This window comes from Shinella sp. JR1-6, from assembly GCF_004284735.1.
Taxonomy (GTDB): domain Bacteria; phylum Pseudomonadota; class Alphaproteobacteria; order Rhizobiales; family Rhizobiaceae; genus Shinella.
This window is the reverse complement of sequence record NZ_SHMI01000001.1, coordinates 225703-282141: the sequence shown is the minus strand read 5'-3', so window position 1 is coordinate 282141 and position 56439 is coordinate 225703. Positions and strand designations below refer to the sequence as shown.

The window sequence follows — 56439 nt, the reverse complement described above, 5'->3', positions numbered from 1 at the left end:
GCACGAGATCGTGCACACTCGTACTTGTTGATAAGCGCAAGCTGCTCGCGCGTTTCCACGCCCTCGACGACGATACGCAGGCCGAGCTCGCGGGAAAGGTTGACCGTGCCGCGCAGGAGCTTGAAGCGGCGCGGGTCCTCGCCGATGTTGCGCACGAAGGACCGGTCGATCTTGATGACATCGAGCGGCAGCTGGTCGAGATAGCTGAGGCTGGAATAGCCGGTGCCGAAATCGTCGATGGCGATGGTGATGCCGCGGGCACGCAGCTCCTGCAGGATGGCCTGCACCTTGACCGGCTCTTCCATGAGGCAGCTTTCGGTGACCTCCAGGTGCAGCCGGTGCGGCGCGAGCCCCGCCACTTCCAGCGCTTCGGCAACGAGGTCGATGATGCCGGTGCCGCGCAGGTCCTGCACCGAGAGGTTCACCGAGACACCCATATGCGCCGGCCAGCCCGCGCAATCGGCGCAGGCACGCATGATCATGAAGCGCGTGATCTCGGAGACGATGCCCATCTCTTCGGCAAGCTGGATGAAGACGTTCGGCGGCACCGGACCACGCTCCGCATGCGTCCAGCGCGACAGCGCCTCGCAGCATTCGATGCGCGTGCCGTCGGGCACGAACATCGGCTGATAGGCGACGGACAGCGTGTTGCTGGCAAGTGCCTCGCGCAGATCGTCCTTGAGCTTCTGGCGATCCATGTAGCGTGCGTCCATCTCCTGCTCGAAGACGGTGACGCTGCCCTTGGCGCGCGACTTCGTCTCGAAGAGCGCGAGGTCGGCGCGGATCTGCATTTCCTCCAGCCGGAAATCGTCGCTCGAAACCATAACGGCACCGGCGCTGAAGGAGACGAGGAAGGTCATGCCGTCAAATTCGTAGGTACCGCGCAGCTGCTCGTGGAACCGGCGCATGCGCGCTTCAAGATCGCGGCGGTTGGTCTCGTTGGGGAAGAAGAGGATGAATTCGTCACCCATCAAATGACCGGCGAGCACCTTGTCGCCAGCAAGCTTGCGCAGCCGCTCGGCAATGGCGCACAGCAGCCGGTCGCCGGTAACGTGCCCCTTCATGTCGTTGACATGTTTGAAGTCGTCGACATCAAGCACCATGAACCCGACCGTACCGGCCTTCTTGCGCTCGCCCAGCGCCTCCTGCACGAGATCGGTGAAGTAGGCGCGGTTCGGCAGGCCCGTGAGACTGTCGTAGCGCACCATGTGTAGAATCTTCTTTTCCGCCCGCACGCGTGCCGTCACATCCTCGAAAATAAGCACGGCGCCACCGTTTTCACGCGGCGAGGCGGTGAACTCCAGATAGAGCCCGTCCGTGACCTGCACCAGCGCGCGGGAACGCTCTCCCTTCAACAGCTCGTCGAGCTGGCGCAGGATCACCCTGCTCTGCTCGGTGTTGAGGAAGGTGTTGCGCACGCCGAACCTGAGGACGACGTCGAGATGGCAGTCTTTCAGCCGCTCCTGGTTGCCAAGATGCAGAAGCTCGCAGGCCCGGCGGTTTGCGACGAGGATACGGTGGTCAGCGTCCAGCATGAACAGGCCGTGCGGCATGTTGTTCAGCGCCGTGTCAAACCGGTCGGCGATGATGGAGACCTCGCGCGTCGCCAGCACGTTCTTGTAGAGGAACTCGCGCACGCCGTTCGCCATCATGCGCGTCGTCATCACGAAAGGCAGGATGAGCACCGCAAGCACGGCATGGTAGAAATCCTGAAGCCCCAGGAAGCCTACGACCATCGGAAAACATGCGGAAAAAGTCATGTAGTCAACGGCGCGTTTCGAACCGCAGTTGCGCCCGACGACGGAGACCATGGTGGCAAGCGTCACCGCGATCGTGGCAAGCTCGGCAAAGCTGTCGCGGCTGAAGAGCAGGCTGTACCCGCAGGACGTACCGAGCGCCAGCGTCGTACCGACGGCACCGAGATTGTACCAGTTCTCCCAGTAGCGGATGCCGTCCATGTCGAGCGCTGCGTGATCCACCCGGTCGAAATGGCGCATGCCGACGGCACGCAGCGACCAGATGGCGATAACCAGCCCGCTCCAGATCAGGAAAAAGGGGTCGGCGGTCTTGGCGTAAACGAAGGAGAACGTGATGACATGCGAAATCATGCCCACGAAAAGGGTCTGGCGGTTCCCGTACAGCGAGCTGACGAACGACAGGTAGACATCAGCCGGCAGTGTGTTTTGACCCTTATCCTTCATGGACTCGGCACTCCCTTGACACGAGAGGGTTACCGACCAAAATTTAATGAATGATTTCGGGAAATTACCCAATAACGAGGGTATTGCCCTGCATCATTGCACGCGCACTCAACCCAGAGAAGACGCGCTCAACCTCATATTGCAATATTGAGGCCGTTCGCGCAGCCAACTCAACCTAACATGGGCCGCCCGCGCAATATCCTGTCTCCGGAGCGATACAGTATTACGCGCACGCAAAGCGAAAAAAGTCGTATATGCAATCGCTGTTTGCAAGCATGTAGTTAACAAGGCGTCGCCGAACCACACCGGGATTCCCCGAACCTAGATCAGTATATCCTTCCGTCTACCGCCTGGAAACCGGGCTTCGGCCGTCATTTCGCCAGAATGGGGGAATTGACTGATCGGAGATTTGATAGCAAATCGTCAATTGGTATTTCTTTTTCCGGAGCCCATCATGTCGAAACCCGTCGTCGCCATTCCCGCCGATATCAGGGAGATCGAAGGCAACGTCTGGCAGGCCACCCCGAACCAGTATGTGCGCGCCGCCGTCAAGGGCGCCGACGTCACGGTGTTCCTCGTGCCGGCGCTCGAATCGGACAACGATTTCGACGGCATTCTCGACCGGGTGGATGGGCTGCTCGTCAGCGGCTCGCGCACCAACGTGCACCCTTCCCTCTACGGAAAAGAAGCGACCGATGCGGAAGGCCCCTATGATATGGCACGCGATGCCACCAGCCTGCCGCTGATCAGCCGCGCGCTGGAACGTGGCATTCCGCTGCTCGCCATCTGCCGCGGCATTCAGGAACTGAACGTCGTGCTCGGCGGCACACTCGCCAACGAGATCCAGGAACAGCCCGGCATGTGGGATCACCGCAAGCCGGACACTCCCGTGCTCGACGTCGCCTATGGCATCCGCCAGACGGTCCACGTCAAGGAAGGCAGCTGCCTTGCCGCCGTCGTCGGCGCCGGCGACGTGCAGGTCAATTCCCTGCACCGGCAAGCGATCTCCGACATCGCACCGCGTCTTGCCGTCGAAGCCGTCGCCGAAGACGGCACGATCGAAGCCGTCTCCGTCCTCGGGGCCAAGGCCTTCGCAGTCGGTGTACAATGGCATCCGGAGTATTGGGTCGGCTCCGACCAGCCGTCGAACAAGCTGTTCGCCGCCTTCGGCGAAGCGGTTCGCGACTATGCTGCCGCAAAGCAGGGCGCGCCCCGCCCCGCCAAGGCGGCCGGCGAGGCCGACGTGCTGGCTTTCGGCTCGGCCAAGTCCGCCTGAACGGTCCGGCCTCGCACGACGCGTCGTCATGAACCATGCCGTGCCATCTCTCGCGAAACCGCCCAGAGGGACAGGCCCGCAAGGCTGAAGGTCGCCCCCGCAAGGCAGACCCCTGCCCAGCCGAAACGGGCATAGCTCACCGTCGAGACGATGGCGCCCAAGGCGCTACCAGCCGAGTAGAAGACCATGTATCCGCCGACAAGGCGGCTGCGGGCATCAGGCCGGCGAGCAAAGATAAGGCTCTGGTTCGTGACGTGCACCGCCTGCACCGCGAAATCGAGCAGCACCACACCGATGGCAAAGACCGCGAGCGAGTGCGGCAGGAATGCGATTGCCAGCCAGGAGAGGCAGAGCAGCACAAGGGATAAACCGGTCGTGCGCTCCGCAAGGCCGCGATCTGCCAGCCGCCCTGCCCGGCCCGCAGCCAACGCCCCGGCCAGCCCCGCGAGCCCGAAGAGGCCAATCTGGGTGTGGCTCAAGGAAAAGGGCGGCGCGCTCAGCGGCAGAACCATCGCAGTCCAGAGCGTGCTGAAGCTGGCGAAGATCAGGAAGGCCAGCCCCGCCCGCAGGCGCAGCACCGGCTCGTTCAGAAAGATGAGCGGCATGGATTTCAACACGCTGCCATAGCGTTCCGCACTTGCAACCGGGATCGTCCGTGGCAAGACTCGCATGAGCAACGCGCCCAGGAGCAGCATGAAGCCGGCGGAGACAAGATAAACGATCCGCCACCCACCCGCATCGGCCAGGATGCCGGCAACGAACCGCGCCGCCAGGATACCGATCACCACGCCCCCGGTGACGAGGCCAACGGCCGCACCACGCTCTTCCGGCCGCGCCAGCGTGGCGCTGAGGGCTACCAGCACCTGGACCACGACTGCCAGCAGGCCCACAACGATCATCGCGCCGAACAGGGTAAGGGCATTCGGCGCCCCGGCGACGGCAGCAAGCGCCAAGGCGGAGAGCAGTGTCTGGCCGATGACCAGCTTGCGGCGATCGAGCAGGTCGCCGAGCGGCACGAGGAAGAGCAGGCCCACCGCATAGCCAACCTGCGTCAATGTGACGACGAGGCCGACAGCGGCCGGATGAATGGCAAAGGTCGCCGCGATCGCATCGAGCAGGGGCTGGGCATAGTAGATGTTCGCCACGCTGCTTCCGCAAGTGACGGCGAAGACCAGCAATGTCAGCCGCGAGAGGTCCGATGTTTCAGGCGCTTGCCTCGATCCATCGGCGGGCTGGCACGGGCGGGACTGGGAAAGGGTATCGCACGTTTTCATAATCGACCTCATCTTTGTCTTATGATGAGACCACTTGCGAGACACCTCTTCCAGTTCTATTTTAGAACCAGTTTGTCGCCGAGGGTACCCGATATGAAACGCAAGAGTTTTCGCGAGGCCGAATGCCCCGTCGCGCGCACTTTGGACGCCATCGGCGACTGGTGGTCGCTGCTCATCGTGCGCGATGCCTTCGACGGCATCCGGCGCTTCAGCGCCTTCCAGCAGAATCTCGGCATCGCCCGGGGCATGCTGAGCACGCGCCTGCGCGACCTCGTCGAGGCCGAGGTCCTCGCTCTCGCCCCGGCATCGGACGGCAGTGCCTACCAGGAATACGTCCTGACCAAGAAGGGCCGCGACCTCTTTCTCGTCATCGTCGCCATGAGGCAATGGGGGGAGGACCACCTCTACCGAGCGGACGAACGCCATTCCGTGCTGGTGGAAACAGCAACCGGCGCGCCGGTCGGCCGCCTCCGGCTGCAAGCCGAGGACGGGCGGCGGCTCGGCTGGGCCGAAACCTGTGTATCGGGTGCGAAGTGCGATACCTCCGCGGCAGACAAACCGAAAGGGCGAAGGGCATCCCCGGCAGGATCCAATCCGCCGAGGCAGCTCTAGTTCCTTGTTTTCTTGGGCGTTTGCTAGTCGGCCGAAATCATCGTGATCATGGCATCGGCAGGTTCGACGGCCTCATAGGCGAGACCGTCGCCATCGACGACGGTCAGAATGGCCTCACCCTGCGCATCGGCAACGATGACCGTACCATCGCCGTTGTCGACCCAGGTGCGTGCAGCCGAAAGGCGTGGCCAGACGGCGTCGCAGTCGCTGTTGGCAGTGAAGCGCTCGCTGCGGCTCGAAATTCGGTCACCGCGCTCTGCAAGGCATGCGGTATTCGCCACCACATTGGAAATGGTATAGCTGTGTGCGGACACCGAAGCGGGAACGGAACTCGTCGTCACCGGGTCCACAGCCGGTGCGCGCTCCGCCGCAACACTCCAGAGCCCCAGCGACAATGCGCCGGCCACGGCGGCAATCATCAGCGTCTTCATGGGCTCTCCTTCGCGATCGACTCGATGGCAAAAGCATGCGCCCGCAAAATTGCCGAAAGGTTAACGAAGGCTTTCCAAATCGTTCCCTGCTTTTCGCACAAAGGGTGTTTCAGGCACCGGGGTCAGGGCCGCACCACGCTCGAACCAGGCGAAGAGATTGTCTGCCACAAGGTCGGCCATGGCATCGCGCGTTGCCACCGAAGCCGAAGCGACATGCGGCAGGAGCGAGACGTTCGGCAGGTCGAGCAGTGCCTGCGGCACGTTCGGCTCATCATAGAAGACGTCGAGCCCGGCCGCCGCGATTACCCCGTCCCCAAGTGCTGCGGCAAGGGCGCCCTCATCGACCGTCCAGCCACGCCCGACATTGATCAGCACGCCATTGGGACCGAGCGCGCGAAGGATATGCGCATCAATCGTCCGGTGCGTCTCGGCCGTCTTCGGCACGATGGCGATCAGGATATCCACCGCCTCCGCCAGTTCCGCCAGCGAGGGATAATAGGCAAACGGCACGTCCTCGCGCGGGCGCCGCGTGTGGTAGGCGATCCCGACGCCGAAGCCCTTCAGCCGCTCGGCGATCGCCATGCCGATGCGCCCCAGCCCGTAGATGCCGGCCTTGCGGCCCCGCAGGCTGAGCGGTGTCAGCGGGAAGGCGCCCTCGCGCACCCAGCGCCCTTCGCGCAGCCACGCCTCGGCCTGCGGAAGGCGGCGCACCGTATTGAGCAGCAGGCCGATCGTCGTATCGGCCACCTCGTCGTTCAGCACATCGGGCGTATTGGTGACAGCTATGCCGCGTGCCGCGGCAGCCGCCACATCCACACCATCGTAACCGACACCGAAGCTTGCGATGATTTCAAGCGACGGCAGGTGCTCGATCATCGCCGCGCCAAGACCGCCGGAAACCGCGACACCGGAAATGCTCGCCGCCTCGGAGCGAGCGAGCAACGCCGGATCCGCCCGCTCGATACGCACCACGTCGAAGGCGTCCTTCAAGCGGTCGAGCACCCGGTCGCGGATCGTGCAGGGCACGAGAAGACGCGTCTTGGCCACCATGGCGAGATCTCCCTTTGCCCGATGCCTCAACCTTCCGGATGGGCCTTGAGCGGTCCGGTGGATTGCCGGATGCGCATTTCCGGCTTGATGAGGTGGATGCCGTCAGGCTCGTGGCTGCCCGAGAGCTTGTCGAGCAAAGCGCGGGCGGCGTTGCGGCCGACTTCGGACTGGCCGTTCCAGACGGTGGTCAGCGCCGGGGTGGCGATCGCCGCCTCTTCCAGGTCGTCATACCCGGTGACGGAGACGTCGCGGCCCGGCACGAGGCCGGCGCGGGCGATGCCGTTCATCAGGCCGATCGCCACGAGGTCGTTCCAACAGACCGCCGCGGTCGGCTTCTGCGGCAGGGAGAGGAAGTGCACCGCCGCCTCGAAGCCGCCCTGCTTGGTACGCGGCCCGGGGATGCGCAGGCCCGGATCGACCTCGATATTCGCCTTGCGCAGCGCATTGACATAACCCTGGTAGCGGTCGCGACCGGTCGACGTCTGGTCCGTGCCGCCCACCATGGCGATGGTGCGGTGGCCGAGGCCGATCAGGTGGTTGGTCGCAAGCGAGATGCCGTAGCTGTCATCGCCGCGGAAGATCGGCACGTCCAGCCCCTCGATCGAACGGGCGATCAGGATCGCCGGCATGCCATTGTCCTCGGCAAGCCGGATATCCTCCGGTGGCGTGCCGATGGCCGGCGACATGATGACCCCGTCGCCGCCGAGCTGCAGCAGCGTCTCGACGAAATTGCGCTGCTTTTCGACCGAATCATAGTGGTTGGAGAGGATGAAGGTCTGCCGGTCGCGGTCCAGCTCGCTTTCGATGGCCTTCAGGATTTCCGCATAGAACGGGTTCATGATGTCGTGCACGACGACGCCGATGATACCGGAGCGGGAGGTGCGCAGGCTGGCGGCGCGGCGGTTGTAGATATAGCCGAGCGCGCGGGCCTGTTCCTTGATCTTGTCACGGGTGGTGGCTGCGACGAGCGGGCTGTCCCTGAGCGCAAGCGATACCGTCGCCGTGGAAACACCGAGCGTTTCCGCGATGGTGGAAAGCTTGATTTTCTGTGCCACGACCCCTCCTCGACGAACGCCAAGCAATGCGGCGTTTAAAACCGTTTATTTAAACAGTTTAAATCTCGTCGGCAACTGCCTTTTCGACCTCACGAGGGGCGTCCGCCAGGCCACCGTGCAGGTTTTCGTCCATGGCGCGCAGGAGCTTGAGCAACTGGCGCACATCCTTCTCGCTCAACCCTTCCGCCGCCTGCTGCTCGCTGAGCCGGCCGGCCTCGGTGATGTGATCGACGGAAGCCTCGCCGGCCTCGGTGAGATGCACGACGGTCAGCCGACCGTCCGTCTCGTCCGGCCGCCGCTCCACGAACCCTTGCGCCTCCAGGCGCCCGATCGTGCGCGTCATCGTCGGCGCCTTGACCCCGAGCCGGGCAGCGAGCGCACCGGCGGTCAGGCCGCCATCTTCCGCAAGGGCCAGGATCACGCCGTCCTGGCCGGCATAAAGACCGGTGGCGAGAAGATTGCGCGACAGGACCGTGCGCATGGAGCGGGCCGCATTGACGACGGCGGCGGCAAGTCCGGCGCCCGAGACATCATCATGCCCCTTCTTCTTCTTGCCCTTCTTGCCGTCCTTGTGCTTCTTGCCCATCGATTGCCTCCGCCTCACCGTACCTTGCATCACCCTTGCATCGCGGGCATGGCCTTGTATGACTCATGTGACAGTCGGGCGGCAAGACGGGATAGAGGCAGACGATGACGCATCCGAAGATGCGGTGGGGCGACAACGATCCGGCGCTTTCGGCACGGGACCGTGCCGGCTGGATCGCCATTCTGCCGCTCGGCGCCCATGAAGGCCACGGCCCGCATTTGCCGCTCGAAACGGACACGTTGATCGCCGACGGCATTGCCGCGCGTCTGATGGCCGTGCTGCCGGCGCACCTGCCCGTGACCATCCTGCCCGCCGAGCCTGTCGGCTATTCGCCGGAGCATCTCGACGTGCCCGGCACGCGCTCGCTCGGCTATGCGGAGGCGGTGGAACGCTGGCTGGGCATCGCGGGAGACCTCAACGCAAAGGGCGTCCGAAAGCTTGTCCTGCTCAACGCTCACGGCGGCAATTCCCCCCTTTTGACGATCGTCGCCACCGAGGCGCGCATGCGTTGGAACATGCTCGTCGTTGCGACGGCCTGGACCCGTTTCGGCCAGCCGGACGGCTGGATTGCGCCGGAAGACAAGGCGATCGACATCCACGGCGGCGATATCGAGACCTCCGTCATGCTCGCCCTGCATCCGGAACGCGTCCACATGGACAAGGCGGAGCATTTCGGCTCGCGACAGGTGGAGTTCGCCGCGCGCTTTGCCCATCTGCGCGCCTATGGCCCGCATGCTTTCGGCTGGAAGATGGCCGACCTCAATCCGAAGGGCGTCGCCGGAAATGCCGCAGCAGCAACCGCAGGGCGCGGCGAGATCCTGATCGCACACGCCCTCGGCGGCATCGTCGCACTCCTCGAAGACGTCGCAGCCTTCGACGTGGAGACGCTACGCTAAGGAGCACCAAGCCGTTTTGCGTGACAACAAGGCCGGATCGCATTTGCGCTGGCCCGTGCGATCTCCTATATCAGACGCCAACCGGACGCTGCAGGCGTCCCCGCCATCGCTCGAGGTTCCCATGACCGAAACAGCCCTCCCCAAGCCCATTCCCGTCACCGTGCTCACCGGCTATCTCGGCGCCGGCAAGACGACGCTGCTCAACCGCATCCTGACCGACAATCACGGCAAGAAATACGCCGTCATCGTCAACGAATTCGGCGAGATCGGCATCGACAACGACCTCATCGTCGAATCCGACGAGGAAATCTATGAAATGAACAATGGCTGCATCTGCTGTACCGTGCGTGGCGACCTGATCCGCGTGGTGGAAGGTCTGATGCGCCGCCCCGGCCGCTTCGACGCCATCATCGTCGAGACGACGGGCCTTGCCGATCCGGTACCGGTCGCCCAGACCTTCTTCATGGACGACGACGTGCGCCAGAAAACCGAGCTCGATGCCGTCGTGGCGCTGGTCGACGCAAAACACCTGCCGCTGCGCCTGAAGGACAGCCGCGAGGCCGAGGACCAGATCGCCTTCGCCGACGTCGTGCTGATCAACAAGACCGATCTCGTCAGCCCGGAAGAGTTGGCCCGGATCGAGGCGACCGTGCGCGTGATCAACCCGTCGGCCCGCATCCACCGCACCACCCGCTCGGAAATCGATCTCGCCAAGGTTCTCAACCAGGGTGCGTTCAACCTGGAGCGGGCGCTCGAAAACGACCCGCATTTCCTCGACCACGATGCCCCGGACCATGTCTGTGGCCCCGACTGCGGCCATGACCATGGCCATCATCATGGTCATGGTCATGACCACGATCACCACCATCATGATCACGACCATCACCACCACGATCATGACCATCATCACCACGACCACGGCGTCTCGCCGATCCATGACGTGACGGTGCAGTCGATCTCGCTGCGCGGCGGCGAGATGAACCCGGACCGCTTCTTCCCGTGGATCCAGAAGATCACCCAGACCGACGGCCCGAACATCCTGCGCCTCAAGGGCATCATCGCCTTTGCCGGTGATGACGAGCGTTACGTCGTGCAGGGTGTGCACATGATCGTCGAAGGCGATCACCAGCGCGCCTGGAAGGACGGCGAGAAACGCGAAAGCCGTCTCGTCTTCATCGGCCGTGACCTCGACCGCGAAAAGATCGAACGCACCTTCAAGGCCTGTGAGGCGCAGGCGAACTAAGGGTCGCAGGAGCGGATACGTGGAAACCTGGTCTGCAAACGGCCTCGGCCGGAACTGGGTTCCACTCTTCGAGCTTCCGGACCAAAGCCTGTGGCGAGGAGATGTCATTCGTCTTCCCCATCACCCCTCCATCGGTCCCCATGCGGGCCCGGTGGATCTTCTCCTGTTTGAACTGTGGGGATATGATAGGATTTTGGGGCTGATGATGACCAAGGGCTACAAGGCTGGAATGCCCTGGATCTACTTGCCGCCAGAGAGCCAGGGCACCAATCGCCTTTCTCTCGAAACCACTTGGTTGCGTGAAAACTGGGACCGGTGGTTTTGCTACAGGGATTTTCCCGATGAACTGGACGCTCCTGTTCCTTTGCCAAAAGATGGCGTATTGGTCCGTCGCAACTCCTCACCCGCACCAAGACTGAAAGTGCCGTAATGCCGACTGTCGCTCCTCTTGATCTCGACGGCCACGTCGTCGCGGCCGCCTTCCTCGGCGATGTGCCGTTCTTCGCCACCGCCTCCGGCGCCGTCCATCGCCTCGACCACGGCCAGAAGGTCACGGAAGCGCATGACGGGCTGCTCGCCTGCATCAGGGACGAGGCGAACGACACGCTGATCACGGGCGGCGAGGACGGCAAGGTGCAGCGCATCGCCGCCGACGGCACCGTGGCGCTTCTCGCCGAAGTGCCGCGCAAGTGGATCTCGATCGTCGCCGCCGGTCCGCAAGGCACCGTCGGCTTCGCGGAAGGTCGCACGGCGCGCGTGCGTCTTGGCGACGGCACGATCAAGGAATTTACGGAAAGCCGTTCGATCGAGGGCATTGCCTTCGCGCCGAAGGGCCTGCGCATTGGCGTGGCGCGCTACAATGGCGCCTCGCTGCACTGGGTAGCGATGGCCGGCCAGCCCGTCGATCTGGAATGGAAGGGCGCTCACACCGGCATCACCTTCTCCCCCGATGGCCGCTTTGTCGTGACCAGCATGCAGGAAAACGCCCTGCACGGCTGGAAGCTCGACACGAAGCCCGGCGCAGACACCCGCCATATGCGCATGACAGGCTACCCGACCAAGGTGAAGTCGCTCTCCTGGTCGGTGAAGGGCAAGTGGCTCGCCTCGTCGGGCGCACCGGCGGCCATCGTCTGGCCGTTCTCCGCGAAAGATGGCCCGATGGGCAAGCCACCGCTGGAGCTTGGCACCCGCGCCGACGTCATGGTCACGTCCGTTACCTGCCATCCCGCCGAAGAGGTCGTCGCCATCGGCTATTCCGACGGCATGGTGCTCGCCGCCCGCTTCGCCGACAGCCGCGAGGTGCTGCTGCGCCGCCCCGGAAAGGGCGCCATCACCTCGATGGCCTGGAGCAAAAACGGAAAACTTCTGGCTTTCGCCAGCGAAGCCGGCGATTGTGGGGTCATCGATCTTGCGGGATAGGAGCGGCATCGTGGCGCGTCAGGTGATCGATTTTGCCTCGCCCATCGCCAGCGACACGGAAGGGCGGGTCTGGACCGACATCCGGGCCGCGGCACAACTGCGCGCCGACGAGCAACCGCGCCTTGCCGCGTTGCTGCACCCCATCCTTGCGGCCAAAACAGGCCGCCAGATGCTGATCGGTACGCTCGCCGCGCGGCTCGCCCACACAGCCGGCGACCGGGCACTTGCGGCGAAAGTCCTTGCCTCCACCGAAGACGGCGCACTTCTGGAGGAGACCGAGGCCGATCTCCTGGCGATCGTGACACGCGACCCCGCCAATCCCGATCCACTCACCGTCCTCCTTCACCTCAAGGGTTTCCAGGCCCTGCAGGTCCACCGCTTCGCCCATCGCCTCTGGCAGGCAGGTCGCATGGAAGGCGCACGCTGGCTATCCTCGCAGGCCTCCCTCGCCTTCGGTCTGGATATCCATCCCGCCGCACGCATGGGCCGCGGCATCATGCTCGACCATGGTTCCGGCATCGTCATCGGCGAGACGGTCGTCGTGGAAGATGACGTCTCGATGCTGCAGCAGGTCACGCTCGGCGGTACCGGCCGCGACAAGGGCGACCGCCACCCGAAGGTGCGCCGCGGCGTGCTGATCGGGGCTGGCGCCAAGATCCTCGGCAATATCGAGATCGGCGCTTATAGCAAGATCGCCGCCGGAAGCGTGGTGCTGGAGCCAGTCCCTGCACATACGACGGTCGCCGGCGTGCCCGCCAGGATCGTCCGCGTCCACTCTGAAGACGAGATGCCGGCCGCGACGATGGACCACCGGATCGACTGAATTCCTTACGCCTTCCTTGAAAACGGGAAGGCCCGAGAGAGCGTTGCTCTCCCGGGCCCCACAGACCGCACGGGCGGGGGTGAATGCGGTCAGTGCTTGCGCTTCTTGCAGCCGCAGTCGCTGCCGCCGAGAATGCCCAGCGTGTTGCCGTTGAGGACACCCGACAGGGTACCGTTGAGCACGCCGTTCAGCACGTTGTTGCCGTCATTGTCACTGAGGATGTCGCCGACCCCGACGCCGACGCTCGGGGCGATCACCACGCCGCCCGTCTTGTTGTTGTTCAGGATGCCGATACCACCGAGCAGGCCACCAGCCGATGCCTGGCCAGCGCCGGCGATTGCGAGGACGGATGCGATTGCGATGATGCGGGTCATGTTCATGCTCTCTCTCCTTCGGTTGTGTACCTCGCTGGTACGCAATCGAAGGTAATATAAGCACTGAATTACTCAACCGGATTCCCTAGTCATAGCAAATAGTTAACCATAACATAGACAAGTTTAACGAATCCCGCCCTTCCTCAAGCCAAAATAGAAAAACACGCATATCCCGGTCGAACATCAACCATCGGGGGAATTTTTAACCATACAACTCTAGGATTCTGTTCCAGAAACAGACAGGAACAGACCCGATGCGCTTCCTTGGTGGTTTCCTCTGCGCGGCCGCAATGCTGGCCGGATACAACCCGGCAAGAGCCGATTCAACCGTCGACTACAGGACGGGCATGGGCTGGTCGTCGAACATTTTTCAGGACCCAACCAACCTTTCCGCCGCCTTCAGCGAAGCAAAACTCGCCCTTCGCGGTACCCTTGCTCTTGAAGACTCCCAGGTTGCCTATGCGGTGAGCGCGAGTGCCCGGCGCGTGCCGAAATACCGTTTCGCCGACCAGCGCACGATCGGGCTCGAAGTTGGCTTCACCTACGATGTCAGCAAGGCGGTGAAGGTCACGCTGAAGGGCGGCATCGAGCGCCGGCGCAACGGCGATATCTTCCTCGCTCTTCCCGGTGCACTCATCGGCTATCGCAAGGACGATGTCTTCGCGACGGGGAGCGCCGGCCTGACGGTCGATCATTGGGGCGGACGCAACCACCTGACGACAACCCTCTCGAATCTCGACCGCGGCAAGGCGCATTTCACCCTTCCCGGCCTGAAGCCGACCCAGCTCGAAGCCGGGTACAGTCTGCTGGACATCACCGGTGGTCATATCCGGCCACTGCTCGGCGGTGAGGTGGGTGCGACACTGCAATACAGAGCAAGCCATATCGCACGTTCCGAGCGCAGGATGTTCGAACGCTTTCCGGCGGAAACCCTGCGTGGCTCGCTCGCCTATGGCCGGGCCTACGCCAACGGTATCACCCTGATGGCCGAGGCCGGCGTCGTCGGCATCACCAGCGCCTATCTCGGCACGACCGTCGAGCGCACCCGCCCCTTTTTCAAAGGCGAGGTGACCTGGCAATTGCCCCACAAGGCCGTGCTGAAGGCCAAGCTGGCACGCGACCTCCAGCTCGCCGACATCGACGATCCGCTCGCCGAGGACGTGCGCACGATCGGGCTCTCGCTTGAAAAGGAACTGACGGAAAAGCTGAAGCTCATACTCGCCTACGAGCAGGCCTATAGTGACTGGCTTTACTACGACTATCGTACACGCACGAAATCGGCCGCCGTCACGCTGGCCTACACGCTGCCCAAGGGAGCGACGGTGGCACTGGAATACAGCCACCTCGTGCGCCGCGAAAACGACAAGGCCGCCGATTTCACGGTCGACGGCCTTGCCGTACGGTTTGCCGGCTCGTTCTAGAACCGTCGCAGCGGTGGCATGGAGCGCTTTTGCGGAACGCCAGAAGGCCTCACCATTCGAGCTCGAGATGCGGCCGGCCGTTCGAGGTCTTTTCCGTGGTTCTGCCGGTTTCATCCACGGTGCAATGCACGCGCTGGCGGAAGGCGGAGAAACTATCGAAGGTCACCACATCCACCGGCTCATCGAAATGCAGCACCATGCGGTAGCGGCCGGGCTGGCCGGTCAGCGCCTGCACCCCGAGCACCTGTGCGTCGAAGGGTTGGCCGAGATAATGGCCGCGCACGCGAGCGCCCAGCATCCATGGATTGAACGGTGGCCGGTTGCCGACGACCGCATGCAGCGTGTTCCAGTCGCGAAAACCGTATTGGGCGGCGATGAGTTCGAGGGCGCGGGAATGGGAAATCGCCTGGTCGTCCTCGGAAAAGCGGGCGCGCAGCCGCTTTGCCTGATCTTTCAGGGCGTCAAGCGATGGAAGGGGCGTCGGTGATGGACGCATGTCAGATCTCCAGTCGGTGCATGCGTCGTTTCGGAGGGAGCCCGCATTGCCACCGGTTCGCATGCCTGATGCTGGAAGACCGATTTTTCTGAAAGAGAGACTTCACCAAAGCTTGCGCTCGCGGGCGGCAGGGGCTCTCACCCTAGCCCCGCACATAAGGCCTCGCCGGCCTCCTGTCAAATCAGGCCCGTATGGACCCTTGCAGGATTTCCGTTGGCGTGGGAGCAATCTCACCGGGAGGAACCGACCATGACGCTCATCACCCTGCTTGCCTTCGCCGCGGTTGCCTTCATCGGGATCGCCACGCCCGGCCCGACGGTGCTGTTGGCCCTCACCAACGGTTCGCGCTACGGCCTCCGGCGCGCCCTGCCCGGCATGGTCGGCGCCGTTCTGTCGGATTTCGTTCTGATCGGCGCGGTGGCGCTCGGTCTCGGCGCGCTGCTCGCCGCCTCCGAATTCTGGTTCTCCGTCGTCAAATGGCTGGGCGCCGCCTATCTCGCCTTCCTCGGCATCCAGATGCTGCGCTCCACCGGCTCGCTCAGCCGGGCGCTCGATGCAGCGCCGGCAAATCTCGGCTCCTCAAGGGCGATCTTCGCCAAAAGCTTCCTCGTCGCCGTCACCAATCCGAAGGGCTATCTCTTCTTCTCGGCTTTCCTGCCGCAGTTCATCGATCCCGCGGCTGCGCAGGCGCAGCAATATGTACTGCTCGCCCTCACCTTCGCGGCAATCGATTTTCTTGTCATGTTCGGCTATGCGGCACTCGGCTCGCAGGCCGTGCGTCTTTTGAAGACATCCGGCGCCATATGGCTCGACCGCATCTGCGGCGGCGTGCTTTTGGCGCTCGCCGGATCCCTCGCCTTCTACCGTCGCGCGACGGGCTGATGCGCCTGCTCCGCCCGGCTGGGACGGAGCAGGTCGATCATTCTAGAACCGATAGGTGACACCCGCACCGACCAGCCAGGGATTGAGCTTCGCCTTGCCGGTGAGCGGCGCCCCATCGAGATCAACTTTCCATTTGGGCTCGAGGAAGATCTTCTTCACGTCGAAGTTCACGCCCCAATGCTCGTCCAGCATATAGTCGAAACCGACCTGCAGGGCCGCGCCGAGCTTGTTCTCGATGTCGAGATTGGAGAACTTGCCCGAGCCGGACTGCTCGTAGAACAGGCTGTAGTTCACCCCGGCACCGACATAGGGCTTGAACGCACCGAAATCGGTGAAGTGGTACTGCAGGGTCACCGTCGGCGGCAGCAGCCAGGCCTTGCCCACCTTGCCAAGCCCCTTGATCCCACCATCCGCATGCACATTCGCATAGGTCGTGCCGAGAATGAGTTCGGCCGCGACGTTGTCGGTGAAGAAGTAGGAGATGTCGAGTTCCGGGATGACCGTGTCCGAATAGGAAAGGTCGGACCCCGGGATACCGTTCACGAAGCCGGAATCGTTCGTGATGACGCCAAGACCGCGCACGCGGATCTGCCAGGGGCTCTGCGCTGCGAAATCAACCGTCGCCTCCGGCGGCGCCATGCGCTCCTCAAGGTCAGCTGCGGCAGCCTGTCCGGCCAGCAGCGCCAGGCCGGCGGCAAGGGCGGCACGCCCCATCCAATTTCCCTTCATGTCGTCTCTCCATCAAACGCGACTCGTCTTTGCGAGGGCGACTATGAAGCGAGGCGGCACGATGCTCCTTTGAGATGGATCAAACAGCGGCACATGAAAGGAGGGATTGGCGAGAAATTCGCGCCAATCTTGACAATTGCCCAATTAAAACAATGGGAGATATCAAACGGAAGAGGGCCGGCCGGTCGCCGGCCCGAATGTCAGGCCGCCTTGCGCGGCTCCGCCACCATCCGCCGACGTCCGCTTGCAACGAGCACGCCGGCAGCACCGTCCAGCCAGCCGTCCTTCAGCTCCAGCGCGAGAAAGCGGCGACGCTCGAACGGACCAGGCATGACGAGATGCTGTGCCTTATCGGCAAAGAAACCGAAGCGCTCGTAATATTCCGGATCGCCCACCAGCAGCACGGCCCCGTGACCACGGCCCTGCGCCTCGGTGATCGCAGCCCGCATCAGCGCACCGCCGATGCCCTTGCCTTCGTGCTCGCAATCGACGGCAAGTGGACCGAGCAGCAGCGCCGGCACGGCATTGCCTTCGGAATCGACCCCGGCCTCGACATTCCACAGACGCACGGTGCCGATGACGTGGCCGTCCAGATCCCGCGCGACAAGCGCGAGACCTTCGGCCGGCATGCGGCCGCGGCGGATCTTTTCCGACGACTTGCGGAACCGGGCTTCGCCCATGACGCGATCGAGCAGGCGCTCGCGCGCAACGACGTCGCCGGCATTTTCCTGGTCGATGGTGAAGGCGGCATGCGCGAAGAACGCGCGGACAGAATCAAGAACAGTGGCCATCTCTGGGCCTCCCGCACTCAAAACCGATTCAAACGGTATCCAGAACAAATTGTGAGGGTGGCGCTCCCGCAGGGACGGGAGCGCCGGGTGGTCAGATCACGTAGGCCTTGAGCGGCTCGAAGCCGTTGAAGGCGACGGCCGAGTAGGTCGTCGTGTAGGCGCCGGTGCCTTCGATCAGAACCTCGTCGCCGATCGAAAGCGAGACCGGCAGCGGATACATGTTCTTCTCGTACATCACGTCGGCCGAATCGCAGGTCGGGCCGGCGAGAACGCAGGGCTCCATCTCGTCCTGATCGCGCGCGGTGCGGATCGGGTAGCGGATCGCCTCGTCCATGGTTTCGGCGAGACCGCCGAACTTGCCGATGTCGAGGAAGACCCAGCGATGGTTGTCGTTGTCCGACTTCTTCGAGACAAGAACGACCTCCGCCTTGATGACACCCGCATTGCCGACCATGCCGCGGCCCGGCTCGATGATGGTTTCCGGGATCTGGTTGCCGAAATGCTTCTTCAGCGCGCCGAAGATCGCCTTGCCATAAGCTTCGGCAGACGGGACGTCACGCAGGTACTTCGTCGGGAAGCCGCCGCCCATGTTGACCATCTTCAGCTCGATGCCCTGCTTGGCAAGCTGCACGAAGACGCGCTTGGCATCGGCAAGCGCCGAATCCCAGGCATCGACCTTCGTCATCTGCGAGCCGACATGGAACGATACGCCATAGGAGACGAGACCGTTCTGGTGGGCATAGACGAGCACGTCGACAGCCATCTGCGGTACGCAGCCGAACTTGCGCGACAGCGGCCATTCCGCACCTTCGCCATCCGTCAGGACACGGCAGAACACGCGTGCACCGGGAGCGGCACGGGAAATCTTCTCGACTTCCTCATGGCTGTCGACGGCAAAGAGCGAAACGCCGAGCGCATGCGCTTTGGCGACGTCGCGTTCCTTCTTGATCGTGTTGCCGAAGGAGATGCGGCTCGGGGTGGCACCGGCGTCGAGCGCCATTTCGATTTCGGCGACGGACGCGCAATCGAAGTTGGAACCCATGGAGGCGAGCAGGCGCAGGACTTCCGGGGCCGGGTTGGCCTTGACAGCGTAGTAGATGGAGCTGTCGGGCAGCGCGTGGCGGAACGCCTTGAAATTGTCACGCACGACATCGAGGTCGACCACGAGGCACGGGCCGTCGGGACGTCGGGTGTTCAGGAAGTCGATAATACGTGCAGAGGTCATTTCGGTATTCCCCATATCCAGGTTGCTCCGGGAAAACCCCAGAGGACAAAGGGCAGATGCGAGCACGCTCTGGAACCAGCCGGTGGAGACCCCGGAACCAAGCATGCGCATCATGCGCGAACGGTGAACCAAAGCCCGCCTAGGCTTTGATTCGGCTTTGTCTGCCATGGATTGGCGGGAGAACCCGACCGCACGTCCGGCAATGAAGGTGTGCCTCTTCAGTAACCCCGGCTGTTGGAAAGCCGGCAGACACCAGAAAGGCCCGCACCGTCGTTGCTTCAAGATGTCCTCGCTCTTCCGGTTGGCCGGAGAAACGACTGGAGGGGTTAGTTCCAGGTACCTTACCGAGTTCCTCACCAAATCGAGGGTCGGCGGACACCCACAGGCACGTGCGACTTTGGGCAAGGCGGGAGATAAGAAGAATCGCTGTCGTAATCAAGAGGTTTTTTGCGGAACGCTATTGAAAATATTCTGACAGCCACGACATTCGCCGAACTGGTTTTCACAGAATGGTGATTACGCCCCGGCCACCGTTTCGGCCGCAGCCGCATGGGGACACATGGATACTCTGACCCGAATCCGGGCCTTCATAGACGTCGTGGACGCCGAGGGCTTTTCCGCCGCCTCCCGCAAGACCGGCCGGTCCAAGGCGCTGCTGTCGAAATATGTGCGTGAGCTGGAGGACGAATTGGGCACGCTGCTCCTCAATCGCACCACGCGCCAGTTCTCTATGACCGAGGCCGGCCACACCTACTACCGCACCGCCTCCGATATCCTGAAGGAGATCGACAATCTTGCCGATCTCGTGCGCGAGAAGAACACCGACCTGCGCGGCAAGCTGAAGGTTTCCGCGCCACGTACCTTCGTCGACGCCGACATCGGCCAGTCAATCATCGATTTCGGCAAGGAGCACCCGGAACTCTCGCTGGAAATCGTCTCGGACGACCGCTTCGTCGATCTCGTTGAAGAAGGTTTCGACGTGGCCGTCCGCATTACGCGCCTGGAAGACTCGGCCCTCATCGCGCGCAAACTCGGCGATTTCTACCTGAAGATCTGCGTCAGCGCGGAGTTCCTGGAGCGGGTCGGCCCGATCAACCACCCAAGCGACCTTGCCCGCCTGCCCTGCATCATCGACACCAACGGCAAGTCGCACAGCAACTGGCGCTTCATCGACGAGAAGGGCGCGGGCTTTTCCGTGCCTGTCGGCGGCCATATCGAGGTGAACAGCCCGACGGCAGCCGTGCGCGCGGCGGCGAGTGGCCTCGGCGTCGCACAGGTGCCGGCCTTCATCGCCCGCCATTGCCTCGACAGCGGCAAGATCGTTTCGATCCTGGAGGATTACCTACCGACAGACCGCGGCATCTACGCGATCTATCCGCACCGCCGCTACCTGCCCGCGAAGGTGCGCACCTTCGTCGACTTCCTGCACGGCTGGTTCCGCCGCAATCCCGGCATCGAAGCATAAGGTGCCGCGGCGAGGTCCCAATTCCGACCCATTTGCGTTACATTCAGCCGGTCGATTCTGAACGCTGCCGCGAGAGGATATACCCCATGCGATTCCTCCCCCTCCTCGTTGCCGGAGCAGCCTTCCTTGCCCCGGCTGCGGCCTTTGCCCATCCGCATATCTTCGCGGAAGCGCGGCTTGAAGTGGTGGCCGGCGAAGACGGCACGGTCAGCGAATTGCGCAATGTCTGGCGTTTCGACGAAATGTTTTCGGCCAGCGTCGTGATGGATTTCGACAAGAACAGCAATGCCGCGCTCGATCCGGACGAGCTGGCGGAAGTCGGCCAGACCGTTCTCGAGTCGCTGGAAGAGTTCAGCTACTACACGACGATCACCGAGGATGGGAAATCCATCAAGATCGCCAAGCCCGACGCGATCAACGTCGACTACAAGGACGGGCAGCTCCTGATGTTCTTCACCGTCAAGCCAGGCGAAGCCATGCCCCTCAAGGGCAAGCTCACCTTCGGCGTCTATGACCCCACCATGTACGCTGCCATGGACTTCGCCTCGGACGACGACCTCATCGCCGTCGGCGACAAGTTCACTGCCTGCAAGCGGGCGGTCGTGCGGCCGGATGCGGACGAGGTGCTCGCTCAGAACCAGGACAGCCTGACGGAAGCCTTCTTCAACGATCCCGCGGGCACCGACATGTCGAAACTCTTCGCCACCCGTCTGGAGCTGACATGCTGACCCGCGGCCGGGCTCTTGCCCTTCTCACGCTGACAGTCGCGATCGCGACCGCTGCCGGTCTTGCCCACGCACAGTCGCCACTCGGCATCGGCTCGGCGGAGCCGGGTTTCAACACGACCGGCACCTTCGGCAGCCTGTTCGGCTGGATCAACGCCCAGCAGCAGGGCTTCTACCGCGCCATGACCGGCGCGTTGAAGGAGATGCGCGGAAATCCCTGGGCAGCGTCCACGCTGGTCGGCCTCTCCTTCGCCTATGGCGTCTTCCATGCCGCCGGCCCTGGCCACGGCAAGGCCGTCATCTCCTCCTACATGCTGGCAAACGAGGTGGAGCTGAAGCGCGGCGTTGCTCTCTCCTTCCTCTCCTCGATCCTGCAGGGCATCGTCGCTATCCTGCTCGTCGGCGCGGCTTATCTCTTCCTGCGCGGCACCACGGTCTCAATGACCGATGCCACCCGCGCACTCGAAATCGGCAGCTACGCCCTCATCGCCCTTTTCGGTGCCTGGCTGCTCTTCCGCAAGCTGCGACCGGCGGAACGACGGGCCTCGGCGCTTGGCGCGCAGGCGGTCGAGGTACACGATCACGACCATCATGGACACGCGCATCACCACCATGCCGGGGAGATCTGCTCGACCTGCGGCCATGCCCATGCACCGGATCCCTCGCTCCTGAAGGGTGAGCGCTTTGCACTGCGCGAGGCCTGGTCGGCCATCGTCGCCGTCGGTCTCAGGCCCTGCTCGGGTGCGCTGATCGTGCTCAGCTTCGCGCTTCTGAACGGCCTCTATCTCGGCGGCCTGCTCGCCGTCTTCGCCATGTCGATCGGCACGGCGATCACCGTCTCCACCCTCGCCACGCTCGCCGTCACGGCCAAAGGCGCGGCCGTTCGTTTCGCCGGCAACGGTTCGGCCGCCGCCCGCGTGGGTAGCGCCATCGAGATCGGTGGCGCAGCGCTGGTCATGGTCCTTGGATTGCTCCTGCTCGGCGCTGCACTGCAGGGCTGATAACAGCGCCCTCGATCATTTGCAGGAAAGTGCGAAGCGTTTTCCGTTCGGAAATGCGTTAAAACAAAGAGATCGAGTGTTTTCGCGATTCAGAGAAAAACGGAAACGCTCTAGTCGCCGCGGCTGCGCTGATAGCGCGCCCGGAGCCAGAAGAGCAGGAAAAAGCCGAGCACGAGCAGCGCGCCGAAGACGCCCGCCAGCCATGGCGAGACATCGCCAAGCGCGATCATCACCCGCGGCAGGAAATAGAACACCGCGCCCGTGCCGAGCAGAATGAAGAGCGCTGCCAGCGCCGGCGACTTGCCCTTGCGTTCCGGTGCTTCGGTCATGCTGCAATCTCCGCGCGGATGTCTTCCAGGCGACGTTTCTGTTGGCCGTCGGCACCGAAATTGTCAGGCGAGAGCCAGGCGTCGAAAGCCTTGGCAAGAAGTGGCCACTCCCCGTCGATGATCGAGAACCATGCGGTATCGCGGTTCTCGCCCTTGGACAGCATATGCTGGCGGAAGACGCCCTCGAAGGTGAAGCCGAGGCGGGCGGCGGTGCGCTTGCTGGCCTCGTTGCCGTTGTGGCATTTCCATTCGTAGCGGCGATAACCGAGATCCTCGAAAGCGTGCTTGGCAAGCAGGTATTGCGCCTCGGTCGAGAGCGGCGAGCGGGACATGCCGCCACCATGGGCGATGCCGCCAATCTCAACGACGCCGTTTGCCGGGTCGGGCCGCATGTAATGCGCCATCCCGACAACCTTGCCGGCCGCCTTGTCGATGATCACCTCGCGCACCCAGCCGGACGTGATGACCGCTTCCGACCAGGAATCAAAATCCTCGATGCTGGCGAAATCGGCCTGCGTGAAATAGCGCAGCAGCGGGTTGATCTGCATGCCACCGAAGGCCTCCCAGAGGGCCTTTAGGTGTTTTTCCCGCTGGTAGGGCTCAAGGCGCACAATACGGCCTTCGAGGGTGACGGGCGCCGGCGGCGGGCAGCCTTTCCAATCCTTGAGGTCGCGCATGAAAATCCTCCTTCGGTCCTTGCCGAAGGGATAGAGCAGCGCGCGGGCGCGCGCAATGTTGAAAGCGGGGAGCGGCGTTCCGCCGCTCCCCCAAATCCTCAGACGGTGGCGGCGGAAACCGTCGCCTCGATGTGGTCGACCAGCGCATCGGCAAGGCCGAGGCGGCCGGCGAGCAGGTCGAGATAGCCGCGTTCGGCGCGCGACTTCGGCTCGATGGCGAGGCGCGAGGCTGTGTAGAGTTCGACGCGCTGCTCTTCGGTCGTCGCAGCAGCGATGATCGCGTCGAGATCGACCGGGTTGGCCAGCTCCTCTTCGAGGAACTGCGTGGCATCCGCACCGAGGCCGGAAACCTTCAGCTTGTCCATGATGCGGGCGCGCTCGGCCTCGTCGATATGGCCGTCGGCACGCGAGGCGGCGATCATGGCGCGCACGAGGATGAGAGCGAAATCCGTGCTGACGGCTTCAGGATGGAAGCCGGAATCGGTCGGCGGCGGCAAGAGCTCTGGCGTTCCGCCCTGCGTCGTCTCGACCGGGTTCTGGCCGGCCTTGTAGTTCTTGTAGGCCTGGTAGCCGAGGCCGGCGATGGCGGCAAGGCTACCGATCTTCAGCGCGGAGCCGGCCACCTGGCGTCCGGTGCCCGTACCGAGAAGAACGCCGGCGATGGCGATCGAGGCAAGTGGATTGTCCTTGGCGAGCTGCGTCACCTGGCCCGCGCGGTCGCGCACGGATCCGCCGGCACCAGGCACCTGCGAACCGAGGAACTGGTCAAGCAACTTCTTGGCGTCAAACATGGGCGGTCTCCGTTTCACTTGTTCTCTTGCATCGCAAGGGCCGACAGCAAGGCAAGATAGGAATGCACGCCCTGAATTACAAATGCATAACGGGCGACCAAGGGCCGCCCGTTATGCAAAACCGCTGAACCTGCCTCAGCCCTTCAGCGCCGCCGCTTCCGCGGCGAGCTTGGTGATGCCCGCCCAGTCACCCTTGGCAACGAGGTCCTTCGGTGCCACCCAGGAGCCGCCGACGCAGACGACATTCGGCAGCGAGAGGTAGTCGCGGGCATTCGCGAGCGAAATGCCACCCGTCGGGCAGAACAGCGTGCCGGCGAGCGGTGAGGACAGCGATTTCAGGTAAGCGGCTCCGCCCGCCTGCTCGGCCGGGAAGAACTTCAGAACCTGATAGCCCTCTTCGCGAAGGCCCATGACCTCGCTGGCCGTGGCAGCACCCGGCAGCAGGGGGATGTCGCTGTCGGCAGCCGCGTCGATCAGCTCCTGCGTCGTGCCGGGGCTGACGATGAACTGCGAGCCGGCCTCGACCGCCGCCTCGAACTGCGCAGCATTGAGGATCGTACCGGCACCGGCAACGGCACCTTCAACTTCGTTGGCGACCGCGCGGATCGCCTCCAGCGCGGCGGGCGTGCGCAGCGTGATTTCGATGGCCTTGAGGCCGCCCGCCACCAGCGCGCGCGCCAGCGGAACGGCAGTCGAGAGGTCCTCGATGACCAGCACCGGCACCACCGGCTGCAGCTTCAGGACGGAAAGGAGCTTGGCGTTCTTCTCGCTCATGGCACGACCTTTTAAAACGATTGAATTTTGACCCGAATAGCGCGTCTGCGACGTCGTGTCGAGCCTAAAGCATGAAGGCTTCTCTTGTCATGACAGACTTATCGTGTAGTGTTCCCCTCGCCCAAGCCCATCTCCAACTGCGAAAGCGAGCCTATGGCGAAAGAGATCGAGCGGAAGTTCCTGGTATCGGGGCAGCGGTGGCGTACCTTCGCAGACGAAGGCATCGCCATACGGCAGGCCTATATCGTCGCCCAGGACGACCGGTCTCTACGGGTCCGCATCTACGGCAACGGGCAGTCACGCATTACCCTAAAGGTCGGACACACCGCGCTCGTACGCGATGAATACGAGTTCGAAATCGACCGCGACGAGGCTGAGGACATGCTGCGCCATGCCATCGGCAACGTCATCCAGAAAGTCCGCTACAAGGTGCCGCACGAGGGCCACGTCTGGGAAGTCGATGTCTATGAGGGCGCCCATCGCGGGCTTGTCATCGCCGAGGTAGAGCTTGCCTCGATCCATGACGATCCGGAGCTGCCCAACTGGGTGGGCCGGGAAGTAACGGGCGAAAGCCAGTATTCCAACCAGTCCATGGCGCTCGGCATCAGCGACGGCGCGCGGCTGCATCAGCTCGCCTGAGCCGCTACGCCGCATTGCCTGAAAAGCGGCGAGGTTGTATGTGGCGGCCATGACCCACGAGATTTCTTCGCCCGTCCCGGCCAGCGGCTTTCTTGTCGCCGCGCTCTATCATTTCGTCGCGGTTCCGCGCTTTGCCGAACTGCGCCCCCCCCTGCAGGCGCTTTGCGAGGAAAACGGCGTGCGCGGGACGCTGCTGCTCGCCCATGAGGGCATCAACGGCACGATCGCCGGCCCGGCCGATGGCCTCCACCGTGTACTCGCCTTCCTGCGCAGCCAGCCGGAATTCGCCGCACTGGAACACAAGGAAAGCCACGCGGCCGAGATGCCCTTCCTGCGCATGAAGGTGCGGCTGAAGAAGGAGATCGTCACGATGGGCGTCGAGGATATCGACCCTACGCGTTCCGTCGGCACCTATGTGGCGCCCGAGGACTGGAATGCGCTGATCTCCGACCCGGAGACGATCGTCATCGACACGCGCAACGACTACGAGACCGCAATCGGCATGTTCAAGGGCGCCGTGGATCCGAACACCAAGACCTTCCGCGAGTTTCCGGACTGGGTGCGGGAGAATACCGGCCTGCACAACAAGCCGAAGATCGCCATGTACTGCACCGGCGGCATCCGCTGCGAGAAGGCGACCGCCTTCATGAAGGAACAGGGGTTCGACGAGGTCTACCATCTGAAAGGTGGCATCCTGAAATATCTCGAGGAAGTGCCCGCAGAAGAAAGTCTCTGGGAGGGTGCGTGTTTCGTCTTCGACGAGCGCGTCTCCGTATTGCATGGCCTGGAAGAGGGCGAGCACAGGCTCTGCCGCGCTTGCCGTCACCCGCTGACGGCAGAAGAGATCACTTCGCCGCTTTACGAGGCCGGCGTCTCCTGTCCGCACTGCCACGCAGCACGCAGCGAGGACGATCGCCTGCGCTTCCGTCAGCGCCAGTTGCAGATGGACCTTGCGAAGAAACGCGGCGAACGCCACCTCGGAAAATAATCAGCCGGCCGCAGCCTCGATATCGGCCGGCGGAGCGAGCAGATCGCTGATCGCCGCCTCGCTCATTGGCCTGCCGAAGAAATAGCCCTGCAGCTGGTCGCAGCCGCACAGGTGGAGGAAGGCGGCCTGTTCCGCCGTCTCCACCCCCTCGGCCGTCACCGGCATGTCGAAGGATGTGGCGAGTGCCACCGTCGCCTGCAGCATTGCGCCGCCCTTCGGCGACTGCTCGCCGGCAATCGTGAGCGAGCGGTCGATCTTCATGCGGTCGAAACCGAAGCGGATGAGATAGCCGATGCTGGAAAAGCCGGCGCCGAAATCATCGAGCGCGATACGCACGCCACCGGCCTTCAGCCGGTCCATGACGAGTTTCGCCCGGCCCGGGTTCTGGATGAAATAGCCCTCGGTGATTTCCAGCGTCACACGGGACGGCGCAATGCCCGCCTCCGCGATGATGCTCAGCGCCCGGTCCGGGAAATAGGGATTGCGGAACTGCGCCGGCGACACGTTGATCGAGACGCCCACCTCCGGCCAGTTGCGTGCCGCCTCGCAGGCCCGCTTCAGGACAAGCGGCCCGAGCGCATCGATGATGCCGGTCGATTCCGCCAAGGGGATGAAGACGTCCGGCGGCACGGGCTTCGTTCCGCCGCGCGACCAGCGGGCAAGTGCCTCGACGCCGCAGATGGTCCGGCTCCGCGCGGCGACGATCGGCTGGAACACGACGTCGATCTCACCGCGCGCAACGGCGGACCGCAAGGCCTCCTCCATCTCCCGCCGCTCGTCACGGTCGTCGTCCATCAGCGTTTCATAGTGCATGGCGCGGCCGCGGCCGGCATGCTTGGCGCGGTACATGGCGACATCCGCCCGCCGCAGAAGCTCCTCGCCGCCGACGCCGCCCCGGCGCGAGACAGCGAGGCCGATGCTGGCACCGACCACGGCAACGCGCTCGCCGATTGCGAGAGGTTCGGAGAAGAAATCCAGAATGGACCGGGTGAGACGCTCAGCCTCCGGCCCGTCGGGCCCGTCGATGAAAACGATGGCGAATTCATCGCCGCCGATGCGGGCCAGCATGGCCTTGGCCGGAACGAGACGCGAGAGCCCGGCCGAAACACCGCGGATTAGCCGGTCGCCGACCGCATGGCCATAGAAATCGTTGACATCCTTGAAACCGTCGAGGTCGAGATAGAGCATCACGACGTCGCCCTCCTCCTCCGTCGCACGGGCATTCAGCTCGTCAAGGCCGAGATAGAGACCGGTGCGGTTCCGGAGCCCGCTCAGCCTGTCGGTGAGAGCCTGGGTCCGGGCCGTGTTCTCGTCCGCCTTGAGACGGATCGTAAAGGCCGCGCCGGTCAAAACGAGAAGCACGAAAAAGAAGACGACACCGGCCAGCGCCAGCAGCACCAGGGGACGCACTTGCGCATAGCTCTGGTCACCCGGCGCATCCGGTGTCCAGGAAAGAAAACCGATGGCCCTGCCGCCCGGATCGTTCAGCGGAACGGCGAGGCCTGCCGGCGGGGCGGCCTCGGTCAGCATCAGGCCCGAGATCAGGAAGTTGTCGGCGATGCGGGCAATGCGGGCCGGTGTCAGGTGCCGGATGATGAAGAGCGTGCGCAGGGCCTCCGAGGGTGCCTTGACCGCATCGGACATCGGCCGGATCGCGGAAATGGCGCCGACCGCCGGCCCGTCCGGCGTTTGCAGGAAGGCCCCCAATTCTTCGCCCGGATCGAGCCCGGCCTCAAGGATCTTGCGGTGCATGTCCGTGAAGGTCGGGCCGCCATAGGCGCGTGCATCGGCCTCGACAGGCGCACCATTGCGATAGGCAAGCATCGTCTTGCCCGCTTCATCGATCAGAAAGACCGTGTCGAAGAGCGGCCCGCCTTCCGTGGCAACCCCCATATTGGCAACCAGCCACGGCATATCGGGCGTGCCGTAGGTGGCCTGCACCGCGTCGTCCCAGACGGCATAGTCGCGCACGGTGGTGACCATGGAACTGCGCATGGAGGAGAGCGCGCCAAACACCGTCTGGCGCGTGCGCTCCGCATCGAGCTCGTTCGCCCGGTTCGCAAGGAAGCCGAGCGCCATCATGACGAGCACGGTCGCAAGGCTGACGACGACGGCAAAGGAGGCCAGCACGCCCAGCACGACTGCAAGCCGTCGGGCGCCGATCATGCCAGAAAGGTGGCGCGCTAGCCGCAGCATCGTCTTCTCCAACCAGGCGGAAATGATGCGGCAGAACCGTTATGAATCCTTTACGGCCGGCACGACAATACAAGGGAGTGCGGGCCGCTAGGCGGCCCGATGATTGCCCTTGGGAAAGGCCCCGGCAAGTTCGGCATACCACTTGCCGCTTTTCTTGACCGTACGGACCTGCGTGCCATAGTCGACATGCACGATGCCGAAGCGCATCCGGTACCCTTCGGCCCATTCGAAATTGTCCATGAGGCTCCAGGCAAAATAGCCGCGCATCGGATAGCCTTCACGGATGAGATCTGCCGTAACGTCAAGATGTTCAGCGATGTAGTCGAGGCGCGGCTGGTCGTCGACCGCACCGTTTTCGACCTCCATATTGTAGCAGGCGCCGTTTTCCGTGATGTAACAGGCGGGCAGCGCATAATCCGCATTGAGCTTGCGGATGAGATCCCCGAGCGCCGGCGCAAACACCTCCCAGCCTATATCCGTCCTGATGTCGGTAACCGGCGGTGCCGGCACGGTCGCAGGGAATTCCGCCCCTTCCGACACATCGTGCGCAACCCGCATCGGCGTATAATAATTGAGTCCCCACCAGTCGAGCGGCTGGCTGATCGTCTCCATGTCGCCCGGCTCGATCGCCGGCATGCGATCGCCGAGCGCCGAGAGGAAGCTTTCGGGATATTCACCCTTGAAGACCGGCCCGAAGAAGACGCCGTTGTGAAAATCGAAAGCGCGCGTGGCCGCCGCCAGGTCGGCTTCCCCGGCGCTACCGGCATAGATGGAATGCGCATTGAGAACGAGACCGGTGGCAAGCTGCGGGCGCTCCGCGCGGATCGCCGCAACACCGAGGCCATGCGCCAGGTTGGTAAAGTGCAGGGCGTGCAGCGCGGCGTCCATGTTGCGCTCACCCGGTGCGTGAATGCCGTAGAGATGGCTTAGCCAGACGGAACACCAGGGCTCATTGAAGGTCGCGACCGCATCCAGCCGGTCGCCCAGCCGGGCGATCACGGTCTTCGCATAACGCTGGTAGGCATAGGCCGTCTGCCGCGCCGTCCAGCCGCCATCGCCGGCCAGCATCAACGGCAGGTCCCAGTGATAAAGCGTCGCAAAGGCCTTGATGCCACGTGCCTTCAGGCCATCCACGAGGCGATCGTAGAAATCCAGCCCCTTCTCGTTCACCGGCCCCGTGCCTTCGGGGATGACGCGCGGCCAGGCGATGGAGAACCGGTAGGCCGACACGCCGAGCGACTGGACGAGATCGAGGTCCTCTTCCAGCCGGTTGTAGTGATCGCAGGCCACATCGCCATTGTGCCGGCCATAGACACGGCCCGGCATGTTGGCAAACGCATCCCAGATAGAGGGCTTGCGACCATCCAGCTTCGTAGCGCCCTCGATCTGGAAAGCCGCCGTCGCCACGCCGAACACGAAATCGCCGGGAAAGCGGTCGGCAAGGATCTTGGGATCGTTCATTGTCGTCTTTCATGCGCGGCAAACGCTTGTCATTGAAACTGCAACGTTGCAGTAAGAGTCCTGGCCGCAAAAATCAATACCTTTCGCATTCAGCCGAATTTTGTAACTTGCAGCAAAGGGTCGCAAGACTCGTCAAACAGGGATTGCTTAAACAAAGGTTAGGAACTTGTCCCTTAAACTACCAATAGCTGGGACGGAGACACTGGCGTGGTACGACGAATTGCGAAGCATCTCGTGCGGAAGGGCATGTTCGTAGAATCGCTGGAATGCCCGAACGCCGAATTTTCAGGGCGTCGCTTCCTTGTCCAGTCCGACGAAACCGTACGGGCGATCCTGGCGACTTCCGCCGCCTATGCCCTGATCAATCCACAAAAAAGCACGGTGGACATAGACCTCGCCACCGGCCCCGCCCCTGCAACGCAAGCCGCCGAAGAGCGCAAGCGCACGCTGGAGACAGTGGCAGAATCGGCCCGATCCCTGCGCACCAGCTTCGACGCAGCGAGAACCGGTCAGCTGGAAATCGACGCACTATCCCCGGTCGCCGACGAGATTTCCGAGCGTATCGACGCCGACCCCGATGTCTTCCTGAAGGTCACGCGCCTGAAGACGAAGGACGAGGGCACCTACGTGCATTCGCTGGCTGTCAGTGCGCTGATGATGCGCCTTGCCCGCCTGCTCGGCCATGACGACAGCGCCGTGCGCGAACTCGGCGTTGCAGGCTTGTTGCACGATGTCGGCAAGCTGATGATCCCGAATGCCGTCCTCAACAAGAGCGGCCGGCTGGACAGCGACGAAAAACGCCTGGTGCGCGGCCATCCCGAACTCGGATATCGCCTGCTGAAGGAGCAGGCCAACGTTTCCGATCTGGTGCTCGACATCTGCCGATACCATCACGAAACCCTGGATGGCAGCGGCTACCCGCTCGGTCTCAAGGCCGACAAGCTGAGCCAGGAAATCCGGATCGCCACCATCTGCGACGTCTTCGAGGCCCTGACGAGCACCCGTCCCTACAAGCGACCGTGGACAACACGGGACGCCCTGAACTGGATGTTCGACCGAGGCCACCTGTTCGACAAGAAACTGGTGATCCGCCTCGGCAGCATTTTTGCCTGAAAGGTACCCGGCCGCCACCCCTGGAGGCGGCGACCGACGATCAAAAAACCTCAGACCTTGACCCAGGCTCCGTTCTTCTTCGAAGACTGCACGCAGGCATCAACGAAAAGCATGCCCTTGAGGCCGTCATCCACCGTCGGATAGGTGACGGCGGGATCGACCGGCGCGCCCTTGCGCTTGGCGTGAATGGCCCGGGCCGCTTCGGAATAGATGTTGGCGAATCCTTCGAGATAACCTTCCGGATGGCCAGCCGGAACGCGGCTGACGCGGGCGGCCGCGGCGCCGGAACCGGCACCGCCCCGGGTGATCAGGCGTTTCGGCTCGCCGAAGGGCGTGTACCAGAGGTAGTTCGGATCGGCCTGCACCCATTCGAGACCACCCTTGGTGCCATAGACCCGCACCTTCAGGCCGTTCTCATGGCCCGGGGCCACCTGGCTGCACCAGAGCATACCCTTGGCGGCGACGCCGTTCTTTTCCTTGAAGCGCATCATCACATGGGCATTGTCGTCGAGACGGCGGCCCGGCACGAAACTGTCGAGATCGGCGGCAAGTTCGGCAAGCTCCAACCCGGAGACGAAGCACCCGAGATTGTAGGCATGCGTGCCGATATCCCCTGTCGAACCACCGGCACCGGATTTCGACGGATCGGTGCGCCAGGCCGCCTGTTTCTGGCCGCCGCTCTCGATGTCCTCGGTCAGCCAGTCCTGCGGATATTCCATCTGCACGAGCCGGATCGCGCCGAGATCACCATTGGCCACCATTTCCCGCGCCTGGCGAACCATCGGATAGCCGGTGTAGTTGTGCGTCAGCACGAAGAGTGCATCGCTCTCCTCCGTCAGCTTCTTCAGCTTGCGGGCATCCGAGAGGGTGGAAGTCAGCGGCTTGTCGCAGATGACATGGATGCCCCGCTTCAGAAACTCCCTCGCCGCCTCGAAATGCACATGGTTCGGCGTGACAATCGCCACAGCCTCGATGCCGTTCTTCAGCTTCGCCTCGCGGATCGCCATTTCCTTGAAGCTGCCATAGCTGCGGGAGGGGTCGAGCCCCAGTTCGCGGGCCGACTGTTCCGCCTTTTCCGGCGAAGACGACAGCGCACCGGCGACAAGTTCGTATTGATCATCGAGACGCGCCGCGATGCGGTGCACCGCCCCGATAAACGCGCCCGAACCGCCGCCGACCATGCCGAGCCGGATGCGGCCCTCCCGCGCCTCGCTGGCGCTTCCTTCGATTGCCATGAATGTTCCTCCTAAAAGTTCAAGCGCGGAATGAGCCCTTCGCCGGTATCAAAGCCCCAGCATGCGCCGGTTGGCCGCCTGATCCGTCCCGGCATCGGCAAAGTCATCAAAAGCCTTCTCCGTCACACGAATGATGTGGGCCTTGACGAACTCCGCGCCTTCGCGCGCGCCGTCCTCCGGGTGCTTTAGCGCACATTCCCATTCCACCACCGCCCAGCCGGCGAAATCATTGGCCGCCATCTTGGAGAAGACGGCACCGAAATCGACCTGGCCGTCGCCGAGCGAACGGAAGCGGCCGGCGCGATTCACCCAGCTCTGGTAACCGCCGTAGACGCCTTGCCGGCCCGTCGGGTTGAACTCGGCATCCTTCACATGGAACATGCGGATGCGGTCCTTGTAGATGTCGATATTGTCGAGATAATCGAGGCACTGCAGCACATAGTGCGAGGGGTCGTAGAGCATGCAGGCACGGGCATGGTTGCCGGTTCGCTCCAGGAACATCTCGTAGGTGATGCCGTCATGCAGGTCCTCACCGGGATGGATTTCGTAGCAGACGTCGACGCCATTTTCCTCTGCATGGTCGAGGATCGGCTTCCAGCGCTTCGCCAGTTCGTCGAAGGCCGTCTCGACGAGGCCGGCCGGCCGTTGCGGCCAGGGATAGACGAAGGGCCACGCGAGCGCGCCGGAAAAGCTGGCCATGGCATCAAGGCCAAGGTGCCGCGAAGCCGTCAGCGCCATCTTCACCTGCTCAACCGCCCATTCCTGCCGCGCCTTCGGATTGCCGCGCACCTCCGGCACCGCGAACCCGTCGAAGGCCTCGTCATAGGCTGGATGCACGGCGACCAGCTGGCCCTGGAGGTGGGTGGAAAGCTCGGTGACCTCGACGCCGTTCTCACGCGCCCTGCCGGCGAAGTCGTCGCAATAGGCCTTGGATTCGGCGGCCTTCCTGAGATCGATCAGGCGAGCGTCCCAACTCGGGACCTGCACGCCCTTGTAACCGATATCGGCGGCCCATTTGGTGATGGAATCCCAGGAGTTGAACGGCGCGGCGTCACCGGCGAACTGGGCGAGAAACAGGGCCGGGCCCTTGATCGTCTTCATCTGTGGCATCCTCCCATGGACCGGGCCGTTTCCTGTGGCCGGCCAACGATACTTTTTTGCGGTACGTACCGCAGCGCGTGGAAAGCTATCGGCGTTTGGCGGGGTGGGCAATGCCGAATCGCAAGGCTGGCGCCCTTCTCCTCCGCCATGGCCGGGCCTGACCCGAGGATGACGCGAGCGCAGCGCAACCGCCCGGGCCATCATGTCCCGGGCGGCATGTCTTTGTCAGATCAGAACGGGGAATCCGGGAAGTAGAAGTCCTTCGCGTTGTCCTTCGTCACCAGCGTCGCATCGATCGTGTAGACGCCGCGGACCGGAACCTGGCCGTAAAAGTTGGCGACGGTCATTTCGAGCGCGGTACCGACCATTGCCGGCGGATAGAGCACATCGACCGGGATCATCTTGTCACCGTCCATGACCTTCTTGATCATGTCCTTCGAACCGGCACCCGCCACGACATACTGGATGTCCGTGCGGCCGGCCTGCTCGATGGCCTGCAGGACGCCAACGGCCATGTCGTCGTCCTGGCACCACACGACGTCGATCTTCTGGTACTTGGTAAGGTAGTCCTGCATGACCTTGAAGGCATCATCGCGGTTCCAGTTGCCGTACTGGCGATCGAGAACCTTCACGCCGGAGCCTTCGATACCCTTGTCGAAACCGTCCTGACGCTCCTGGTCGATCGGGATCGGCATGCCGCGGATAACGACGACTTCGGCCTCCGGCGTCGTGGTCTTGATGTATTCGCCGGCCGTCTGGCCGAGCGCGAAGTTGTTGCCGGCGACATAGAGGTCGCGCACGGAATTGTCGTTCGTGCTCGGCGCACGGTCGACCAGCGCGACGAAGGTGCCGCTGCCCTTGATTTCCTTGATGGCATTGACCAGCGGATCCGGATCTGTCGGCAGGATGACGAGCGCATCGATGCCCTGCGTTGCGAGATCCTGCACGGCATTTGCCTGGCTTGCCGGATCGGGCGACGTCTTGACCACGACGTTGAGGCCCGGATGGCTCGCCATCAGGAGCTTGGCGACGCGCTCGGCATGGAAGATCACGCCTGCCGTCCAGCCGTGGCTGGCCGCCGGGATCGAGACGCCGATCGTCACCTTCTTCTCTTCCTGTGCATGGGCGAAGCCGGTGAAGACGGCGAGCGCCGCAACCGTCAGGCCCAGTAGTTTCTTGCGCATGAGTTTCCTCCCAAAATCAGGTCTTCCTCAGAGGCCGGGCGACCTGTAGACCCGGCTACTTCCCCGCAATTCCATGGCTGGAACTGCCTGGTCTCACGATTTGCGCACCAGCGAACGCTGGACGAGCATCGCAATGATGATGATCGCGCCCTGGATGGCTCCGATCAGGTATTCGCTGATGAAGTTGGAGAGCAGCATGATGTTGCCGACCAATTCGAGGATGAAGGCGCCGCAGATCGTGCCCCAGACGCGGCCTGCTCCCCCCTTCAGCGCCGTGCCGCCGACAACGACAGCGGTGATCGCCTGCAATTCCCAGAGGATGCCCGTCGTCGCCGAGGTGGAGCCGAGACGCGGCACGTAGAGCAGCACGGCGATGGCGACGCACAGGCCCTGGATGACGAAGGCAATGGTACGCACGCGGTCGACCGGAATGCCCGAATAGCGCGCGACATCCCTGTTCGAGCCGACGGCGACGACATGCCGGCCATAGCGCATGCGATAGAGGACGAAGGCGGCAATGGCGGTGACGACGAAGATGACGGCGATCGGCACCGGCACGCCCAAGATCGAACCGAAATAGGCCGGGCGATAAAGCGCCTGCAATTCGGGCTCGCGCAGCGTGATCGCACCGCCCTGCGACAGCCAGGTCGTCAGGCCGCGATAGATGCCCATCGTGCCGAGCGTCGCGATGAAGGGCTCGATCTTGCCGACGGTGGTGATGAGGCCGTTCAAAAGGCCGCAGCCCGCGCCGATGACGACCGTGAGGACCATGGCGGCAGTCAGCATCAGCGAGGGATCGGCGATCGCACCGGAATTCATGAAGAGGATCATGAGGCTGGCGACGAAGGCGACCATGGCGCCGACCGAGAGATCGAGGTCGCCGGACGAAATGACGAAGGTGGCGCCGACCGCGATGATCGCGATGAAGGCGCTGCGCGTCGCCACGTTCGCCAGGTTGGTGAAGCCAATGAAGTTGGGGTTCACCAGCGCGCCGACGACGAGCAGCAGGGCCAGTGCCGCGAAGGGCGCGACGGCTCTCAGATCGACATCCCGCCAGCTGCGGCCCTTGCCCTTCGTTTCGACCGCGTCTTCGCTTGCCGTCATGTTCGTCCCCAAACCTGATTCTGTGTGATGCCGCCGGCGCAAGGCTCAGGCAGCGGTCTTCTTCTTCAACCCTGCCGAATAGCGCATGATCTCCTGTTCCGAGATCTCCTCGCCTTCGAGAATGCCGACGATCCGTCCTTCCCGCATCACGGCGACGCGAGTGCACAGGCCGATGATCTCCGGCATCTCGGAGGAGACGACGATGATCGACTTGCCGTCGCGGGCGAGCGCGGAGATGAAATGGTAGATCTGCTGCTTGGTGCCGACATCGATGCCGCGCGTCGGCTCGTCGATGATGATGACATCGGGTTCGGTCTCCATGACCTTGGCAAGCAGCAGCTTCTGCTGGTTGCCGCCCGACATGCGGCCGGCAACGACGCGCCCGTCACGCACACGGATGTCGAACCGGCGGCGCGCCCGTTCCAGCGCCTCGGCTTCGCTCTTCGGGCTGAGATAGCCGTACTTGCCATGCTTCCCCAGCGATTGCAGCGTGAGGTTCGCCGTCATGCGGGAGTTCAGGAGCAGCCCCTTTTGCTTGCGGTCCTTCGTCATATAGGCGATGCCGACGCGATTGGCGGCATGCACATCGCCGCCGGGCACGTTCTCGCCCCGCACCAAAACCTCGCCGGCAAGGCGCGGGCGAAGTCCGGCCACCGCTTCCATCAGCTCCGAACGGCCGGAGCCGATCAAGCCGGAAAAGCCGAGGATCTCCCCTTTGCGGACCTCGAAGCTCGCATCCTTGACGTAGTGGGTCGAAAGTCCCGCCACCGAAAGCGTCACCTCTTCATCGACGCTCGGCTCCTGCTTGGAGGGATAGAGACTTGAAAGCTCGCGGCCGACCATCAGCTGCGCGATGGACTCGCCATCGAGAATGCTGGTCGGCGCGGTCTTCACCCATTGGCCGTCGCGCAGCACCGTGACCCGGTCCGTGAGTTCCATCACCTCGTCCAGCTTGTGCGAGACGAAGACGAAGGAGGTTCCCTTTTCCCGCAGCTTGCGCACCTGGCGGAAGAGATAGTTCGTCTCTTCGCGCGACAGGACGGCGGTCGGCTCGTCCATGAAGATGATGCGCGCGTCGCGACTGATGGCCTTGGCGATCTCCACCATCTGCTTGTCGGCTATCGAGAGCGAGCTGATCAGCGCGGTTTCATCGACATGGGACCCGAGCTGGTCGAGCACGCGGCGCGTTTCGGCGCGCATGAATTTCCGGTCCAGCACGCCATAGCGCGTCACCTCCCGGCCGAGGAACAGGCTTTCGGTGACGGTCAGATGTTCGGCGAGGTTGAATTCCTGGTGGATGATGACGATGCCGAGCTGTTCGGCCTGGCCGTTCGGCGGCAGCTTGACCGGCTGGCCATCGAGCAGGATCTCGCCCGAGGTCGGCTGCTCGAAGCCGGAGAGGATCTTGACGAGCGTCGACTTTCCGGCACCGTTCTCGCCCATCAGCGCATGAATCTCGCCGGCGCGCAGCTCGAAATTGACGCTGAAAAGCACCTGCACGCCATTGAAAGACTTGGCGATGCGGCGCGCAGCGAGAACGACGGGAGCCCCGTCGGCAGCGTCCGGATTCATGATTTCCTCCCTGCGGCTCCTCGACCACTTGAGATGCGATGTAAACCTTTACACTCCCAATGTAAAGGTTTACATCATTGGATATCAGGAATTTTCGCCAAGCGCCGTTTGACCCTCAGTCCAGTCTGTGTAGTGTCCCCGCACTTCGTTTGTTAATGCAGTTCCGGATGCATCGCTTCGCACCCCTATCGGAATTGCCCGTGCCGAGTGAGAGCCAGTTTGTCGACGTCCAGCCCTGCCACGATCGAGGATGTCGCGCGCATCGCGCAGGTCTCGATCGCGACCGTATCGCGGGCAATCCACACGCCGGAAAAGGTGGCGAATTCGACCCGGCTGAAGGTCAACCAGGCGATCGCCATCACCGGCTACACGACCAATGCGATGGCACGGAGCCTGCGCCTCGGCCGGTCGAACATGATCCTCGTCGTGGCGCCCGATATCGGCGACCCAAACTTCTCCAACATCCTCGTGGGCCTGGAAAACGAGGCGCGCGCGCACGGCTACGGCATCCTGATCGGCCATACGCAGAACGATCCGCAACGCGGCCTGGAATATCTGAAATTCCTGAACTCCAACCAGGCGGCGGGGCTGATCCTCTTCACCGGCATCCTGCCCTTCGGCCACCAGTCCATGACGGCCCGCCTGCCGCCCAGCGTCGGGGTCTTCGAACCGGTCTACAATGGCGGCATCCCCTATGTCGGCGTCGACGACATCGAGGGTGCGCGCAAGGCGGTCGATCTCCTCATCGCCGAAGGGCATCGCAAGATCGCCTTCATCGGCGATTCGCGCACCCGCCTCGCCTATAGTCGCCGGCGCCAGGGCTACGATGCCGGGCTCGACGCCGCCGGCGTGCCGGTGGGTGAGCGTATCATCCTGGAGGGCGACGGCACGATCGAGAGTGGGCGCCTCGCGCTCGAACAGCTCTTCATGCGTGATACGCTGCCGAGCGCCTTCATGTGCGTGAACGACCAGACGGCGATCGGCGTAATGATCGGTCTCGGTGCCCGCGGCTACGACATTCCGAACGATTTTTCCGTCACCGGCTTCGACGACGTGCCGCAGGCAAGCTTCATGACCCCTGCCCTCACCACGATCCGCCAGCCGCGCACCGCCATCGGCAAGAGCGCCATGGCGCTGCTGTTCGAGCTTCTCTCCAACAGCGAGCCGGCCGAAACGGAAATCCTGCTCCGGCCGGATCTGATCGTGCGCAATTCGGTCTCCGCACCATCGCGGCGGCTTCAAAAACGATAGACGGCGGCACGCGACCCGGACGTGGGCGCGCTTCCCCTTACCCGTAGCGGCGCTGCGCCGGTCGTGCCGGCCTCTGGCTGCGTTCGGCCGAAACCGTGAAGCGGTCGACCAGGCCCTTCAGCGTCGTGCTGATCTGCATCAGGTTGTGCGTCGCGGCATTGGTCTCCTCGACCATCGCGGCATTCTGCTGGGTCATCTGGTCCATGCTGCCGACCGCCGTGTTGATCTCGGAAATCCCCGCCGACTGCTCGCGAGCGGAGCTGGCGATGGCGTCGATATGCGTGTTGATGTGAACGACCTGTTCGCCGATGTGATGCAGCGCCTCGCCTGTCTTGTTGACCAGCGATACGCCAAGCTGCACGTCCTCGAAGGATTTGTCGATCAGCACCTTGATCTCCCTGGCAGCATCCGCGGATTTCTGCGCAAGCTCGCGCACCTCCTGCGCGACGACGGCAAAACCCTTGCCCGCTTCGCCCGCCCGTGCCGCCTCGACACCGGCATTGAGCGCCAGAAGGTTGGTCTGGAATGAAATCTGGTCGATGACGCTGATGATCTGCGTGATCTTTCCGGAGGACTCCTGGATGGCGCTCATCGCGGAAACCGCCTGTTCGACAATCTTGCCGGAGCGTTGCGCCTCGTCCGTGGCACTGCCGACGACACGGCGGGCCTCTTCCGCGCGCTGCGCCGATTCGCGTGAAATGGTGGTGATTTCCTCCACGGCGGCGGCAGTCTCTTCGAGAGAAGCAGCCTGCTGCTCGGTGCGCTTGGCCATGTCATCCGTGGCATTCACCAGCTCGCCGGAATTGCCGGCAGCATCGTCCGCGGCCGTGACGATGGCGCCGAGCGTATCGTCCAGCTTCTCGATCGCCGCATTGAAATTGGAGCGCAGGCGCTCGAATTGCGGCGCGAGCGGCTTGCCGATGGACGCCGTGAGATCGCCGCCAGCAAGACGCGTCAACGAGGTATCCAGCGCCGCCAGCGCCTCCTCCTGCTCGGCATTCAGGACCTTCCGTTCGGCCTCCGCCTTCTCGCGCTCCTCCTGCAGCGCTTCCAGATAAACGGAGATCGCGTAGTCCATGTCGACAAGCGCGGCCTTGACGATGGCTGAAATCTCCTCGCCAAGCGCGGCCGCCTTCTTGCGATAGATGAACCCTTCAAGGTGCTTTGCAATGACGCTTTCGACAATCGCCTCAAGGATCAGCGCGTATCCGCCGATGTACCAGCGCGGCTCCAGGCCGAGGCGGGCGTGCGTCTTGCCAATGGTGGTGACGGCGTCAACATATTGCGTGTCGAAGCGCGCCGAACCGATCAGTTCCCAATGCCTGACCTGCCGGCCCTTGGCACTCTGGATATGGGCTTCGCTGGAGAAGAACCGCGCTGTTTCGGGTGTCGCCCGCGCCTTGCGGTAGAAGATGTCCAGCGCACCATCGAGCGACGCAGAGATCGTCGGCAGGGCGCGCTTCAAGGCATCGCGCTGACCGCCGTCGAGTTCGACGAAGGAGAGGCGCTCATTCAATTGCTGGGTCTTGGCATCCTGCGCTGACATCCGAAACATCCTCGTGCGGTTGGAGTGTTGACTGATGCTCAGCCCCCGAATCAGGCGCCTAGCTTCCGGTCACCCACGATTCTCCGCGAAGGATGGTAAATAAACAACTATAAATAGAAGACCATTACTTGCCGGGAGTTGACAAAAGAAAAGCCCATGACGGTAAAAACGGAATTTCGGGCTGAATGTTATGAATCATATCTATTATATCCGGACATTTTGAATAAAAACTCACGTTACGTGAAATATAACTCACCCTACGTAAGGCACTACACTAAATCCAGTCCACAACCAAAAAGGGCGCCACAACGGCGCCCTTTCCGATATCCTGGTTTGCGCCCTTCAACCGGCTCAGACGTAGCGGTTGACCACGTTTTCCAGCAGCTCCTGCTTGCCGGAGCGCGGCTGCGGATTGATGTTGCCAGCAAGCACATAGGCCTCCAGCGCGTCCAGCGACGAGCCACCCGACAGCACCTTCTGCGCTTCCGGCGTCTGCCAGCCGGCATAACGCTCGGCAAGCGGGCCGGACAGCGCCCTGTCCTCGATCATCCGGGCAGCCGCCTTCACGCCGCGTGCGCAGCAATCCATGCCGCCGATATGGCCGATCAGGAGATCCGCCGGGTCGATCGACTGGCGACGCAGCTTGGCGTCGAAGTTCGTACCGCCACTGGTGAAGCCGCCGCCCGAAAGCACTTGGTAGAAGGCAAGCGCCATTTCCGGCACGTTGTTGGGGAACTGATCGGTGTCCCAGCCGGACTGGTAATCGTTGCGGTTCATGTCGATCGAGCCGAAGATGCCGAGCGCATTGGCAAGCGCCAGCTCATGCTCGAAGGAGTGACCGGCGAGGATCGCATGGCCCTGTTCGATGTTGACCTTCACCTCGTTCTCCAGACCGTACTTCTTGAGGAAGCCGTAGACCGTCGCAACGTCGAAGTCATATTGGTGCTTGGTCGGCTCCTGCGGCTTCGGTTCGATGAGGATTGCCCCCTTGAAGCCGATCTTGTGCTTATACTCGACGACCATGTTCACGAAACGGCCGAGCTGATCGAGCTCCTGGCCGATATTGGTGTTGAGCAGGGTCTCATAGCCCTCCCGGCCGCCCCAAAGCACATAGTTGTCGCCGCCAAGGCGGTGCGTGGCGTCAATGCAGGTCTTCACCGTGGCGGCAGCAAAGGCAAAGACGTCCGGATCCGGATTGGTCGCGGCGCCACCCATATAGCGGCGGTTGGAGAAGAGGTTCGCCGTTCCCCACAGGAGCTTGACGCCCGTCTCCGCCTGCTTCTTCGCGAAGTAGTCGACGATCTCGTTGAGGTTCTTCGTGTTCTCGACGAAGTCCCGGCCCTCCGGCCGCACGTCGGCATCGTGGAAGCAGTAGAAAGGCACGCCGAGCAGCTGGAAGAATTCGAAGGCGACATCGGCCTTCAGCTTTGCCGCCTGCATGGAATCCTCGAACCACGGACGTTCGAAGGTCTGCCCGCCGAAGGGGTCGCCGCCCGGCCATACGAAGGTGTGCCAATAGGCGACGGCAAAACGCAGATGCTCCTCCATACGCTTGCCGAGCACGATCTCGTCGGGATTGTAGTGACGGAAGGCGAGCGGGTTGGTGCTTTCGGGGCCTTCATATCTGATCTTGGCGATATCGCCGAAGAAGCCGGTGGCCATGGGGATCTCCTCTGGTGTGTTTTCTGGTCAGTAGGCGGCGCGCACCGCCGGATAGAGGCGGCGATAGCGCTGGTAGGCATCCTCATAGGCGGCCGTCAGAGCCGCCTCGGGTTCGATCGTCTCGGCCGTGGCCGGCGCGCTGCAGACCGCAACGGGATCCGCCCCGGTTGCCGCGATGAGGCCGAGGCGGGCGGCGCCGAAAGCGGCACCGAAATCACCGTCCGCCGGCAGGTCGACCGGCAGGTTCAGCGCCGTCGCAATCGATTTCAGCCAATAGCGCGAGCGCGAGCCGCCGCCGATCGCAGTGACGCGGGTAAGCGCCGTACCGGCGGATTTCAGCGCCTCCAGACTGTCGCGAATGGCGAAGGATACCCCTTCGAGCACGGCCTGCGTCAGCACCGCCCGGCCGCTTTCATGGCCGAGGCCGAGGAAGGCGCCACGGATCGCCGCGTCGTTGTGCGGTGTGCGCTCGCCCGAGAGATAGGGCAGGAAGGTGACGCCGGACGGCGCCTTCAGCATATCACCGAGTTCTTCCGTCAAATCGGCGGCAGAGGCGCTGGTTACGCGCGAATGCCAGTTCAACGCATCGGTGGCCGAGAGGATGACGCCCATCTGGTGCCAGGTTCCGCGCAGCGCATGGCAGAAGGCGTGCACCGCGCTTTCCGGGTTCGGCAGGTAGCTGGCATTGGCGGCAAAGAGCACGCCGGACGTTCCAAGCGAGACGAACGCCGCCCCTTCGCGCACCGTGCCCATGCCGCAGGCCGAGGCCGCATTGTCCCCGGCCCCACCGGCAACGACAACACCGGTATCAAGACCCCATCGCGCGGCAAGTTCCGGGCGCAGGATGCCTGCAACATCCGTACCCTCCACCAGCGCCGGCATGTGGCGTTCTTCAAGCCCTGTCGCCGCCAGAAGCTCGCCGGACCATTTGCGCCCGCCCGTATCGAGCCAGGAGGTACCGGCCGAATCCGACATCTCCGACATGTGCTCGCTGGTGAGCCAGACACGCAAGAAATCCTTCGGCAGCAGAACCCAGCGGATCTTCGCAAAGACATCGGGCTCGTTGTTCTTCACCCAGGCGAGCTTCGGCGCGGTGAAGCCCGGAAAGACGATGTTGCCGGTGATCCTGCGGAAACGCGGATCGGCATCGAGCGCGACCGCCTCGCGATGACTGCGCGTATCGTTCCACATGATGCAGGGGCGAAGCACCTTGTCCTCGGCATCGAGCAGGGTCGCACCGTGCATGTGGCCGGAAAGACCGATGCCGCGCACCACGGCAAACGCCGCGGGGTGGGCGGCGCGAAGGCCGGCGATCGCCTCCTCCGTCGCACGGATCCAGTCCGCCGGGTCCTGCTCTGACCAGCCGGCCTGGGGCCGCGCGGTCTTCACCTCCTTGCTGGAAGCCGAGCCGACAACCGTCTGCTCCGCGTCGATCAGCATGGCCTTGACGCTCGACGTGCCGAGGTCGATCCCGAGATACATGGCGTTCTCCCTAGTTGCCGTCATCCTCGTCCGGGCCGGCCGGGAGGTTGTCCTTGATGAAGATGTCGAGACGGATGCGCTCCTGCGCCGCGATGACGGGCAAGCCATCCGCCTTGGCCCGAAGCACGCGGATGGCGCTGCGTACCTCGTGGCCGGCATCCTGGTTGAGCACGGCATCGATGGTGCCGGTTTCGAGCGCGGCCCGGGTATGGGCCGTCAGTTCATGGGCGATCACGCAGATATCCGTAGCCCGACCGGCGGCAAGCGCAGCAACAAGCCCCTGGTTGCCGGCGCCGAGGCTGTAGATGCCGGCAAGGTCGGGAACAGAAGCGAGGCATTCGGAAATCAGCGCGAGGGAACGCCCAGGATCGTCCTGCCCCTCCAGCACCGGCAGGATCGTGCGGGCAACAGGCATATCCGCCATCGCCGCGCAAAACCCTTCCAGACGCTCGCGGTGGTCCCGCACACGCATCGAGCCGGCGAGAACCGCGACGGGGCCAAGCCGGCTCCCGAGGAAACGCCCCATCAAGCTGCCGGCCGTGCGGCCCGCAGCGACGTTGTCGACGCCGACGAAATGGTCGCGGCCGGAAGCGGCAAGATCGGAGACCAGCGTGACAAGGGGAATGCCGGCCGCGTGCGCCCGGCCGACGACCTCGGAAACCTCCGGCGCATCCACCGCAACGGCTGCGATGCCGGCGACCTTTTCGGCAATGGCACCATCGATCGCGGCCGCCAGCGCACCGGCATCGAAGGCGGGAACGGTGACGACCGACAACTGGGTACGCTCGCTTGCCGAATGCAGGCCGGCGCGGCGCACTTCCGCCTCGAGCCCGCGCATGAAGGGATTGTCGCCCGCCGGCAGGATGAAGACGAGGGGGTAGACGCGGCTCTTGGCAAGGTTCGCCGCCGCCACATCGCGCACATAGCCGAGCGCTGCAATCGCCGCCTCGACCTTGGCACGGGTCACGCCGCGAACGCCCGGGCGGTCGTTCAGCACGCGATCGACGGTCGCAAGGCTGACGCCCGCCCTGTCGGCAATATCGTGAACCGTGGGTCTCATCTCTCCTCCGTGCCGAGACCCATAGAGGAATTTCTGATGTACGTAAATCAAAAATTTCCAACGATACCTTCCAGGGGACTTTCAAAACCTAGAAGCGCTTGCTGAAGGCGTGCGTAAAGACAGGAGTGGAGGGAGTATCACCAGCACGGGCGAGCGCCACATCCATGAAGGCGTCGGTGACGCGCACCAACGCAAAACCGCCCATGAAGGCCGCCACGGGCTTGAAGATGTCATAGCCCTCTCGATTGTAGATCATCGGCGTCGGATGCTCGTGGCCATGGAAGATGCCCACGACGTTGTATCCCTTGAGTGTCGAAAGCAGGCCGGCGCGCTCTTCGTCCGTCCACCAGTGCGCAGGGCCGCCCCCCTGCGGATCGAAGGTCTTTGCCGCAGGATCCCAGTGCTCGGTGGAAAAGCGGTCCCAGCCATAGTGCTGGAACAGCACGACCGGTCGCCCGTCAGCCGCATAGGTGGCGAGATCCTGCCTCAACCAGGGCAGGCCGCTGATGGCACCCTTCGTGTCGTCGCCGCCGAAGCGCTGCAACTGAACCAGATGCAATCCGCCCCAGTCCCAGGAGAAATTGTCCGAGTCGATGTCGTAGTTCGTTACCGGCACGGGTGCCTTGTAAAAGACGGTGGAACGGTGGTTCAGCTCGACATAGTCGCGCAGTTCACGACGGTACCAGTCGGGATGCGGCGGCACACCGTCCTGGTCGAGATCGTGGTTGCCGAGGCCGTTATAGACCGGGTAGTGCACGCGATCCGGCCCGGTGCCCTGCTGATAACGGCTGGCAAACTGCTGGAGCTGCCGCCCTTCGCCCGGCACCTTCATCTGTCCGCCGCCATCGTCCGTCATATCGCCGCCGAGCACGAGGCCGAGCGGCGTTGCGATGGCCGTGCCGGCGCCGGAGAGGCCGGACGGCCTGCCGTCGATCTCCGCGGGCCAGGCAAGGCCGCCGATGGCGTTTACCGCCGCGACATGCCGCAGCAGCGCCGCATCGGTCTTGCCTTCGTCCGCGCAGTTGGGGCTGAGCCCGTCTGCCGAGACGAGACAGGCATGCACGTCGCAGGAGAAGAGGAAGGTCGCATCCGCCGCCGGACGGGCCGCGCGCGACGAGAACACCGGCAGGGCCAGCGAAAGCCCCAGGCCGCCGGCGGTGGCAAGGAGATGGCGACGCGTGGGTTCGAATGGCAAGCGGGCCTCCGGGCAGGAACAGAACCGCCCCATTGTGACCGAGCGATCCCGGCCACGGCAAGGGGCAGTTTCAGTGTCCGCCGCCGCCCCGCACCGCACCCTGCGGCTTGCGGATCGCCAGCACGCAGAGGACGAGCGTTCCAAAAAGGCCGGTGAGCAGCACGAAGATATCGATGAAGGACAGGATATAGGCCTGCTGCTGCACCATGCCGGCCATCTGCTTGACGGCGATGGCAGGGCCATCGAGACCGTGCGCGCTGTAGTTGGCAGCCATGCTGTTCATACGCTCGACGGCTTCCGGATTGCCCCACTGCACATGCTCGGAAAGGCGCAGATAGTGTTCCTGCGAGCGCTGCGTGAGGATCGTGTTGATGACAGCGAGCCCCACGGCACCGCCGAGGTTGCGCGTCAGGTTGAAAAGGCCCGAGGCGTTGCGGATGCGGTCGGGCGACAGCGTGCCGAGCGCCACGTTGTTGATCGGCACCATGCAGATCATCAGCGAGACGCCGCGCAGGATCTGCGGCACGAGCAGCTCGTAGAAATCCCAATCGGCCGTCATCTGCGTCATCGACCAGGTGCCGAGCGCAAAACCGCCAAAACCCATCATCATCATGACACGCGGATCGAGCCGCGACGACATCATGCCGGCGATCGGTGCCGTACAGAACATGGCAAGACCGGAGACGAACATGGTCTCGCCGATCATCAGCGAATCGTAGCCGCGGATGCGCGCCAGATAGAGCGGATAGAGATAGGTCAGCCCGTAGAGGCCGATGCCCATGACGAAGGAGAAGATCGAGCCGAAGGCAAAATTGCGGTTGGAGAACGCGCGCAGATCCACCACCGGAAACGGCACCTTGAAGGCCCGCCAGAAGAACACGACCCCGCCGATGACCACCGCGACACTACCAAGGACGATATGCCCGTCGCTGAACCAATCCTTGTTGTTGCCCTCTTCCAGCACGTATTCGAGCGAACCGAGGAACACCGCCATGGAGATGAGACCCCACCAGTCGAAACGCTTCATCAGGCTGAATTCCGGCTTGTCGAAATCGATGAGGTTCCAGGTGAGAACCGTGACGATGATGCCGGGGATGATGTTGACGAGGAACAGCCAGTGCCAGGAGAAGGCATGGCTGAGATATCCGCCGACCGTCGGCCCGATGGTGGGCGCGAGCGTTGCAACGAGGCCGATCATCGGCGAGACGATGTTGCGCTTGGACGGCGGGAAGATGGTGAAGGCGGCCGCGAAGACCGAGGGGATCATGCCGCCGCCGATGAAGCCCTGAATGGCGCGGTAGACGATCATCTGGTCGATGTTCGTCGCCGTCGCGGCGAGCGCGCTCGCCATGGTGAAGCCGGCGGCCGAGAAGGCGAAGAGCACCCGCGTCGAGACGATGCGCGCCAGCGTGCCCGACAGCGGGATCATGATGACTTCGGCGATGAGATAGGAGGTCTGCACCCAGGCGATCTCGTCGGCACCGGCGCCGAGGCCGGCCTGGATTTCCGAGAGCGAGGCAGAGACGATCTGGATGTCGAGGATCGACATGAACATGCCGAAAACCATCGCGAAGAACGCGACGACGCGGCGGACGGGAACCTTGTCGGCCTGCGCAGGCGCCGCCGTCAGGGCGCCTGATGCCGGTTGAGCGGTCGCGGCCATCGCCCGCGCTCCCTTGCTGGAGGTCTCTACTCGGCCTTGGCGGCGACCGCCGTACCGTCCGGCGCCGTGCGGCTGTCGACATCGACGACGACGCTGAGGCCGGCGCGCAGCTTTCCGGTGTCCAGCGCCTCCCGGGGGATGGCGATACGGACCGGCACGCGCTGCGTGACCTTGGTGAAGTTGCCCGTGGCATTTTCCGCCGGCAGCAGCGAGAAGACCGAGCCGGAGGCCGGCGCGATCGAATCGACCGTGCCGAGGATGTCGTCGTCCTCGTAGGCGTCGACATGAAGGTGCACCTTCGAGCCCGGCACGAGATGGGCGATCTGCGTTTCCTTGAAATTCGCCTCGACATAGAGGTCCTTCACCGGCACGAGCGCGGCAAGACGCTGGCCGGCAGAGACGAGGTCGCCGACCTGCACCGAGATATTGCCGACGACACCGTCATAGGGCGCCTTCAGCACGGTGAAGCCAAGGTCGCGTTCGGCCTTGTCGCGGGCAAGCTCAAGCGTGCGAATCTGGCTTTCGGCCTCCGCACGCTGCGCTTCCAGCACGGTGATCGCCGCCTTGGCGGCGACGATATTGGCGTCCGCACCGACGAGATTTGCCTTGGCCTGGTCCAGCGCCACGGTAGCGCTGTCGAGCGACGCGGTGGTGCCGACAGCCTTGGCGTTCAACTCCTTGGCGCGTTTTTCCGCAACTTCAGCTCCGCTGAGGGCAGCCTGATAGGCTGTCTTCTGGGCATCCGCCTGGGCAAGGCTCGCCCTGGCACCCTCGATCTGCGCATCGATGCGGCCGAGCGCGAGCTTCTGCGTCGCGATCTGCGCTTCGGCCTGCTCGCGGGCGAGCCGGTAGTCGCCGTCATCGAGCGTGACGAGCGGATCGCCGGCCTTCACCGTCTGGTTGGCAACGGCGTTGACCACGGCCACATAGCCGGAAACCTTGGGAGAGATGGAGGCGATGTCGCCCTCGATATAGGCGTCGTCCGTCGAGATCATGAATCGGCCGTTCGTCCACCATTCATGGCCATACCACCCGGCGGCGGCAATGAGGGCGACCGCAAGGATCGGCAGCGCAAGGCGCCGGCCGCCCTTCCTGGCCTCCGGCTGGGCGACGACCGCGGCAGGAGCAGCCTCTGCGGTGCTTGCCGGCCGCGCCTCGGCGGTCTCAGCCTCGAAATCATCGTTGACCGGGCGAACCTTCGCCGTGCCGGGGCCATGGGAAGTCGACATGGGCTTGCCACCATCTCTGGGATAAAATTCGAACTGAACCGTTCGGTTCGATTTGACATAGACTTCTTTCTCGCGCATATCAAGTACAAATCGAACCAGGTGGTTCGAAATTGATCGCACAGGTCTCGAACACGGGAACGGAGATGCAGACGACGGACGACAAGCTGGACGCCCCGCAGACCGGGCGCCGCATTGCCGGCGAGGACCCCGCCAAGCGCGAGCAGATCCTCGACGGTGCAAAACGCGTGTTCATGGAGCAAGGCTTCGAAGCCGCCAGCATGAACGATATCACGCGCGCCGCCGGCGTCTCCAAGGGCACGATCTACGTCTATTTCGAGAACAAGGAAGACCTGTTCGGCTCGATGATCGAGCGTGAGCGCCAGCGGATCACCGAGACGGTACGCCATGTGCTCGACGGCCGAAAGCCGATCGCCGAGACGCTGAAGGAGTTCGGCCTGCTCTTTGCCACCCACATGACGGCGGACCAGACGATCCGCGCCATGCGCATGGTGATTGCCGCCAACCATCGCATGCCGAAGCTCTGTAGCCGCTTTTTCTCCGCAACACCGATCAACCCGGTCTCGGTACTGCAGGAATATCTCGACCGTCAGGTGGCGGCCGGCATCGTCATTTCGGACGACACGGCCCATGCGGCCAAGCAGTTCATCGAGCTTACAACGGTCGGCCTTTTCAAGCCCCGCATCTTCGGCGCGATGGAAGAGGTGCCGCAAAGGAGCGTGATCGAAGAAAACGTCGCTTCGGCAATACGGGTCTTCCTCGCCGCCTATGGCGCAAAGCCCTGAGGACGTGGACGGCCGCTATCCACCGTCCATCAGATGACGAAATCGTGATCAGGGCCTGAACGGCTGCCGCTCAGCTTGCCACCGGTCAATTTCTGCATAAATACGGAAGTCCATTCTCAAACCGTATTTTTGGAGAGGAAGACCGGATGGACAGCATTCTTGCGCTCATGCAAGACCCGGCCGCCTGGGTAGCCCTCGTCACGCTCGTCGTGATGGAGGTCGTTCTCGGCATCGACAACCTTATCTTCATCTCGATCCTGACGAACAAGCTGCCCCCCGAGCATCGCGAACGCGCCCGCCGCATCGGTATCGGCCTCGCGCTCGTCATGCGCCTTGCGCTGCTCGGCACCGTCGCCTGGATCGTCCAGCTCACCACCCCGGTCTTCGAGGCCTTCGGCCATGGCTTCTCCTGGAAGGACATGATCCTGATCGCCGGCGGCCTCTTCCTCGTCTGGAAGGCGACGAAGGAAATCCACCACAATGTCGATCCCATCGACCACAAGGAAGACATGGTGGGCGGTGCGGCATCGACGACCTTCGCGGCGGCGATCAGCCAGATCCTGCTGCTCGACCTCGTCTTCTCCGTTGACAGCATCATCACCGCCGTCGGCATGACGCCGCACCTGCCGATCATGGTGGTCGCTGTCCTCGTCGCCGTTGCGGTCATGCTGCTGGCGGCAAACCCGCTCGCCAACTTCATCGAGAAGAACCCGACGATCGTCATGCTGGCACTGGCCTTCCTGCTGATGATCGGCACCACGCTGATCGCCGAGGGCATGGGACTGCATGTGCCGAAGGGCTATATCTACGCCGCCATGGCGTTCTCGGCCCTCGTCGAGGTGCTGAACATGTTCTCCCGCAACGCGCGGCAGAAAGCCAAGGGTTCGGTCAAACACTGAAAAAGCAACCGGCGGGATCCTCATCCCGCCGGTTTCGCTTTTGCGGCCTGCTGAAGGCAGACCGGACAGGTGGGGAGTTCAACCGCCCTTCCGTTGGCCGCCGGAAGAAACCGGAAAAACGTCCATGTCCTCCATCTCCGTCGCGTCCGGTTGACACGGCCCGCCTTCTCTTGGCAAACCGGTCGTCGGGTGGATTGTTCCGCGAAAGTTTATGCCCGGTTTGCGCCTCGCGCTGGAACCGGAAAGGCCCGTACGGAATTCATGCCGAGCATCGTCCCGCCGCACGGACCAGAACATGACCCTTGAGCAGACCTTCGCCTTCGTCGTCATCGCCCTGATGATGGCGGCGTTCATCTGGGGGCGGTTTCGCTATGACCTCGTCGCCTGTTGCTCGCTGCTCCTGGCGCTCGCACTCGGCATCGTACCCTTCAATAAAGCCTTTTCCGGCTTCAGCGACGATATCGTCATCATTGTCGGCAGCGCACTGATGGTGAGCGCGGCCGTCGCGCGCTCCGGCATCGTCAACCTTGCGGTGAAGCGTTTTTTCCCGAACCTCACCTCCGGGCGCGCGCAACTCGCACTGCTGCTCGTCTCGGTGGCGGTGCTGTCCGCCTTCATCAAGAATATCGGCGCGCTCGCCATCATGATGCCGCTCGCCTTCCAGTTCGCCCGGAAATCCGGCATGCCCGCCTCGAAGTTCCTGATGCCCATGGCCTTTGCCGCACTGCTCGGCGGCCTGATGACGCAGATCGGCACCTCGCCGAACATCGTCGTCTCGCGGCTGCGCCAGGAGATTACCGGCGAGAGTTTCACGATGTTCGATTTCACGCCGGTCGGCGCGCTGCTCGCCGTCTGCGGCATCCTTTTCATGCTGTTCTTCAACCGGATCGTACCGGAACGCACCAACAGCAACGCCAGCATCGAGGAGTCGCTGGAGGCGGCCGCCTATTCCTCAGACGCCACGGTGGAAGAAGGCTCTCCCTCGGTCGGCAAGTCGCTGAACGACGTGCTGAAGCACGGCGACGGCGAGGTGATCGCAACCGCCATCATCCGTGGCCATGTCCATCTCTCTCCCCTGCCCGATGTCCGTCTTGCCGCTGGCGACACGATCCTGATGGAGGGCACGGCAAGTGCGCTCGACAAGGTCGTTTCCGCCGCCGGCCTCATGCTCTCGGGCAAGCCGATCCGCGCCGGGCGCGGTGAGGAAGGGGAGATCAGCGCCATCGAGGCCGTGGTCGGCAACGATTCCCGGCTCATCGATATTTCGGCCCGCAGCATCGCGCTGTTTCATTCCTACGGCATCAACCTGCTTGCCGTCAGCCGCCAGGGCGCGCGATTGCGGGAAAAGCTCTCCGAGGTGCGGTTGCGCCCCGGCGACATGGTCGTGCTGCAGGGCAACAATCGCACCCTGCCGACGCTTTTGCCGGAACTCGGCCTGCTCCCCCTCGCCCAGCGCGAGATTTTGCTCGGCGCACCCCGCCGGGCAATCATACCCGTCTTGATCCTGATCGCCGCCATGGCCTCCACAGCGCTCGGATTCGTGCCGGTTGCGACCGGTTTCTTCGCCGCCGCCGTTGCCATGGTGCTCTTCCGCGCCGTGCCGCTGCGCGAAGCCTATGCCGCGCTCGACGGGCCGATCCTCATCATGCTCGCCTGCCTCATTCCGGTCTCCGACAGCCTGCGTACGACAGGCGCCAGCGAACTCATCGCCGGCTGGTTGGGCGACGTCGCCGTGCACCTGCCACCCTTCGGCGCGCTCGCCCTCATCCTGCTCACCGCCATGGCGATCACCCCCTTCCTCAACAATGCCGCAACCGTGCTCGTGATGGCGCCGATCGCGGCAAGTTTCGCAGGTGCGCTTGGCTACCGGCCCGAGGCCTTCCTGATGGCGGTCGCAATCGGCGCGGGCTGTGATTTCCTCACCCCTGTGGGGCACCAGTGCAACACATTGGTGATGGGCCCGGGGGGCTACAAGTTCGCCGACTATCCTCGGGTCGGCCTGCCCCTGTCCTTTCTCATCGTACTCGTCAGCGTGCCCGCGCTGCTCTACGTCTGGCCGGTGCAATAGGCAGGGCTGACTTTTTCTTGACGTGCCGGGCTGAATATGGTCTCACCCAGCCCAACGGAAAGCCTTTTCCCGCCGCATATCCGGCACAAAACCGGGCTTTCCCTCCCTAACGTGACGCCTTCGACGCCGGAACCACCGGCCGGGGGCGTAAAACCATGTCAAGACGGGCCAAACCATGAGCACTTCCGCAACCGCCTCCGGCGTTCGCGTACGCATCGCACCCTCCCCGACCGGCGAGCCGCATGTCGGCACTGCCTATATCGCGCTGTTCAACTATCTTTTCGCCAAGAAGAACAACGGCACCTTCATCCTGCGCATCGAGGATACGGACGCGACGCGCTCCACGCCCGAATTCGAGCAGAAGGTGCTGGACGCGCTGAAATGGTGCGGCCTGGAATGGTCCGAAGGCCCGGATATCGGCGGTCCCTACGGCCCCTACCGCCAGTCCGACCGCAAGGAGATCTATCGTCCTTTCGTCGACAAGATTGTCGCGAACGGCCACGGCTTCAAGTGTTTCTGCACGCCCGAGCGGCTGGCGGAAATGCGCGAAGCACAGCGCGCCGCCGGCAAGCCGCCGAAGTATGACGGCCTTTGCCTGCATCTTTCGGCCGAAGAGGTGACCAAGCGCGTCGAAGCCGGCGAGCCGCATGTCGTGCGCATGAAGATCCCGACCGAGGGCTCCTGCAAGTTCGTCGACGGCGTCTACGGCCCGGTTGAAATCCCGTGGGATGCCGTGGACATGCAGGTCCTGCTCAAGGCCGACGGCATGCCGACCTATCACATGGCGAACGTCGTCGACGACCACCTGATGAAGATCACGCATGTCGCGCGCGGCGAGGAATGGCTCGCCTCCGTGCCGAAGCACATCCTCATCTACCAGTATCTCGGGCTCGAGCCGCCGGTTTTCATGCACCTGTCGCTGATGCGCAATCACGACAAGTCGAAGCTGTCGAAACGCAAGAACCCGACCTCGATCTCCTACTATTCCGCGCTCGGCTACCTGCCGGAAGCGCTGATGAACTTCCTCGGCCTGTTCTTCATCCAGATCGCCGAAGGTGAAGAGCTGCTGACCATGGATCAGCTCGCCGAAAAGTTCGACCCGGAAAACCTCTCCAAGGCCGGCGCGATCTTCGACATCCAGAAGCTCGACTGGCTGAACGGCCGGTGGCTGCGCGAGCAGCTTTCGGAGGAAGAGTTCGTCCAGCGCGTGCTGTCCTGGGCGATGGAGAACGACCGCGTCCGCCAGGGCCTGAAGCTCTCGCAATCGCGCATCTCCAAGCTCGGCGAACTGCCCGACCTTGCCGGCTTCCTGCTGAAGTCCGATCTCGGCCTGACGCCGGAGGCCTTTGCCAAGGTGAAATCGACGCCGGAAGAAATCCTCGAAGTGCTCAATCAGGTCCAACCCGACCTCGAAAAGATGCCGGAATGGACCGTCGAGAGCATCGAAGCGGAACTGCGCGCCAGCGCCGACAGGCTCGGCAAGAAGCTGAAGGTCGTGGTCGCCCCGCTCTTCGTCGCCGTCTCCGGCTCGTCGCGCTCGCTGCCGCTGTTCGATTCGATGGCTATCCTCGGCCGCTCCGTCGTGCGCCAGCGCCTGAAGGTGGCCGCGCAGGTGGTCGCCGCGATGGCCGGCAGTGGAAAGTAAGGAAGCAACAACAATGAACGAGAAGACAGAAACCGCCCTTTCCTCGGACCCGACGGAAGTCCGCCGCCAGAAGCTCGACCAGCTGCGCCAGACCATCGGCGACGTCTATCCGGCGCATTTCCACCGGACGATGACCAATGCCGAGCTTGCGGCGAAATACGAGACGCTGGAACTCGACACCGAGAGCGGCGACGTCGTGACGGTCGCCGGCCGCGTCTATTCCTCGCGCAACTCCGGTATGTTCATGGATATCCATGACGCCTCGGGCAAGATCCAGATCTTCAGCCACAAGGACACCACGCCGGAAGAGGCGCGCGCCCTGCTGCCGATGATCGACATCGGCGACATCATCGGTGTGACGGGCGTCGTGCGCCGCACCAAGCGCGGCGAGCTGACGATCAACGCGCAAGAGATCGTCATGCTGACGAAGACCCTCTTGCCGATGCCGGAAAAGTGGCATGGCGTGGCGGATGTCGAAATCCGCTATCGCAAGCGCCATCTCGACATCATGACCAACGAGGAATCCAAGCTCCGCTTCCAGCAGCGTTCGAAGATCGTCTCGGGCATCCGCCGCTTCATGGAAAACGACGGCTTCATGGAAGTCGAGACGCCTATGCTGCACTCCGTCTATGGCGGCGCGACGGCCGAGCCCTTCAAGACGCACCACAACACGCTGAAGCTCGACATGTTCCTGCGCATCGCGCCGGAACTGTTCCTGAAGCGCACACTGGTCTCGGGCCTGACCGACAAGGTGTTCGAGATCAACCGCAACTTCCGCAATGAGGGCGTATCGACCCGGCACAATCCCGAATTCACGATGATGGAGTGCTACTGGGCCTATGCCGACTACGAGGACATCATGGACCTCGTGGAGCGCCTCTTCGCCGAGCTGGCAGTCAAGATCCACGGCTCGACAGAATTCGCCTATGGCGACAAGGAACTCTCCTTCAAGGGTCCGTTCAAGCGCGTGCCGATGCCTGACGCCGTCAAGGAAGCGACCGGCATCGACTTCCTCGCCATCAAGACCGACGAGGAGGCCCGCGCCGCCGCCAAGGCAGCCGGCTTTGAAGTCGAAAAGGACTGGACCTGGGGCGAATGCCTTGCCTTCATCTTTGAAGAGAAGGTCGAGCCGACGCTGATCCAGCCCTCGCATGTCACGCATTTCCCGAAGGACATCTCGCCCTTCGCCAAGGAAGTACCGGGCGAACCGCGCCTCGTCGAGCGTTTCGAGACCTACTGCAACACCTGGGAACTCGGCAACGCCTTCTCCGAGCTCAATGACCCCGAAGAGCAGCGCGCCCGCATGGTCGAGCAGCTCGAACAGGCCCATGCGCGTGGTGAGAAGTCCAAGCAGCTCGACGACGAGTTCCTCGACGCCATCGACCAGGGCATGCCGCCGGCCGGCGGCCTCGGCATCGGCGTCGATCGCCTGATCATGTTGCTCACCAACGCACCGTCGATCCGCGACGTCATCCTCTTCCCGGCGCGCCGCGCGAAGAGCGACTGAGCACCGACGCTGCACCAGCCTTCCACCCTTAAAAAGCGCTCCCCGCGGGGCGCTTTTTTGTTGCGTGGCAGCGCCGCACAGCACCAGCCACACACAAGCCATCGCCGCGAGAATGGGCGGACTTACGTGTGCCCATGGGTTCGTCACAGGCTGTTTCGGAACGTATCAAGCACGCGCGCTGCCACCACCGAGGATAGACATGACGAACTACAGCGCCCATATCAACGAAGACGTGCTCCGGACCTGGTTTTCGGCGAAAACCCTTGCGGATCCTCAACTGGCACGGTTCATCGAAACCCATGACCTGCAGAAGATAAAGCCGACGTTCAAGGATATCTGCAACCGCCTGTTCGGTTGCGACAATCCCTATCATGCCTATCGGCCGGAGCTCCTGCCTTCACCGATGTCCTATACCCCGCATATCGGCCCGGCGACGCTGGGCGCGATAGAGGCTGCACTTGGCCGCCGACCCAGCTTCGGCCTGGAGGTCGGCAGCTTCATCGGCAGCAGCGCAACGATCCTCGGTTCCTGGCTGCGTGAAACCGGTGGAACCCTGATGTGCATCGACACCTGGTGCGGCGACATCAACATGTGGCTTCTCGGGAATTTTTCGGGAACCATGCGGAAGATGGACGGAAATCCGGTCATCTTCGACCATTTCATGAACGCGATGTTCAACAACGGCCTCACCGAAACGGTCGTGCCGTTCCGCGTTTCCTCGATCGTTGCCGCCAGAACCCTCAAGGTCCTCAACTACGACATCGATTTCGTCTATCTCGACTCCGCCCACGAATGCGGCGAGACCTTCCTCGAACTGTCTCTGTACTACGACCTTCTTCCGCAGGGCGGCGTCATCATCGGCGATGACTACCTGATGTTCCCCGCGGTCAAGCACGACGTCGATCTGTTCTGCAAGATCAACAACCTCCAGCTGAACTTCACAGGGGAAGGCGATACCTGGCTGATCCAGAAGCCGGTACACGTCGAAACGGCGGCCGTCGTCGAGGCGGTAGCGGAAGACGCCTGAGAGGCACCGCCACGGCACAGGCCTTGAACGGCCGCTGATCTTCAGTGGCTGCTTGCCGCGACCTCGTGTGTGCCGCCCTCCGCGGCGGCCGCACTTTCCGCCGGAGCACCGTCGCCGGCCCCCTCTTTCGCCTCGCCACCAATCGCAGCCGTCTCGGTGCCATCAACAGCACTCGGATCGACGCAATCCGCGCGGTCTTCCATCGCAGTCACGATGACCTTGATCTCATCCAGCGAAAGTTCCTTGCGTTCGCCGTAGAATTC

The 56439-nt window shown here is 63.3% G+C and carries 51 protein-coding genes and 1 pseudogene (2 of these 52 cut by a window edge); 22 read left to right on the top strand and 30 right to left on the bottom strand.

From position 1 onward, the window contains the following. A pseudogene (locus EXZ48_RS01305) lies at window positions 1-2201 on the bottom strand (putative bifunctional diguanylate cyclase/phosphodiesterase); it reaches 110 nt to the left of the window's first position. 454 nt (window positions 2202-2655) lie between these two features. On the opposite strand from EXZ48_RS01305, the gene EXZ48_RS01300 reads away from it, so the two are divergent. Next, window positions 2656-3477 (top strand): gamma-glutamyl-gamma-aminobutyrate hydrolase family protein, encoded by an 822-nt coding sequence (locus tag EXZ48_RS01300; RefSeq protein ID WP_130514076.1) that lies wholly within the window; start codon window positions 2656-2658, stop codon window positions 3475-3477. 26 nt (window positions 3478-3503) lie between these two features. Here EXZ48_RS01300 and EXZ48_RS01295 read toward each other — a convergent pair whose 3' ends face one another. Beyond that, complete coding sequence (locus EXZ48_RS01295) at window positions 3504-4751, bottom strand: MFS transporter (RefSeq protein ID WP_130514075.1); 1248 nt, start codon at window positions 4749-4751, stop codon at window positions 3504-3506. Window positions 4752-4844: 93 nt separating this feature from the next. Here EXZ48_RS01295 and EXZ48_RS01290 point away from each other — a divergent pair, with 93 nt between their 5' ends. Beyond that, window positions 4845-5363, top strand: coding sequence for a helix-turn-helix domain-containing protein (locus EXZ48_RS01290; protein WP_130514074.1), 519 nt, complete (start codon window positions 4845-4847; stop codon window positions 5361-5363). A gap of 23 nt (window positions 5364-5386) precedes the next feature. Here EXZ48_RS01290 and EXZ48_RS01285 read toward each other — a convergent pair whose 3' ends face one another. Genes EXZ48_RS01285 through EXZ48_RS01270 form a run of 4 tightly spaced genes read right to left on the bottom strand, consistent with a single transcriptional unit; the run spans window position 5387 to window position 8485 of the window. Continuing rightward, a complete protein-coding gene (locus EXZ48_RS01285; protein ID WP_130514073.1) occupies window positions 5387-5794 on the bottom strand; it encodes a hypothetical protein in 408 nt (135 codons plus the stop codon). 60 nt (window positions 5795-5854) lie between these two features. Beyond that, window positions 5855-6841 carry a 2-hydroxyacid dehydrogenase gene (locus tag EXZ48_RS01280; RefSeq protein WP_130514223.1) on the bottom strand — a complete coding sequence of 329 codons (987 nt, stop codon included), beginning with the start codon at window positions 6839-6841 and terminating at the stop codon, window positions 5855-5857. Between the two features lie 29 nt (window positions 6842-6870). Continuing rightward, window positions 6871-7899, bottom strand: a complete 1029-nt coding sequence (locus EXZ48_RS01275; RefSeq protein ID WP_023515982.1) for a LacI family DNA-binding transcriptional regulator — start codon at window positions 7897-7899, stop codon at window positions 6871-6873. A gap of 58 nt (window positions 7900-7957) precedes the next feature. Then, window positions 7958-8485, bottom strand: a complete 528-nt coding sequence (locus EXZ48_RS01270; RefSeq protein ID WP_023515981.1) for a MarR family winged helix-turn-helix transcriptional regulator — start codon at window positions 8483-8485, stop codon at window positions 7958-7960. Between the two features lie 104 nt (window positions 8486-8589). On the opposite strand from EXZ48_RS01270, the gene EXZ48_RS01265 reads away from it, so the two are divergent. From EXZ48_RS01265 to cysE, 5 genes are all read left to right on the top strand, one after another. Continuing rightward, window positions 8590-9381, top strand: coding sequence for a creatininase family protein (locus EXZ48_RS01265; RefSeq protein WP_023515980.1), 792 nt, complete (start codon window positions 8590-8592; stop codon window positions 9379-9381). 121 nt (window positions 9382-9502) lie between these two features. Beyond that, window positions 9503-10624 (top strand): GTP-binding protein, encoded by a 1122-nt coding sequence (locus tag EXZ48_RS01260; protein ID WP_130514072.1) that lies wholly within the window; start codon window positions 9503-9505, stop codon window positions 10622-10624. 19 nt (window positions 10625-10643) lie between these two features. Next, window positions 10644-11054 carry an Imm45 family immunity protein gene (gene imm45, locus EXZ48_RS01255; protein ID WP_165909254.1) on the top strand — a complete coding sequence of 137 codons (411 nt, stop codon included), beginning with the start codon at window positions 10644-10646 and terminating at the stop codon, window positions 11052-11054. Next, on the top strand, window positions 11054-12043 hold the full coding sequence (locus EXZ48_RS35245) for a WD40 repeat domain-containing protein (protein WP_130514070.1): 990 nt from the start codon (window positions 11054-11056) through the stop codon (window positions 12041-12043). The genes imm45 and EXZ48_RS35245 overlap by 1 nt, the downstream gene beginning before the upstream one ends. A 10-nt stretch (window positions 12044-12053) precedes the next feature. Further along, on the top strand, window positions 12054-12866 hold the full coding sequence (cysE, locus tag EXZ48_RS01245; RefSeq protein WP_130514069.1) for a serine O-acetyltransferase: 813 nt from the start codon (window positions 12054-12056) through the stop codon (window positions 12864-12866). An 89-nt stretch (window positions 12867-12955) separates the two neighbouring features. Here the strand turns inward: cysE and EXZ48_RS01240 are convergent, their stop codons facing one another. Then, window positions 12956-13246, bottom strand: coding sequence for a hypothetical protein (locus tag EXZ48_RS01240; protein ID WP_245461875.1), 291 nt, complete (start codon window positions 13244-13246; stop codon window positions 12956-12958). A gap of 248 nt (window positions 13247-13494) precedes the next feature. On the opposite strand from EXZ48_RS01240, the gene EXZ48_RS01235 reads away from it, so the two are divergent. Then, window positions 13495-14661: a hypothetical protein gene (locus EXZ48_RS01235; protein ID WP_130514068.1), complete on the top strand. Its 1167-nt coding sequence runs from the start codon at window positions 13495-13497 to the stop codon at window positions 14659-14661. Window positions 14662-14710: 49 nt separating this feature from the next. On the opposite strand, the gene EXZ48_RS01230 is transcribed toward EXZ48_RS01235, so the two are convergent. Then, the gene (locus EXZ48_RS01230; protein ID WP_050743759.1) at window positions 14711-15157 is read right to left on the bottom strand and encodes a glyoxalase superfamily protein; all 447 of its coding nucleotides are present in this window, start codon (window positions 15155-15157) and stop codon (window positions 14711-14713) included. Window positions 15158-15406: 249 nt separating this feature from the next. Between EXZ48_RS01230 and EXZ48_RS01225 the strand changes: the two genes are divergently transcribed. Further along, window positions 15407-16039 (top strand): LysE family translocator, encoded by a 633-nt coding sequence (locus EXZ48_RS01225; RefSeq protein ID WP_130514067.1) that lies wholly within the window; start codon window positions 15407-15409, stop codon window positions 16037-16039. Between the two features lie 42 nt (window positions 16040-16081). On the opposite strand, the gene EXZ48_RS01220 is transcribed toward EXZ48_RS01225, so the two are convergent. From EXZ48_RS01220 to odc2, 3 genes are all read right to left on the bottom strand, one after another. Further along, window positions 16082-16768: an OmpW family protein gene (locus EXZ48_RS01220; RefSeq protein ID WP_050743757.1), complete on the bottom strand. Its 687-nt coding sequence runs from the start codon at window positions 16766-16768 to the stop codon at window positions 16082-16084. Window positions 16769-16968: 200 nt separating this feature from the next. Beyond that, window positions 16969-17559 carry a GNAT family N-acetyltransferase gene (locus EXZ48_RS01215; RefSeq protein WP_023517129.1) on the bottom strand — a complete coding sequence of 197 codons (591 nt, stop codon included), beginning with the start codon at window positions 17557-17559 and terminating at the stop codon, window positions 16969-16971. Window positions 17560-17650: 91 nt separating this feature from the next. Next, a complete protein-coding gene (odc2, locus tag EXZ48_RS01210) occupies window positions 17651-18784 on the bottom strand; it encodes an ornithine/lysine decarboxylase (protein ID WP_130514066.1) in 1134 nt (377 codons plus the stop codon). A gap of 559 nt (window positions 18785-19343) precedes the next feature. Here odc2 and EXZ48_RS01205 point away from each other — a divergent pair. From EXZ48_RS01205 to EXZ48_RS01195, 3 genes are all read left to right on the top strand, one after another. Beyond that, window positions 19344-20249, top strand: a complete 906-nt coding sequence (locus EXZ48_RS01205) for a LysR family transcriptional regulator (protein ID WP_024270902.1) — start codon at window positions 19344-19346, stop codon at window positions 20247-20249. Between the two features lie 86 nt (window positions 20250-20335). Continuing rightward, entirely contained in the window at window positions 20336-20977 is a 642-nt protein-coding gene (locus EXZ48_RS01200; protein WP_023512024.1) for a DUF1007 family protein, read from the top strand. Further along, complete coding sequence (locus tag EXZ48_RS01195; RefSeq protein WP_130514065.1) at window positions 20971-21975, top strand: nickel/cobalt transporter; 1005 nt, start codon at window positions 20971-20973, stop codon at window positions 21973-21975. Before EXZ48_RS01200 ends, EXZ48_RS01195 begins: the two co-directional genes overlap by 7 nt. Before the next feature lie 110 nt (window positions 21976-22085). Here EXZ48_RS01195 and EXZ48_RS01190 read toward each other — a convergent pair whose 3' ends face one another. From EXZ48_RS01190 to EXZ48_RS01175, 4 genes are all read right to left on the bottom strand, one after another. Continuing rightward, window positions 22086-22304: a hypothetical protein gene (locus EXZ48_RS01190; protein ID WP_050743754.1), complete on the bottom strand. Its 219-nt coding sequence runs from the start codon at window positions 22302-22304 to the stop codon at window positions 22086-22088. Further along, complete coding sequence (locus EXZ48_RS01185) at window positions 22301-22981, bottom strand: GNAT family N-acetyltransferase (RefSeq protein WP_130514064.1); 681 nt, start codon at window positions 22979-22981, stop codon at window positions 22301-22303. Before EXZ48_RS01185 ends, EXZ48_RS01190 begins: the two co-directional genes overlap by 4 nt. 98 nt (window positions 22982-23079) lie before the next feature. Continuing rightward, window positions 23080-23772 (bottom strand): tellurite resistance TerB family protein, encoded by a 693-nt coding sequence (locus EXZ48_RS01180; RefSeq protein ID WP_023512020.1) that lies wholly within the window; start codon window positions 23770-23772, stop codon window positions 23080-23082. 135 nt (window positions 23773-23907) lie between these two features. Next, entirely contained in the window at window positions 23908-24546 is a 639-nt protein-coding gene (locus EXZ48_RS01175) for a 2-dehydro-3-deoxy-phosphogluconate aldolase (protein WP_023512019.1), read from the bottom strand. Between the two features lie 153 nt (window positions 24547-24699). Between EXZ48_RS01175 and EXZ48_RS01170 the strand changes: the two genes are divergently transcribed. Both EXZ48_RS01170 and EXZ48_RS01165 read left to right on the top strand, forming a co-directional pair. Next, complete coding sequence (locus tag EXZ48_RS01170; protein ID WP_023512018.1) at window positions 24700-25185, top strand: CYTH domain-containing protein; 486 nt, start codon at window positions 24700-24702, stop codon at window positions 25183-25185. A gap of 49 nt (window positions 25186-25234) precedes the next feature. Continuing rightward, complete coding sequence (locus tag EXZ48_RS01165; RefSeq protein ID WP_130514063.1) at window positions 25235-26173, top strand: rhodanese-related sulfurtransferase; 939 nt, start codon at window positions 25235-25237, stop codon at window positions 26171-26173. On the opposite strand, the gene EXZ48_RS01160 is transcribed toward EXZ48_RS01165, so the two are convergent. Then, window positions 26174-28369, bottom strand: a complete 2196-nt coding sequence (locus EXZ48_RS01160; protein WP_130514062.1) for a bifunctional diguanylate cyclase/phosphodiesterase — start codon at window positions 28367-28369, stop codon at window positions 26174-26176. An 87-nt stretch (window positions 28370-28456) separates the two neighbouring features. Next, a complete protein-coding gene (locus EXZ48_RS01155; RefSeq protein WP_130514061.1) occupies window positions 28457-29830 on the bottom strand; it encodes a GH1 family beta-glucosidase in 1374 nt (457 codons plus the stop codon). A 207-nt stretch (window positions 29831-30037) separates the two neighbouring features. Here EXZ48_RS01155 and EXZ48_RS01150 point away from each other — a divergent pair, with 207 nt between their 5' ends. Further along, a complete protein-coding gene (locus EXZ48_RS01150) occupies window positions 30038-30943 on the top strand; it encodes an HD-GYP domain-containing protein (RefSeq protein ID WP_256370881.1) in 906 nt (301 codons plus the stop codon). A 50-nt stretch (window positions 30944-30993) separates the two neighbouring features. On the opposite strand, the gene EXZ48_RS01145 is transcribed toward EXZ48_RS01150, so the two are convergent. From EXZ48_RS01145 to EXZ48_RS01125, 5 genes are all read right to left on the bottom strand, one after another. Next, a complete protein-coding gene (locus EXZ48_RS01145) occupies window positions 30994-32178 on the bottom strand; it encodes a Gfo/Idh/MocA family protein (protein WP_130514059.1) in 1185 nt (394 codons plus the stop codon). Window positions 32179-32226: 48 nt separating this feature from the next. Next, window positions 32227-33279 (bottom strand): sugar phosphate isomerase/epimerase, encoded by a 1053-nt coding sequence (locus EXZ48_RS01140; protein WP_053190701.1) that lies wholly within the window; start codon window positions 33277-33279, stop codon window positions 32227-32229. A gap of 230 nt (window positions 33280-33509) precedes the next feature. After that, window positions 33510-34463 carry a substrate-binding domain-containing protein gene (locus EXZ48_RS01135; protein ID WP_130514058.1) on the bottom strand — a complete coding sequence of 318 codons (954 nt, stop codon included), beginning with the start codon at window positions 34461-34463 and terminating at the stop codon, window positions 33510-33512. Window positions 34464-34556: 93 nt separating this feature from the next. Further along, the gene (locus EXZ48_RS01130) at window positions 34557-35567 is read right to left on the bottom strand and encodes an ABC transporter permease (RefSeq protein WP_023517133.1); all 1011 of its coding nucleotides are present in this window, start codon (window positions 35565-35567) and stop codon (window positions 34557-34559) included. A 45-nt stretch (window positions 35568-35612) separates the two neighbouring features. After that, entirely contained in the window at window positions 35613-37139 is a 1527-nt protein-coding gene (locus tag EXZ48_RS01125; RefSeq protein WP_023517132.1) for a sugar ABC transporter ATP-binding protein, read from the bottom strand. A gap of 219 nt (window positions 37140-37358) precedes the next feature. On the opposite strand from EXZ48_RS01125, the gene EXZ48_RS01120 reads away from it, so the two are divergent. Beyond that, window positions 37359-38390 (top strand): LacI family DNA-binding transcriptional regulator, encoded by a 1032-nt coding sequence (locus EXZ48_RS01120; RefSeq protein ID WP_023517131.1) that lies wholly within the window; start codon window positions 37359-37361, stop codon window positions 38388-38390. 37 nt (window positions 38391-38427) lie between these two features. On the opposite strand, the gene EXZ48_RS01115 is transcribed toward EXZ48_RS01120, so the two are convergent. The 7 genes from EXZ48_RS01115 to EXZ48_RS01085 form a co-directional block, all read right to left on the bottom strand. Next, window positions 38428-39936: a globin-coupled sensor protein gene (locus EXZ48_RS01115; protein WP_050743746.1), complete on the bottom strand. Its 1509-nt coding sequence runs from the start codon at window positions 39934-39936 to the stop codon at window positions 38428-38430. Window positions 39937-40287: 351 nt separating this feature from the next. Further along, window positions 40288-41598, bottom strand: a complete 1311-nt coding sequence (gene xylA, locus EXZ48_RS01110; protein ID WP_130514057.1) for a xylose isomerase — start codon at window positions 41596-41598, stop codon at window positions 40288-40290. A gap of 27 nt (window positions 41599-41625) precedes the next feature. Further along, a complete protein-coding gene (gene xylB / locus EXZ48_RS01105; RefSeq protein WP_130514056.1) occupies window positions 41626-43080 on the bottom strand; it encodes a xylulokinase in 1455 nt (484 codons plus the stop codon). Between the two features lie 10 nt (window positions 43081-43090). Continuing rightward, complete coding sequence (locus tag EXZ48_RS01100; protein ID WP_130514055.1) at window positions 43091-44140, bottom strand: LacI family DNA-binding transcriptional regulator; 1050 nt, start codon at window positions 44138-44140, stop codon at window positions 43091-43093. A gap of 88 nt (window positions 44141-44228) precedes the next feature. Further along, window positions 44229-45368: a metallophosphoesterase gene (locus EXZ48_RS01095; protein WP_130514054.1), complete on the bottom strand. Its 1140-nt coding sequence runs from the start codon at window positions 45366-45368 to the stop codon at window positions 44229-44231. Between the two features lie 37 nt (window positions 45369-45405). Further along, window positions 45406-46998: a DHA2 family efflux MFS transporter permease subunit gene (locus EXZ48_RS01090; RefSeq protein WP_130514053.1), complete on the bottom strand. Its 1593-nt coding sequence runs from the start codon at window positions 46996-46998 to the stop codon at window positions 45406-45408. A 26-nt stretch (window positions 46999-47024) separates the two neighbouring features. Continuing rightward, window positions 47025-48227, bottom strand: a complete 1203-nt coding sequence (locus EXZ48_RS01085) for an HlyD family secretion protein (RefSeq protein WP_130514052.1) — start codon at window positions 48225-48227, stop codon at window positions 47025-47027. A gap of 143 nt (window positions 48228-48370) precedes the next feature. Between EXZ48_RS01085 and EXZ48_RS01080 the strand changes: the two genes are divergently transcribed. The 6 genes from EXZ48_RS01080 to EXZ48_RS01055 all read left to right on the top strand — a co-directional run bounded on the left by EXZ48_RS01080 (window position 48371) and on the right by EXZ48_RS01055 (window position 56176). Next, a complete protein-coding gene (locus tag EXZ48_RS01080) occupies window positions 48371-49030 on the top strand; it encodes a TetR/AcrR family transcriptional regulator (RefSeq protein WP_130514051.1) in 660 nt (219 codons plus the stop codon). 146 nt (window positions 49031-49176) lie between these two features. Beyond that, window positions 49177-49929 carry a TerC family protein gene (locus EXZ48_RS01075; RefSeq protein ID WP_023515732.1) on the top strand — a complete coding sequence of 251 codons (753 nt, stop codon included), beginning with the start codon at window positions 49177-49179 and terminating at the stop codon, window positions 49927-49929. 295 nt (window positions 49930-50224) lie between these two features. Next, window positions 50225-51997 (top strand): SLC13 family permease, encoded by a 1773-nt coding sequence (locus EXZ48_RS01070; protein ID WP_023515733.1) that lies wholly within the window; start codon window positions 50225-50227, stop codon window positions 51995-51997. A gap of 175 nt (window positions 51998-52172) precedes the next feature. Next, window positions 52173-53642: a glutamate--tRNA ligase gene (gltX, locus tag EXZ48_RS01065; protein ID WP_130514050.1), complete on the top strand. Its 1470-nt coding sequence runs from the start codon at window positions 52173-52175 to the stop codon at window positions 53640-53642. Window positions 53643-53655: 13 nt separating this feature from the next. Continuing rightward, window positions 53656-55149: a lysine--tRNA ligase gene (gene lysS, locus EXZ48_RS01060; protein ID WP_050743739.1), complete on the top strand. Its 1494-nt coding sequence runs from the start codon at window positions 53656-53658 to the stop codon at window positions 55147-55149. Window positions 55150-55348: 199 nt separating this feature from the next. Then, on the top strand, window positions 55349-56176 hold the full coding sequence (locus EXZ48_RS01055) for a class I SAM-dependent methyltransferase (protein ID WP_050743738.1): 828 nt from the start codon (window positions 55349-55351) through the stop codon (window positions 56174-56176). Between the two features lie 41 nt (window positions 56177-56217). Here EXZ48_RS01055 and EXZ48_RS01050 read toward each other — a convergent pair whose 3' ends face one another. Then, window positions 56218-56439, bottom strand: the final stretch of a protein-coding gene (locus EXZ48_RS01050; protein WP_023517021.1) for a hypothetical protein. The gene runs 471 nt beyond the window's last position; the window shows 222 of its 693 coding nt (coding positions 472-693); its start codon lies beyond the right edge, outside the window; its stop codon occupies window positions 56218-56220.

What these genes read in the sequence shown, in the direction of transcription:
- lysS (WP_050743739.1), top strand. Translation starts at nt 53,656, where the DNA reads ATGAACGAGAAGACAGAAACCGCCCTTTCCTCGGACCCGACGGAAGTC.
- EXZ48_RS01080 (WP_130514051.1), top strand. Translation starts at nt 48,371, where the DNA reads ATGCAGACGACGGACGACAAGCTGGACGCCCCGCAGACCGGGCGCCGC.
- EXZ48_RS01235 (WP_130514068.1), top strand. Translation starts at nt 13,495, where the DNA reads ATGCGCTTCCTTGGTGGTTTCCTCTGCGCGGCCGCAATGCTGGCCGGA.
- EXZ48_RS01260 (WP_130514072.1), top strand. Translation starts at nt 9,503, where the DNA reads ATGACCGAAACAGCCCTCCCCAAGCCCATTCCCGTCACCGTGCTCACC.
- EXZ48_RS01070 (WP_023515733.1), top strand. Translation starts at nt 50,225, where the DNA reads ATGACCCTTGAGCAGACCTTCGCCTTCGTCGTCATCGCCCTGATGATG.
- EXZ48_RS01135 (WP_130514058.1), bottom strand. Translation starts at nt 34,463, where the DNA reads ATGCGCAAGAAACTACTGGGCCTGACGGTTGCGGCGCTCGCCGTCTTC.
- EXZ48_RS01205 (WP_024270902.1), top strand. Translation starts at nt 19,344, where the DNA reads ATGGATACTCTGACCCGAATCCGGGCCTTCATAGACGTCGTGGACGCC.
- xylB (WP_130514056.1), bottom strand. Translation starts at nt 43,080, where the DNA reads ATGTATCTCGGGATCGACCTCGGCACGTCGAGCGTCAAGGCCATGCTG.
- EXZ48_RS01125 (WP_023517132.1), bottom strand. Translation starts at nt 37,139, where the DNA reads ATGAATCCGGACGCTGCCGACGGGGCTCCCGTCGTTCTCGCTGCGCGC.
- EXZ48_RS01130 (WP_023517133.1), bottom strand. Translation starts at nt 35,567, where the DNA reads ATGACGGCAAGCGAAGACGCGGTCGAAACGAAGGGCAAGGGCCGCAGC.
- EXZ48_RS01075 (WP_023515732.1), top strand. Translation starts at nt 49,177, where the DNA reads ATGGACAGCATTCTTGCGCTCATGCAAGACCCGGCCGCCTGGGTAGCC.
- EXZ48_RS01300 (WP_130514076.1), top strand. Translation starts at nt 2,656, where the DNA reads ATGTCGAAACCCGTCGTCGCCATTCCCGCCGATATCAGGGAGATCGAA.
- EXZ48_RS35245 (WP_130514070.1), top strand. Translation starts at nt 11,054, where the DNA reads ATGCCGACTGTCGCTCCTCTTGATCTCGACGGCCACGTCGTCGCGGCC.
- EXZ48_RS01115 (WP_050743746.1), bottom strand. Translation starts at nt 39,936, where the DNA reads ATGTCAGCGCAGGATGCCAAGACCCAGCAATTGAATGAGCGCCTCTCC.
- xylA (WP_130514057.1), bottom strand. Translation starts at nt 41,598, where the DNA reads ATGGCCACCGGCTTCTTCGGCGATATCGCCAAGATCAGATATGAAGGC.
- EXZ48_RS01175 (WP_023512019.1), bottom strand. Translation starts at nt 24,546, where the DNA reads ATGAGCGAGAAGAACGCCAAGCTCCTTTCCGTCCTGAAGCTGCAGCCG.
- EXZ48_RS01140 (WP_053190701.1), bottom strand. Translation starts at nt 33,279, where the DNA reads ATGAAGACGATCAAGGGCCCGGCCCTGTTTCTCGCCCAGTTCGCCGGT.
- EXZ48_RS01215 (WP_023517129.1), bottom strand. Translation starts at nt 17,559, where the DNA reads ATGGCCACTGTTCTTGATTCTGTCCGCGCGTTCTTCGCGCATGCCGCC.
- EXZ48_RS01165 (WP_130514063.1), top strand. Translation starts at nt 25,235, where the DNA reads ATGACCCACGAGATTTCTTCGCCCGTCCCGGCCAGCGGCTTTCTTGTC.
- EXZ48_RS01180 (WP_023512020.1), bottom strand. Translation starts at nt 23,772, where the DNA reads ATGTTTGACGCCAAGAAGTTGCTTGACCAGTTCCTCGGTTCGCAGGTG.
- EXZ48_RS01285 (WP_130514073.1), bottom strand. Translation starts at nt 5,794, where the DNA reads ATGAAGACGCTGATGATTGCCGCCGTGGCCGGCGCATTGTCGCTGGGG.
- odc2 (WP_130514066.1), bottom strand. Translation starts at nt 18,784, where the DNA reads ATGACCTCTGCACGTATTATCGACTTCCTGAACACCCGACGTCCCGAC.
- EXZ48_RS01160 (WP_130514062.1), bottom strand. Translation starts at nt 28,369, where the DNA reads ATGCTGCGGCTAGCGCGCCACCTTTCTGGCATGATCGGCGCCCGACGG.
- EXZ48_RS01100 (WP_130514055.1), bottom strand. Translation starts at nt 44,140, where the DNA reads ATGAGACCCACGGTTCACGATATTGCCGACAGGGCGGGCGTCAGCCTT.
- EXZ48_RS01290 (WP_130514074.1), top strand. Translation starts at nt 4,845, where the DNA reads ATGAAACGCAAGAGTTTTCGCGAGGCCGAATGCCCCGTCGCGCGCACT.
- EXZ48_RS01220 (WP_050743757.1), bottom strand. Translation starts at nt 16,768, where the DNA reads ATGAAGGGAAATTGGATGGGGCGTGCCGCCCTTGCCGCCGGCCTGGCG.
- EXZ48_RS01185 (WP_130514064.1), bottom strand. Translation starts at nt 22,981, where the DNA reads ATGCGCGACCTCAAGGATTGGAAAGGCTGCCCGCCGCCGGCGCCCGTC.
- EXZ48_RS01190 (WP_050743754.1), bottom strand. Translation starts at nt 22,304, where the DNA reads ATGACCGAAGCACCGGAACGCAAGGGCAAGTCGCCGGCGCTGGCAGCG.
- EXZ48_RS01225 (WP_130514067.1), top strand. Translation starts at nt 15,407, where the DNA reads ATGACGCTCATCACCCTGCTTGCCTTCGCCGCGGTTGCCTTCATCGGG.
- EXZ48_RS01240 (WP_245461875.1), bottom strand. Translation starts at nt 13,246, where the DNA reads ATGAACATGACCCGCATCATCGCAATCGCATCCGTCCTCGCAATCGCC.
- EXZ48_RS01090 (WP_130514053.1), bottom strand. Translation starts at nt 46,998, where the DNA reads ATGGCCGCGACCGCTCAACCGGCATCAGGCGCCCTGACGGCGGCGCCT.
- gltX (WP_130514050.1), top strand. Translation starts at nt 52,173, where the DNA reads ATGAGCACTTCCGCAACCGCCTCCGGCGTTCGCGTACGCATCGCACCC.
- EXZ48_RS01155 (WP_130514061.1), bottom strand. Translation starts at nt 29,830, where the DNA reads ATGAACGATCCCAAGATCCTTGCCGACCGCTTTCCCGGCGATTTCGTG.
- EXZ48_RS01200 (WP_023512024.1), top strand. Translation starts at nt 20,336, where the DNA reads ATGCGATTCCTCCCCCTCCTCGTTGCCGGAGCAGCCTTCCTTGCCCCG.
- EXZ48_RS01145 (WP_130514059.1), bottom strand. Translation starts at nt 32,178, where the DNA reads ATGGCAATCGAAGGAAGCGCCAGCGAGGCGCGGGAGGGCCGCATCCGG.
- EXZ48_RS01085 (WP_130514052.1), bottom strand. Translation starts at nt 48,227, where the DNA reads ATGTCGACTTCCCATGGCCCCGGCACGGCGAAGGTTCGCCCGGTCAAC.
- EXZ48_RS01230 (WP_050743759.1), bottom strand. Translation starts at nt 15,157, where the DNA reads ATGCGTCCATCACCGACGCCCCTTCCATCGCTTGACGCCCTGAAAGAT.
- EXZ48_RS01195 (WP_130514065.1), top strand. Translation starts at nt 20,971, where the DNA reads ATGCTGACCCGCGGCCGGGCTCTTGCCCTTCTCACGCTGACAGTCGCG.
- EXZ48_RS01270 (WP_023515981.1), bottom strand. Translation starts at nt 8,485, where the DNA reads ATGGGCAAGAAGCACAAGGACGGCAAGAAGGGCAAGAAGAAGAAGGGG.
- EXZ48_RS01170 (WP_023512018.1), top strand. Translation starts at nt 24,700, where the DNA reads ATGGCGAAAGAGATCGAGCGGAAGTTCCTGGTATCGGGGCAGCGGTGG.
- EXZ48_RS01055 (WP_050743738.1), top strand. Translation starts at nt 55,349, where the DNA reads ATGACGAACTACAGCGCCCATATCAACGAAGACGTGCTCCGGACCTGG.
- EXZ48_RS01295 (WP_130514075.1), bottom strand. Translation starts at nt 4,751, where the DNA reads ATGAAAACGTGCGATACCCTTTCCCAGTCCCGCCCGTGCCAGCCCGCC.
- EXZ48_RS01265 (WP_023515980.1), top strand. Translation starts at nt 8,590, where the DNA reads ATGACGCATCCGAAGATGCGGTGGGGCGACAACGATCCGGCGCTTTCG.
- EXZ48_RS01095 (WP_130514054.1), bottom strand. Translation starts at nt 45,368, where the DNA reads ATGGGGCGGTTCTGTTCCTGCCCGGAGGCCCGCTTGCCATTCGAACCC.